58 protein-coding genes, 2 tRNA genes, 1 pseudogene and 1 riboswitch (1 of these 62 running past the window's edge) are annotated in these 57,671 nt (G+C 47.2%); of the genes and pseudogenes, 25 read left to right on the plus strand and 36 right to left on the minus strand.

From position 1 onward, the window contains the following. The 3 genes and pseudogenes from V7723_RS10460 to recA all read left to right on the plus strand — a co-directional run. Positions 1–1,027 (plus strand): annotated as a pseudogene (locus tag V7723_RS10460) (hypothetical protein); the annotation flags it as partial. Positions 1,028–1,107: 80 nt separating this feature from the next. Next, positions 1,108–1,278 carry a hypothetical protein gene (locus V7723_RS10465; RefSeq protein ID WP_335684412.1) on the plus strand — a complete coding sequence of 57 codons (171 nt, stop codon included), beginning with the start codon at positions 1,108–1,110 and terminating at the stop codon, positions 1,276–1,278. 188 nt (positions 1,279–1,466) lie between these two features. After that, complete coding sequence (gene recA / locus V7723_RS10470; RefSeq protein WP_335684413.1) at positions 1,467–2,543, plus strand: recombinase RecA; 1,077 nt, start codon at positions 1,467–1,469, stop codon at positions 2,541–2,543. 145 nt (positions 2,544–2,688) lie between these two features. Here the strand turns inward: recA and V7723_RS10475 are convergent, their stop codons facing one another. Then, a complete protein-coding gene (locus V7723_RS10475) occupies positions 2,689–3,903 on the minus strand; it encodes an NADP-dependent isocitrate dehydrogenase (RefSeq protein WP_335684414.1) in 1,215 nt (404 codons plus the stop codon). Positions 3,904–4,004: 101 nt separating this feature from the next. Further along, positions 4,005–4,589, minus strand: coding sequence for a TIGR00730 family Rossman fold protein (locus V7723_RS10480; RefSeq protein WP_335684415.1), 585 nt, complete (start codon positions 4,587–4,589; stop codon positions 4,005–4,007). A gap of 29 nt (positions 4,590–4,618) precedes the next feature. Between V7723_RS10480 and V7723_RS10485 the strand changes: the two genes are divergently transcribed. From V7723_RS10485 to V7723_RS10515, 7 genes are all read left to right on the plus strand, one after another. Beyond that, entirely contained in the window at positions 4,619–4,984 is a 366-nt protein-coding gene (locus tag V7723_RS10485; protein WP_335684416.1) for a hypothetical protein, read from the plus strand. Positions 4,985–5,069: 85 nt separating this feature from the next. Then, complete coding sequence (locus tag V7723_RS10490) at positions 5,070–5,543, plus strand: c-type cytochrome (protein WP_335684417.1); 474 nt, start codon at positions 5,070–5,072, stop codon at positions 5,541–5,543. A gap of 28 nt (positions 5,544–5,571) precedes the next feature. Next, complete coding sequence (locus tag V7723_RS10495) at positions 5,572–6,489, plus strand: c-type cytochrome (protein WP_335684418.1); 918 nt, start codon at positions 5,572–5,574, stop codon at positions 6,487–6,489. 75 nt (positions 6,490–6,564) lie between these two features. Next, on the plus strand, positions 6,565–7,710 hold the full coding sequence (locus V7723_RS10500; protein ID WP_335684419.1) for an Ig-like domain-containing protein: 1,146 nt from the start codon (positions 6,565–6,567) through the stop codon (positions 7,708–7,710). Between the two features lie 147 nt (positions 7,711–7,857). Then, positions 7,858–9,690 (plus strand): ABCB family ABC transporter ATP-binding protein/permease, encoded by a 1,833-nt coding sequence (locus V7723_RS10505; protein ID WP_335684420.1) that lies wholly within the window; start codon positions 7,858–7,860, stop codon positions 9,688–9,690. A gap of 78 nt (positions 9,691–9,768) precedes the next feature. Further along, entirely contained in the window at positions 9,769–10,488 is a 720-nt protein-coding gene (locus V7723_RS10510) for a phosphatidylserine decarboxylase (protein WP_335684421.1), read from the plus strand. Beyond that, positions 10,489–11,331 (plus strand): CDP-alcohol phosphatidyltransferase family protein, encoded by an 843-nt coding sequence (locus tag V7723_RS10515; protein ID WP_335684422.1) that lies wholly within the window; start codon positions 10,489–10,491, stop codon positions 11,329–11,331. A 39-nt stretch (positions 11,332–11,370) separates the two neighbouring features. Here the strand turns inward: V7723_RS10515 and V7723_RS10520 are convergent, their stop codons facing one another. The 17 genes from V7723_RS10520 to V7723_RS10595 form a co-directional block, all read right to left on the minus strand. Further along, positions 11,371–14,544: an efflux RND transporter permease subunit gene (locus V7723_RS10520; protein WP_335684423.1), complete on the minus strand. Its 3,174-nt coding sequence runs from the start codon at positions 14,542–14,544 to the stop codon at positions 11,371–11,373. Next, positions 14,541–15,671 (minus strand): efflux RND transporter periplasmic adaptor subunit, encoded by a 1,131-nt coding sequence (locus V7723_RS10525; RefSeq protein ID WP_335684424.1) that lies wholly within the window; start codon positions 15,669–15,671, stop codon positions 14,541–14,543. The genes V7723_RS10520 and V7723_RS10525 overlap by 4 nt, the downstream gene beginning before the upstream one ends. A 40-nt stretch (positions 15,672–15,711) precedes the next feature. Next, complete coding sequence (locus V7723_RS10530) at positions 15,712–16,248, minus strand: PadR family transcriptional regulator (protein ID WP_335684425.1); 537 nt, start codon at positions 16,246–16,248, stop codon at positions 15,712–15,714. A 323-nt stretch (positions 16,249–16,571) separates the two neighbouring features. Continuing rightward, a complete protein-coding gene (locus V7723_RS10535) occupies positions 16,572–17,063 on the minus strand; it encodes a cell wall hydrolase (protein WP_335684426.1) in 492 nt (163 codons plus the stop codon). Positions 17,064–17,153: 90 nt separating this feature from the next. Next, positions 17,154–17,360, minus strand: coding sequence for a DUF1289 domain-containing protein (locus V7723_RS19810; RefSeq protein WP_443024214.1), 207 nt, complete (start codon positions 17,358–17,360; stop codon positions 17,154–17,156). Beyond that, positions 17,353–17,787, minus strand: coding sequence for an iron-sulfur cluster assembly scaffold protein (locus tag V7723_RS10540; RefSeq protein ID WP_335684427.1), 435 nt, complete (start codon positions 17,785–17,787; stop codon positions 17,353–17,355). The genes V7723_RS19810 and V7723_RS10540 overlap by 8 nt, the downstream gene beginning before the upstream one ends. After that, a complete protein-coding gene (locus V7723_RS10545) occupies positions 17,784–19,418 on the minus strand; it encodes a molybdopterin-binding/glycosyltransferase family 2 protein (RefSeq protein WP_335684428.1) in 1,635 nt (544 codons plus the stop codon). Before V7723_RS10545 ends, V7723_RS10540 begins: the two co-directional genes overlap by 4 nt. Beyond that, complete coding sequence (locus tag V7723_RS10550) at positions 19,418–20,104, minus strand: XdhC family protein (RefSeq protein WP_335684429.1); 687 nt, start codon at positions 20,102–20,104, stop codon at positions 19,418–19,420. Before V7723_RS10550 ends, V7723_RS10545 begins: the two co-directional genes overlap by 1 nt. An 11-nt stretch (positions 20,105–20,115) precedes the next feature. After that, positions 20,116–20,454, minus strand: a complete 339-nt coding sequence (locus V7723_RS10555) for an XdhC family protein (RefSeq protein ID WP_335684430.1) — start codon at positions 20,452–20,454, stop codon at positions 20,116–20,118. After that, the gene (locus V7723_RS10560; protein WP_335684431.1) at positions 20,451–21,671 is read right to left on the minus strand and encodes a vWA domain-containing protein; all 1,221 of its coding nucleotides are present in this window, start codon (positions 21,669–21,671) and stop codon (positions 20,451–20,453) included. The genes V7723_RS10555 and V7723_RS10560 overlap by 4 nt, the downstream gene beginning before the upstream one ends. Next, a complete protein-coding gene (locus V7723_RS10565) occupies positions 21,671–22,384 on the minus strand; it encodes an HAD family hydrolase (protein WP_335684432.1) in 714 nt (237 codons plus the stop codon). The genes V7723_RS10560 and V7723_RS10565 overlap by 1 nt, the downstream gene beginning before the upstream one ends. A 1-nt stretch (position 22,385) precedes the next feature. Continuing rightward, complete coding sequence (locus V7723_RS10570) at positions 22,386–23,312, minus strand: AAA family ATPase (RefSeq protein ID WP_443024215.1); 927 nt, start codon at positions 23,310–23,312, stop codon at positions 22,386–22,388. Positions 23,313–23,464: 152 nt separating this feature from the next. Beyond that, positions 23,465–24,250, minus strand: coding sequence for an FAD binding domain-containing protein (locus V7723_RS10575; RefSeq protein WP_335684434.1), 786 nt, complete (start codon positions 24,248–24,250; stop codon positions 23,465–23,467). A gap of 15 nt (positions 24,251–24,265) precedes the next feature. Then, on the minus strand, positions 24,266–26,614 hold the full coding sequence (locus tag V7723_RS10580; protein WP_335684435.1) for a xanthine dehydrogenase family protein molybdopterin-binding subunit: 2,349 nt from the start codon (positions 26,612–26,614) through the stop codon (positions 24,266–24,268). 3 nt (positions 26,615–26,617) lie between these two features. Next, positions 26,618–27,085, minus strand: a complete 468-nt coding sequence (locus tag V7723_RS10585; RefSeq protein ID WP_335684436.1) for a (2Fe-2S)-binding protein — start codon at positions 27,083–27,085, stop codon at positions 26,618–26,620. 163 nt (positions 27,086–27,248) lie between these two features. Next, positions 27,249–27,887 carry a CoxG family protein gene (locus tag V7723_RS10590; RefSeq protein ID WP_335684437.1) on the minus strand — a complete coding sequence of 213 codons (639 nt, stop codon included), beginning with the start codon at positions 27,885–27,887 and terminating at the stop codon, positions 27,249–27,251. 81 nt (positions 27,888–27,968) lie between these two features. After that, entirely contained in the window at positions 27,969–28,463 is a 495-nt protein-coding gene (locus V7723_RS10595) for a PAS domain-containing protein (RefSeq protein ID WP_335684438.1), read from the minus strand. A 213-nt stretch (positions 28,464–28,676) separates the two neighbouring features. Between V7723_RS10595 and V7723_RS10600 the strand changes: the two genes are divergently transcribed. Then, positions 28,677–29,276: a hypothetical protein gene (locus tag V7723_RS10600; RefSeq protein WP_335684439.1), complete on the plus strand. Its 600-nt coding sequence runs from the start codon at positions 28,677–28,679 to the stop codon at positions 29,274–29,276. A 27-nt stretch (positions 29,277–29,303) separates the two neighbouring features. On the opposite strand, the gene V7723_RS10605 is transcribed toward V7723_RS10600, so the two are convergent. From V7723_RS10605 to V7723_RS10645, 9 genes are read right to left on the minus strand one after another with little or no spacing between them, the layout of a single operon-like run. Beyond that, on the minus strand, positions 29,304–30,995 hold the full coding sequence (locus V7723_RS10605) for a Na(+)/H(+) antiporter subunit D (protein ID WP_335684440.1): 1,692 nt from the start codon (positions 30,993–30,995) through the stop codon (positions 29,304–29,306). After that, the gene (locus tag V7723_RS10610) at positions 30,988–31,260 is read right to left on the minus strand and encodes a hypothetical protein (RefSeq protein ID WP_335684441.1); all 273 of its coding nucleotides are present in this window, start codon (positions 31,258–31,260) and stop codon (positions 30,988–30,990) included. Before V7723_RS10610 ends, V7723_RS10605 begins: the two co-directional genes overlap by 8 nt. 11 nt (positions 31,261–31,271) lie before the next feature. Further along, positions 31,272–32,780 carry a monovalent cation/H+ antiporter subunit D family protein gene (locus tag V7723_RS10615; protein ID WP_335684442.1) on the minus strand — a complete coding sequence of 503 codons (1,509 nt, stop codon included), beginning with the start codon at positions 32,778–32,780 and terminating at the stop codon, positions 31,272–31,274. Position 32,781: 1 nt separating this feature from the next. Further along, entirely contained in the window at positions 32,782–34,278 is a 1,497-nt protein-coding gene (locus V7723_RS10620; protein ID WP_335684443.1) for a monovalent cation/H+ antiporter subunit D family protein, read from the minus strand. Between the two features lies 1 nt (position 34,279). Continuing rightward, positions 34,280–34,651 carry a cation:proton antiporter subunit C gene (locus tag V7723_RS10625; RefSeq protein WP_335684444.1) on the minus strand — a complete coding sequence of 124 codons (372 nt, stop codon included), beginning with the start codon at positions 34,649–34,651 and terminating at the stop codon, positions 34,280–34,282. Positions 34,652–34,660: 9 nt separating this feature from the next. Beyond that, a complete protein-coding gene (locus V7723_RS10630) occupies positions 34,661–35,698 on the minus strand; it encodes a Na(+)/H(+) antiporter subunit B (protein WP_335684445.1) in 1,038 nt (345 codons plus the stop codon). Positions 35,699–35,707: 9 nt separating this feature from the next. Beyond that, positions 35,708–36,064 carry a monovalent cation/H(+) antiporter subunit G gene (mnhG, locus tag V7723_RS10635; protein WP_335684446.1) on the minus strand — a complete coding sequence of 119 codons (357 nt, stop codon included), beginning with the start codon at positions 36,062–36,064 and terminating at the stop codon, positions 35,708–35,710. Then, positions 36,064–36,351 (minus strand): monovalent cation/H+ antiporter complex subunit F, encoded by a 288-nt coding sequence (locus V7723_RS10640; RefSeq protein ID WP_335684447.1) that lies wholly within the window; start codon positions 36,349–36,351, stop codon positions 36,064–36,066. Before V7723_RS10640 ends, mnhG begins: the two co-directional genes overlap by 1 nt. Beyond that, complete coding sequence (locus V7723_RS10645; protein ID WP_335684448.1) at positions 36,348–36,824, minus strand: Na+/H+ antiporter subunit E; 477 nt, start codon at positions 36,822–36,824, stop codon at positions 36,348–36,350. Before V7723_RS10645 ends, V7723_RS10640 begins: the two co-directional genes overlap by 4 nt. Positions 36,825–37,225: 401 nt before the next feature. On the opposite strand from V7723_RS10645, the gene V7723_RS10650 reads away from it, so the two are divergent. Further along, positions 37,226–37,795, plus strand: a complete 570-nt coding sequence (locus tag V7723_RS10650; protein ID WP_335684449.1) for a cold-shock protein — start codon at positions 37,226–37,228, stop codon at positions 37,793–37,795. Between the two features lie 31 nt (positions 37,796–37,826). On the opposite strand, the gene V7723_RS10655 is transcribed toward V7723_RS10650, so the two are convergent. The 3 genes from V7723_RS10655 to V7723_RS10665 form a co-directional block, all read right to left on the minus strand. Then, positions 37,827–38,765: an ABC transporter substrate-binding protein gene (locus V7723_RS10655; RefSeq protein ID WP_335684450.1), complete on the minus strand. Its 939-nt coding sequence runs from the start codon at positions 38,763–38,765 to the stop codon at positions 37,827–37,829. Positions 38,766–38,787: 22 nt separating this feature from the next. Then, positions 38,788–39,561 (minus strand): ABC transporter permease, encoded by a 774-nt coding sequence (locus V7723_RS10660; protein ID WP_335684451.1) that lies wholly within the window; start codon positions 39,559–39,561, stop codon positions 38,788–38,790. Continuing rightward, complete coding sequence (locus tag V7723_RS10665) at positions 39,558–40,367, minus strand: ABC transporter ATP-binding protein (RefSeq protein ID WP_335684452.1); 810 nt, start codon at positions 40,365–40,367, stop codon at positions 39,558–39,560. The genes V7723_RS10660 and V7723_RS10665 overlap by 4 nt, the downstream gene beginning before the upstream one ends. Further along, a riboswitch (TPP riboswitch) is annotated at positions 40,361–40,464 on the minus strand. (Overlaps the previous gene by 7 nt.) 45 nt (positions 40,465–40,509) lie before the next feature. Between V7723_RS10665 and V7723_RS19815 the strand changes: the two genes are divergently transcribed. From V7723_RS19815 to V7723_RS10690, 6 genes are all read left to right on the plus strand, one after another. Continuing rightward, a complete protein-coding gene (locus V7723_RS19815) occupies positions 40,510–40,986 on the plus strand; it encodes a DUF192 domain-containing protein (protein ID WP_443024216.1) in 477 nt (158 codons plus the stop codon). A gap of 30 nt (positions 40,987–41,016) precedes the next feature. Beyond that, the gene (locus V7723_RS10670; protein ID WP_335684453.1) at positions 41,017–41,448 is read left to right on the plus strand and encodes a PaaI family thioesterase; all 432 of its coding nucleotides are present in this window, start codon (positions 41,017–41,019) and stop codon (positions 41,446–41,448) included. A 110-nt stretch (positions 41,449–41,558) separates the two neighbouring features. Beyond that, a tRNA-Pro gene (locus V7723_RS10675) sits at positions 41,559–41,635 on the plus strand. A gap of 169 nt (positions 41,636–41,804) precedes the next feature. Next, entirely contained in the window at positions 41,805–42,422 is a 618-nt protein-coding gene (locus V7723_RS10680) for a PA14 domain-containing protein (RefSeq protein ID WP_335684454.1), read from the plus strand. A 6-nt stretch (positions 42,423–42,428) separates the two neighbouring features. Then, positions 42,429–42,731 (plus strand): ETC complex I subunit, encoded by a 303-nt coding sequence (locus V7723_RS10685; protein ID WP_335684455.1) that lies wholly within the window; start codon positions 42,429–42,431, stop codon positions 42,729–42,731. A 24-nt stretch (positions 42,732–42,755) separates the two neighbouring features. Next, positions 42,756–42,832, plus strand: a tRNA-Arg gene (locus tag V7723_RS10690). A 335-nt stretch (positions 42,833–43,167) separates the two neighbouring features. Here the strand turns inward: V7723_RS10690 and V7723_RS10695 are convergent. Both V7723_RS10695 and V7723_RS10700 read right to left on the minus strand, forming a co-directional pair. Beyond that, positions 43,168–43,812: a class I SAM-dependent methyltransferase gene (locus tag V7723_RS10695; protein WP_335684456.1), complete on the minus strand. Its 645-nt coding sequence runs from the start codon at positions 43,810–43,812 to the stop codon at positions 43,168–43,170. Between the two features lie 350 nt (positions 43,813–44,162). Then, the gene (locus V7723_RS10700; protein WP_335684457.1) at positions 44,163–45,092 is read right to left on the minus strand and encodes an NAD-dependent epimerase/dehydratase family protein; all 930 of its coding nucleotides are present in this window, start codon (positions 45,090–45,092) and stop codon (positions 44,163–44,165) included. A gap of 332 nt (positions 45,093–45,424) precedes the next feature. On the opposite strand from V7723_RS10700, the gene V7723_RS10705 reads away from it, so the two are divergent. The 7 genes from V7723_RS10705 (at position 45,425) to V7723_RS10735 (ending at position 53,003) form a co-directional block, all read left to right on the plus strand. Continuing rightward, complete coding sequence (locus V7723_RS10705) at positions 45,425–46,618, plus strand: MFS transporter (RefSeq protein ID WP_335684458.1); 1,194 nt, start codon at positions 45,425–45,427, stop codon at positions 46,616–46,618. Between the two features lie 535 nt (positions 46,619–47,153). Beyond that, positions 47,154–47,942 (plus strand): hypothetical protein, encoded by a 789-nt coding sequence (locus V7723_RS10710; RefSeq protein ID WP_335684459.1) that lies wholly within the window; start codon positions 47,154–47,156, stop codon positions 47,940–47,942. 629 nt (positions 47,943–48,571) lie between these two features. Beyond that, positions 48,572–49,267, plus strand: a complete 696-nt coding sequence (locus V7723_RS10715) for a hypothetical protein (RefSeq protein ID WP_335684460.1) — start codon at positions 48,572–48,574, stop codon at positions 49,265–49,267. 94 nt (positions 49,268–49,361) lie between these two features. Beyond that, a complete protein-coding gene (locus V7723_RS10720; protein ID WP_335684461.1) occupies positions 49,362–49,610 on the plus strand; it encodes a helix-turn-helix transcriptional regulator in 249 nt (82 codons plus the stop codon). Between the two features lie 203 nt (positions 49,611–49,813). Continuing rightward, entirely contained in the window at positions 49,814–51,076 is a 1,263-nt protein-coding gene (locus tag V7723_RS10725) for a hypothetical protein (RefSeq protein ID WP_335684462.1), read from the plus strand. A gap of 241 nt (positions 51,077–51,317) precedes the next feature. Next, complete coding sequence (locus V7723_RS10730; RefSeq protein ID WP_335684463.1) at positions 51,318–51,932, plus strand: hypothetical protein; 615 nt, start codon at positions 51,318–51,320, stop codon at positions 51,930–51,932. A gap of 87 nt (positions 51,933–52,019) precedes the next feature. Further along, entirely contained in the window at positions 52,020–53,003 is a 984-nt protein-coding gene (locus V7723_RS10735; RefSeq protein ID WP_335684464.1) for a hypothetical protein, read from the plus strand. 146 nt (positions 53,004–53,149) lie between these two features. On the opposite strand, the gene V7723_RS10740 is transcribed toward V7723_RS10735, so the two are convergent. The 3 genes from V7723_RS10740 to V7723_RS10750 all read right to left on the minus strand — a co-directional run. Beyond that, entirely contained in the window at positions 53,150–54,295 is a 1,146-nt protein-coding gene (locus V7723_RS10740) for a tyrosine-type recombinase/integrase (protein ID WP_335684465.1), read from the minus strand. Positions 54,296–54,861: 566 nt separating this feature from the next. Beyond that, positions 54,862–56,742 carry an SEL1-like repeat protein gene (locus tag V7723_RS10745; RefSeq protein ID WP_335684466.1) on the minus strand — a complete coding sequence of 627 codons (1,881 nt, stop codon included), beginning with the start codon at positions 56,740–56,742 and terminating at the stop codon, positions 54,862–54,864. Between the two features lie 85 nt (positions 56,743–56,827). Then, a protein-coding gene (locus tag V7723_RS10750; RefSeq protein ID WP_335684467.1) for a tetratricopeptide repeat protein crosses the window boundary here: on the minus strand, positions 56,828–57,671 show its 3' portion. 113 nt of this gene lie beyond the right edge of the window; the window shows 844 of its 957 coding nt (coding positions 114–957); its start codon lies off the right edge, out of view — the gene reads right to left on this strand; it ends in the stop codon at positions 56,828–56,830.

Genomic DNA, 57,671 nt, shown 5'->3' on the forward strand with positions numbered 1-57,671 from the left:
CCGCGGTGACGCACAAGACGACGTGCTCATGGGGGATGCCGGAAACAATTATCTATCTGGACAAGATGGCAACGACATTCTGGATGGGGGAGACGGAAACGACGCCTTCGAAGGCGGGGACGGGTCGGATCTATTCGTCCTGAACGGTGGCAACAATACGATTGTCGATTTCGAAGCCGATTCAGACAGCATTGAAATTGACTATGAAGCCTACGGCATCTCGGACCGAACAGAATTGTCGTATAAAATCGAAGAAGGGGGCATTGGTTACCTTCGCGTCGCGAGTACGGGAGTTGTTATCGCGACCGTCCTGGGCCCCGATGCAAGTTCTTTCGATATGGATACGCATATTGTAAACAACGTCTTTGCCGATCCGGACGGATGGCAGGATTTTTCCGGTTCGCAATGGTCCGATAGCCTGAACACGATGTCTGCGAGCGGGCTTAATATTACGACCGGCACCGGGCAGGATGAAGTCTACTTCAACGGAGGCACGGATCACTTCGTTCTCGATCTGAATATTGGTGACGGTGATTATATCAACATTGAAGCGGACGCTTACGGCATTACCAGCTTAAATGATCTCAGCATCGAGCAATTTGGATCAAACAGGTTTGGCATACGACTTCCCGAAGGCGAGTTTTTAGCGATTGTTTTGATTGAGGGCGACACAGTCGACCTGAACGGTTTCATCGCCAGCCTTGCTTTGGATGGTGAGCGTTTCAATGTTCAGAACAATATTGCGCAAATGAACTTGGAAGAGGAGAATTTTGTTCCGGAACAAGCGGCTGAAGACCCATCGAGCTCAAAGGAAGACGACGATCCAAGTGAGGGTGAAATTGACCAAATGTTCGAACGGATTTTTAACTCCGGATTTCGGGAGAATGCCCCTTCAACGGATTACGACGAAGATTATGATCTTTACAAGGAACAGGATCGCCAGAATCGTCAGGAAGCAGAAGACTATGGGGTTGCGTATCAGGAAACTGAGAACAATCTCGATCTGGCATTCGCAGATCCTTTTTGAGGTGAATTGAGAGGAAGCCGTCTCGATGTACTCTGACACCGCCCTCTTTTCAGTAAGCTGAAAAGAGGGCGACACATCTCATGAAGAAAAGGCTGGGTGCCTTTGTTGAGGGTGAGGGCCCATTCCGCCGCATCCATCAGCTGACCAGCGATGTCATCCGCATCAAGGATAATAATATATCCAAGCTAATACCGGAAATTTCTAAGCATCCGCAGAAAAAGATACAATATCGGTACCATGCCGTCCTTTAATCCGACGTGATTCCTTTGAATCAAATTAACTGTAAATTTGATTTTAACTCCGTTAATGAGAACAAATGAAAAACAAACAAAAATTCTCTTTATTTTACAACAAGATAAAAAACTGTTGCCAATGAGAACAAAACATGTACATTGAGCGAGTTGCATCCGACAATGACCTATGAAATAAGGGGGTAGTAATGGTACAATCAGCTCTGAAACTCGTTGAAGCAGGTGGCATGGACAAGAAAAAAGCATTAGAAGCGGCGATGAGCCAGATTGATCGGGCCTTCGGTAAGGGATCGGTCATGAAACTGGGGCAGCAGGAAGCTCTGGACATTGAATCTGTTCCGACAGGATCCCTCGGATTGGATATTGGCCTTGGCATTGGCGGGTTACCAAAAGGCCGGGTTGTTGAAATTTACGGACCGGAAAGCTCCGGCAAAACCACGTTGGCTCTGCACGTGGTTGCCGAAGCGCAGAAAAATGGTGGAACCTGCGCCTTTATTGACGCCGAGCATGCGTTGGATCCAGTTTATGCCAAGAAGCTTGGTGTGGATGTGGATGAGCTGCTGATTTCCCAACCGGATACGGGTGAGCAATCTTTGGAAATTACCGATACTCTGGTGCGCTCCGGTGCCATTGATGTACTGGTGATCGACAGTGTAGCGGCGTTGGTACCGCAAGCGGAACTGGAAGGCGAAATGGGCGATACCCATGTGGGTCTTCAGGCCCGCCTTATGAGCCAGGCTTTGCGCAAATTGACCGGATCGATTTCCCGTTCCAACTGCATGGTGATTTTTATCAATCAGATCCGGATGAAAATCGGGGTAATGTTTGGCAGTCCGGAAACCACGTCTGGCGGAAATGCCCTCAAGTTTTACGCCTCTGTGCGGCTTGATATCCGGCGTATTGGTGCGATTAAGTTGAAAGACGATATCGTCGGCAATCAGACACGGGTCAAAGTCGTCAAAAACAAAGTGGCGCCGCCGTTCAAGGTAATCGAATTTGATATCATGTATGGTGAAGGTATTTCTAAAACCGGGGAAATTCTGGATCTCGGCGTGAAAGCGGAAATTGTGGAAAAATCCGGCTCCTGGTATTCCTATGACAGTATCCGCATTGGTCAGGGACGGGAACAGGCGAAAATCTTCCTCAAAGAGCATCCAGACATGGCTCAGGAAATCGAGACGAAAATTCTCGCCAATGCCGGTGTGATCTCCGATGCGATCCAGGGGACTCCGGAAGTGGATGACGCGGAAGAGCCTGCTGAATAACATGTGCTGACAGGAAATAGCGCGAAAATAAGCCAGTAGTTTTTCTACTGGCTTATTTTTTTGCGTAATGACCCAATATATATTTTGGGTTCAAAAAAAAGGCCGGTATAAAACCGGCCTTTCGTCTTTGAGATGAGCAGACGGATCAGGCCATCTGTTTTTGTAGATTTGAATCCAACGCATCCAGGAACTGGTTGGTGGTCAGCCAAGGCTGATCCGGTCCGACCAGCAACGCCAGATCCTTGGTCATGTCACCATTTTCGACGGTGGCCACACAAACGGTTTCCAGCTTGGTCGCGAAATCGAGAAGCGCATCATTGTTATCCAATTTTGCCCGGTGCATCAGGCCCCGCGTCCAGGCAAAGATGGAAGCAATTGGATTGGTCGAGGTTTCTTCACCGCGTTGATGCATACGATAATGCCGGGTTACGGTACCATGTGCCGCTTCCGCTTCGACAGTGTCCCCATCTGGTGTCATCAGAACAGATGTCATCAAGCCGAGGGAGCCAAAGCCCTGAGCGACCGTATCGGATTGCACATCGCCGTCATAGTTTTTGCAAGCCCAGACATACTTACCGGACCATTTCATGGCACAGGCAACCATATCATCAATCAGACGGTGTTCGTAAGTCAGGCCGCGTTTGTCGAATTCTGCTTTGAACTCGCTTTGGAAGACTTCTTCGAAAAGATCCTTGAAGCGACCGTCATAGGCTTTCAGAATGGTATTTTTCGTCGATAGGTAAACCGGCCAGTTTCTGTTCAAGCCGTAATTCATGCAGGCCCGGGCAAATCCGCGAATGGATTCATCTAGATTATACATGCCCATGGCAATACCGCTGCTTTTGAAATCGAAAATCTCGTATTCCTGAGACGCGCCGCCATCAGCGGGTTCGTATTTCATTGTCAATTTACCAGGGCCGGGGATAAGCATATCTGTTGCCCGGTATTGATCCCCAAAGGCGTGACGGCCGATGACGATGGGATCCGTCCATCCCGGGACGAGCCGCGGGACATTGGCACAAATAATGGGTTCGCGGAAAACCGTACCGCCCAGAATGTTCCGAATGGTGCCATTGGGCGACCGATACATTTTCTTCAGGTCGAATTCTTCAACCCGCTGCTCATCCGGTGTGATGGTCGCGCATTTGACGCCAACACCATATTTCAGAATGGCTTCTGCTGCATCGATTGTAATCTGATCATCGGTTTGATCTCGGAATTCCATTCCCAGATCGTAATATTTCAAATCGATATCCAAGTAAGGGAGGATAAGTTTGTTCTTAATGAAATCCCAGATAATCCGGGTCATTTCGTCGCCATCCAGTTCGACAACTGGATTTTGGACTTGAATCTTTGGCATATCGATTTCCTTCTTTGCCTATATGTTTTTCATTCTCGGCAGCAAAATAGCACCGCGGGCAACAGGTGCAAGCGGTACCGACAAAAAACTGTGGATTTATCCTAGAATTTTGACACATCCGCGTCGATTTGTGCCTCCGGAACGGCATTTAGGGCCGGAAGGATGTCCTCGAGCTTCTCAACCACCTGGAAATAGGTCCAAACTTCGGGCTGAACGAATCCTGCATCGATCATATGTTCGATTAATTTGAGGAAGGGATCCCAGTAGTTTTTGTAATTGACGAGGATTATGGGCTTGTCATGGAGCTTAAGCTGGCGCCAGGTGATCATCTCGAACGTTTCGTCCAGGGTTCCCAGCCCGCCAGGTAAAACCGCGAAGGCATCGGATAACTGAAACATCATTTCTTTACGAACATGCATGCTGTCAACGACATGCAGTTCTGTCAATTTCTCGTGACTAACCTCGATATCATGTAGATGCGCGGGAATAATCCCGATAACCTGACCCCCAGCGTCTAAAGTGGCATCGGCTGTAATTCCCATCAAACCGACATGGCCGCCGCCATAGACCAGTTTTATGTTGCTTTGGCCAAGCTGTTGGCCAAGCAAGCGTGCAGCTTCTTTATGGTCAGGATCCGTAGGCATCCTGGAACCACAATAAACACAGAGTGATGTAACCTTGATCATATTGGGGCCTGTAATAAGAAAGAGAATTAATGATTAGAAAAATGATTTTTATTATTTGCGGTTTAATGGCGTTGACGTCAAGTCCGGTTTTCGCCGGAGAGGCCGCAGTATTGGATGTCAATGTGTCCAAGGTGGAAGCGGACGTCTACCGTTTCAGCGTTACCGTTATGCATGACGATGAGGGATGGGAACATTATGCTGATAAATGGGACGTGTTGGATCTGCAGGGAAATATCCTGGGAACGCGGGTTTTAATGCATCCTCATGTGGGTGAACAACCCTTTACACGGTCGATGACTCTTTCAATTCCCATGCATGTGAAGGAAGTGAGAGTTAGGGCACATGACAAAATAGATGGGTATGGCGGCGAAGAAATAGTTGTCAAACTACCCTAGGTGATATTACGATATATTTAGAATAACTGGGCGCACGAAAATTTAAATGAAAATGACGAACAATCAGTTGAGGAGGGTTTTACAAATGAGCAATAGACTTACAAAGACTGTTTTTGGTGTAATTTTGGGAAGTGGCATTGTCCTGGGCATGGCCAGTGCACATTCCGAAACAACGGGAAATGCAGAAGCTGATTACCGAATTGGCGAAATGAAAAAGCTTGGCATGAATATGGGCGCTATAGGAAAAGTTGCAAAAGGTGAAGTGGCTTATTCCGATGCTTTAAACCAAAATGCCAAAGCTATTGCCCAGCTTTCGGCAAATATGAGTAAGTGGTTTCCTGCCGGATCCGGCGTTGAAAAATCCCGCTCAAAACCGGATATCTGGGATGAGTCCAACAAGGATAAGTTCGCCAAGGCGATCGAAGATTTGCAGGCCGCAAGCTTGCAGTTGATTGTTGCTGTTCAGTCAGGAGATCAAGCAAAAATTGGCGGCGCGCTCAAGGCGACAGGAGCAACTTGTGGTGGTTGCCATAAACCGTTCCGTAAGCCAAAAGAATAGAGCAAACGCATAAACGGAAATAAGAGTGATGGGCGCCGAAAATTCGAAACAGACTGTTGTCAGGGTCTTCGGCGCAGCTATAAGTGTGGCATTCTTCGGAATGCTGCATATTCCCTCGGCCACCGCAGATGATATGGTGGCGCGCGGGGAATATCTCACGGCAGCGGGGGGATGTTATGGTTGCCACACTATTCCCGGCGACGGCAACAAGCCCTATGCCGGCGGGCGGGCGTTAAAAACACCTTTTGGTGTTTTTTACAGCCCGAATATTACGCCAGATGGCGAAACGGGTATTGGTGGTTGGACAGACACCCAGTTTCTAACGGCCCTGAAGACAGGCATTAGCCCGTCTGGCCATCCTTATTTTCCCGTATTTCCGTACACCAGTTACACAAAAATTACAGACGAAGATGGTTTAGCAATAAAGGCTTACCTAGATAGTCTTCCTAAAGTTGTTCAAGAAGATAAAGGCCATGAAGTTTCCGCTCCTTTCTCCTGGCGGTGGTTACAATGGGGATGGCGGTTGCTGTTCTTCAACGAGGGCCCGTATGTTGCCCCGGAAGGAGCGTCGACCGAGGTGGCGCGCGGCGGATATCTTGTTGATGCCTTGACCCATTGCGGTGAATGTCATACGCCCCGAAACATGTTTGGTGGTGTCGACGCGTCGCTTTATTTGGCGGGAACGCCGAATGGCGGCGAAGGGGAATTTGTTCCAAATATCACCCCCGATAATGCAACCGGGATCGGCGAATGGTCGAAAGGTGATATTGTCAGTTTTATGAAAACCGGATTAAAGCCCGATTATGACGATGTTCAGGGGAGTATGGAGGAAGTTATCGAGCATAGCCTCTCGAAACTGACAGAAGAGGACCTTACAGCAATTGCCGATTATCTGAAGTCTATCAAACCTATAAAGAATGTAGTGAAACGCGCCTCGGCCTCCTAATTTTCCCTAGGCGTTGCGTGATGCGTCCGGGCAGGTCATAATGGCGGCACATTTAGTTTTGATAGCGAGGCTCTGGTGCGCGTATTTGGTATCCTGGCAATTTTACTGCTCATCGTGGCAGGTTTTTTTCTCTATTTACGGGGAGATGGTTTCTTTTCTTCTGATGAGGAAGGTGGTGTCGCCGAACAGACCACTGATTCTTCTGAAACATCGAAAACTGACGATGCCTCGCCCGATAGTTCCGGCAAATCAAGCACAGATAAAGACGTGACGGAAAGCAGCACAGCGGCTGCCGATGCGACGTCAACACCGAAGGTCGTCGATAAGAAACTGGATACGGCTGAAGATGAAGCGTCACAGAAGATGGCAGCTGCGCGTCCGAGTTTTGACGTCGTCAGGGTCGATCAAAACTGTGAAATACTGATCGCCGGTAGGGGCGTTCCGAATTCCATGGTGACAATTATTGTCGGCGGAAATGATACCGGCGAAGTCAAGACATCGGCACGCGGTGAATGGGTGTTTACGTCAACGAAAGCCCTGCCATCTGGCTCGCAAACCGTTAATCTCAAAGCGAAAAATCCGGACGGCGTAGAACTGGAATCTGGTAAATTGGTGGTGATGAACGTGCCCGATTGTACGGTTCCGATGACGGAACGAGCCCCGGCAATTGCAATGCTGGCTCCGAAAGACGGAGACGCAAAAGGTAATGGGCAGGTCAAATTGCTCCAGGTTCCGGCACCTGTCGGAGATCTCTCCAAGGCCAAGGGATTATCCCTGGGGTCTGTCAATTATGGAGATGCTGGAAATCTTGAACTTTCTGGTAAAGGTCTTCCCGGTAACACGATACAAGTATACGTCAATAACCGTGCGGTCGGTTCTGCAGTTGTTGATGCGGATGGCAATTGGTCAATGCGTCCCGATCAACCTGTCCCCGCGGGCACCTATAAGCTGAGGGTTGATCAGGTTGATCCGACGGGAACCGTTGTATCCCGCGTTGAGCTGCCGTTTCAAAGAGCGCCAGCAAGCGATGTTATCTTGGCGCAGGAAAACGGAAAACTGAGCGCCATTGTCCAACCGGGAAACAGTCTGTGGCGCATTGCCCGTCGTGTGTATGGGGAAGGGACCGAATATACGGTCATCTATCAGGCCAATCAGGAGCAGATTCGCGATCCGCATCTCATTTTTCCGGGTCAAATATTTAGCCTTCCACAAAAAGACTAACGCTTCTTGATCTTGAATCCAGGCGTCGGGTTCTTGTCGTTTGATATGTGGTCAAGGTCACACTTTATGCACCGGCCAAAGATATCGTTAAGAGATTAGGCGAAATTATCGTATTTTCTTTGGTCGGTAATTTTCTATGGAACCTGTATGAGCGATACCAAATTTGACAGCCACGCACATGATGCAAAACGCAGCCACTTCGGAACAATCCGCACCCTCGGAAATTATTTGTGGATTTCTGACCGGACAGATTTGAAAGTCAGGGTGGTTATTGCGGTTATTCTGCTTGTGATGGCGGAGGTTGCCTCAGTTTATTCGCCGTATCTTCTTAAATTTATTGTCGATGATATGACCGGGGATGTGAACCCGATCATTGTCATGCCGCTCGGCCTCATCGTGGCGTATGGCGTCGCTCGGGTCCTGACCCAGGCATTTGCAGAATTACGGGACGCTGTATTTGCTAAAGTTGGCCAGAATGCCATTCGGCAAGTTGGTCTTTCGACCTTCCGTCATCTGCATCGATTGTCTCTCAGATTCCACATGGATCGGCAGACCGGCGGGTTGAGCCGGGCTATCGAACGGGGAACGAAGGGCATTGATTTTCTGCTGCGCTTCATGCTGTTCAACATCATTCCGACATTGTTGAAAATAGTGTTTATCTGCGGGATCTTGCTCGTTGAATATGGCTGGCTCATCTCGCTTATCACCTTTTCGACTTTGGTTGGCTATATCTACTTCACTCTGGCCGTGACCGAATGGCGTCTGAAATTCCGGCGCACCATGAATGAGAAAGACAGTGAGGCGAATACCAAGGCCATTGATAGTCTGCTCAACTTTGAGACGGTTAAATATTTCGGCAATGAAGAGCATGAGGCCTCCCGGTTTGACAAGGCCCTTGCTGGCTATGAGACCGCGGCCGTCAAAAGCAATACGACCTTGGCTTATCTGAATATCGGACAGGGACTTATTATCAGTGCCGGTATGGTCGCCGTTTTGATCCTGTCGGCGCGCGGCGTTGTCGATGGACGCTATACGGTTGGTGACTTTGTCGCCATACAGGCCTTTCTGATGCTGCTTATTCAGCCGCTGAATTTTCTGGGCTTTGTGTATCGGGAAATCAAGCAGAGCCTTGTCGATATGGAGAAAATGTTTGAACTGCTGATGGTGTCGCGGGAAATTGACGATAAACCCAATGCCCGACCGCTCGTCGATGGGGCCGGGGAAGTTGAGTTTCATAATGTGAATTTTGGCTATGACGCCAATCGGCAAATTCTCCATGACGTGTCTTTCAAGGTCGAGCCGGGAAAGAAAATTGCCATCGTTGGTCCGTCAGGGGCGGGAAAATCGACTATTTCCCGAATATTGTTCCGGTTTTATGACGTGGATGGCGGCTATGTCACCATCGATGGCAACCGGATAGACGAAACCACGCAGGAATCACTGCGCGCTGCTATCGGGATTGTCCCGCAAGATACGGTGCTGTTTAACGATACCATCCGCTATAATATTGAATATGGTCGCCCCGGTGCCAGCCGCGAAGAAGTGGAAGAGGCGGCCCGGCTTGCCAGTATCGATCATTTCCTTGAAAAATTACCGGATGGCTATGACACCATGGTTGGCGAACGGGGCCTGAAACTTTCCGGCGGCGAAAAACAACGGGTGGCCATTGCCCGGACCATTTTGAAGCGTCCCCGCATTTTGTTATTTGACGAAGCCACATCGGCCCTTGATTCCCACACTGAAAAGGAAATTCAGGCAAGTCTGGCGGAAGTCTCGAAAGATCATACAACGTTGGTTATTGCGCATCGCCTTTCAACGGTCGTGGATGCGGATGAGATTATTGTCCTTGATGGCGGCCGTATCGTCGAAAGAGGGCGCCATCACGAGCTCCTGGAACTTGACGGTCAGTATGCCGGCATGTGGGCCCGACAACAGGAAGCAGCAAGCTATCAAGAGAAGCTTGAGCAGGTCATGGATTAAAGGTTACACTCTTTACGACATCTTTTTGTTCTATTTCTTGGGAACCTGCGCTATAGGGCTAGGGACATATAGAACTTAGTGAGCCGGAAAGAAAAGAATATGGATACGTTGAAGTCTGTTGTGGTCCCGATTAATCCGGAGGGCCACCGGTTTATTGCCATTTTCGCGGCAGTCACCTTGGCGCTTTTTCTCTTCACTTGGCCCTTTCTGGGCTGGATTGGAGTGGTCCTGACGCTCTGGTGTGTCTACTTCTTTCGCGATCCGAACCGCAACGTGCCGACCCGTGAAGGGTTGATCGTCAGCCCAGCCGATGGCGTCGTCCAGTTGATTGAACGGGCCGTGCCACCAGAGGAACTGGGCATGGGCTCCGACGCGATGTTACGGGTCAGTGTGTTTCTAAACGTCTTCAACGTCCATGTTAATCGCGTCCCGCTGGGCGGATCTATTGTCCGGCAGGTTTATCGGCCCGGAAAATTTCTGAATGCCGCCTTGGATAAGGCATCGGAAGAAAACGAGCGCCATGCTGTTCATTTGCGCACCGATGACGGCAAGGATGTTGTTTTCGTGCAGATCGCTGGACTGGTTGCCCGCCGGATTGTTTGCTACCTGACGGATGGACAACAGGTACGAACTGGTGAACGATTTGGACTGATCCGTTTTGGAAGTCGGACTGATATTTATCTTCCCGAAGGCGTTGAGCCGTTAGTCGGGTTAGGTCAAAACATGGTTGGCGGCGAAACCATTATCGCTGACCTTAAGGGCGAAAATGATGGACCCATGCCGGTGGAGGTTCGATAAATGCCATTCAATCGGCGGAACAGGTTTCGTGCGCTACCTTTAAACTCACTCATCCCGAATATGCTGACGACACTGGCGCTTTGTGCTGGTTTGACATCGGTAAGATTTGCGTTGAATGAAAAATGGGAATTGGCCGTCATCGCTATTTTGGTGGCGGGCGTTCTCGACGGCCTTGATGGCCGCATGGCCCGATTACTTAAAGGCACCTCACGATTTGGCGCCGAACTGGATTCCCTGTCTGATTTCGTAAGCTTTGGCGTTGCTCCGGCCCTTGTCCTGTTTTTATGGACCCTGGACGCCGGGCTTGGTGGGATTGGGTGGATTATTGCTCTTATCTATACGGTTTCTTGCGGGCTGCGTCTGGCGCGGTTTAACTCCATGCTGGATGAAGACCAACCCGTCTGGGCCGCCGGCTATTTTACCGGGATTGCCGCGCCTGCCGGCGCATCAATTGCAATGCTGTTTATGGTCATGAATTTTTTCACGGACAGTGATTTTTTCCGGTCTGATATTCTAAATGCGGCCTGGCTTCTATTTATGGCATTTTTGATGGCCAGCCGGATCCCGACTTATTCGATTAAGCGCCTTAGAATTTCCCGGCGTTTCATCATGCCGATGCTGATCCTTGTGGGTGGCATGGCGGCGATGATGGCCAGCTATCCTTGGCAGCTTTTGTCGCTTATCGCTCTTGCCTATCTCGCGACTATTCCTTTCGCGGTGATCAGCCACCATCGATTGGAACAGCAAGATGCGCAAAAGGCTGATGTTAAGAAAGCCGCAGCCGCAACTGAAGCTGACGTCGTTAAAGAAGAAGCAGAAAAATCAGAAGATACAGAAAAGTAAGTTGAGCGCGGAAACTAATCCCGCGCTCAATTTCGTTTGTTATTCTGCCGGTGCCGGATGGCTCTTCATCAACTTGCGTTCAGCTTTGCTGACTTTTCGACGTTCGAAAAAGCTACTGACATTGGCACCGACCATTAACAAGGAAGGTGTCATAACCAACGTCAGGACTGTCGCAAACGTCAGGCCAAAGGCCACGGCCGTGGACAATTGAACCCACCATTGCGAGGAGGGGGCCCCGGTTACAATCTCACGCGTTACAAAATCAATATTGATTTGCAACGTCATGGGTAACAAGCCGAAAATCGTCGTGACAGTTGTCAAAAGGACTGGACGCAAACGCTGAGCGCCGGTACGCAAAATCGCTTCCATGGCCTCCATGCCCTGTTTTCGTAGATGGGCGTAGGTATCAATAAGAACGATATTGTTATTCACAACAATTCCCGCTAGGGAAATTACCCCGACGCCCGTCATGACGATGCCGAAAGGTTGTCCGGTAATTATAAGTCCGACAAAAACGCCAATGGTCGACATAATGACGGCTGTCAGGATCAGGAACGCATGATAGAAGCTGTTGAACTGCGTTACTAGAATGATTGCCATAACGAACAAGGCAACTGCGAAGGCTTTCACCAGGAAGGCCATGGCCTTCTGCTGTTCTTCATCTTCACCCTTAAAGACATAACTGACTTCCGGGTGAATATTCGCCTCGTTTATAATCCAATTCTGAATTTCCTGAACTTTCGTATCGACCAGAACATCTCCGCCAACGTTCGCCTTGACGGTCATGACGCGCCGGGCATCTACCCGATTTATCGTCCCAACCTTTTGTTTGGCTTCGCGGGTCACGAAGTTCGATAAGGGGACCATACCATTTGCCGTGGAAACTCGAAGATTATCCAATTGATCAATACTGCGTTTGTCATCTGGATAGCGAACACGAATGTCCAGTTCTTCATCGGCATCATCAGGGCGATATTCACCAACCTTTATGCCATTTGTAACAAGTTGAATGGTTTTACCGACTGTCAGAATATCGGCGCCAAACCGACCCGCTTGCGCGCGATCAACTTTCACTTCCCATTCAATTCCGGGAATTGCCCGGCTATCTTCCAGATCCAGAAGATCTTTAACATTGTTTTCGAGGTGATTACGAATTTTCGCGATTTCCGCGGGCAATAAATCCGGGTTGCGAGAAGACAACTGAATCTGAACGTCTTTTCCTGTAGGCGGGCCCGTATCCGGTTCCCGAGTTTCCACAGTTATACCTGTCAAATGCGCGGTTCTTTCGCGAATATCCTCGAAAACGACTTTTGCCGGCCGGCGATCCTGCCAATCCTTGAATTCCATCTGAATGGTGCCAATAACATCTTCGGCAACATCCTGACCTTCGCCTGCACTGCCGGTTCGGGTGTAAAGAGACGAGAAATCACCAAGTTTTAGAACTTCTCTTTCGACTTCGGCAACCAGCACATCTTTTTCATCAGTCGACAGATTACCGCGAGCATGAACGTATAACAGTGCTAATTCGGGCTCCACTTCCGGAAAAAACTCAACGCCGTTACCGTGGTTTGAATAGTAGTACTGAACGCCAACCAATGTCACGACGCCAACAACCATGATTTTCGCAGGATGCCTAAGGCAAACAGATAGTAATCGGACATAGCGTCCGGTAAATCCGCCAACTGTCGTGATATCACCAGACTCGGCCGCGGCAAGCGCCGCAAGTGTTTTTGAGTTTGTCGAGCCTGCACGACCGAAAACAGACCCCAGTGTCGGGACAAAAATCAATGCCATCAGCAATGATCCGGTTAGCGTCGTAATCAAAGTGATCGGCAAGAATTTCATAAACTCGCCGACAACGCCGGGCCAGAATAATAACGGCATGAAAACGGCCAATGTTGTCGCGGTGGAAGCAATGATTGGCCAGGCCATCCGTTTCGCCGCAAGAGCATAAGCATCTCGCTTGTGAATACCCTCTGCCATCTTTCGATCGGCAAATTCTGTCACCACGATAGCGCCATCAACCAACATTCCAACTGCCAGGATTAACCCAAACAGGACAACAATGTTAATGGTCAAACCAAACAGGTACATATACAGAATGCCAATCAGGAAGGACCCAGGTATGGAAAGGCCGACAAGGCCCGCCGTACGGACACCCAATGCACTGATCACGACGATCATAACCAGTATGATGGCACTGATAATATTATTCTGCAGGTCATTCAGCATGGATCGGATATCTTCCGACTTATCCTGACTAAATGTTACCTCAACACCTGCGGGCCAATGAGCCTGCTCCGCCAAGACAAGAGCCTGAACTTCTTCGATCGTTCCGATAATATTCTCACCGAGCCGTTTTTTCACTTCTAGTGCGACGGCTTGTTGACCGTTTAGACGCGCATAGCTGTCTGCATCTTTAAACGTTCGGCGAATTTCTGTGACATCGCGTAGTGTAACAACGCCTTCCTTAAATACCTTAATCGGTATATCAAGAACGTCAGATGCATTTTTGAAGAGGCCCGGGACCTTGATGGAAAAACGGCCTTTGCCCGTGTCCATGGAGCCCGCAGCGACGAGCTTGTTGTTAAGCTCGACCGCGTTGGCCAGATCCGTATTGGAAATCTGATAGCTTTCCAGTTTGACCGGGTCGACAATCACTTCCAAGACTTCTTCTCGGTCACCGCCGATATTGGCTTCCAAGACACCTGGTAGACCTTCAATCTCATCTTGAAGGTCTTGCGCGAGACGAATTAGGGATCGCAATGGAACATCGCCGGAAAGCGTCACGATAAGGACGGGAAACAGTCCGACATTGACTTCATTGACAACCGGATCATCGGTTTCTTGCGGGAGTTCAATTTTTGCCACATCGACTTTTTCGCGGACATCTTCCAATGCTTTTTCTGAATCAAAACCAGCATCGAATTCCAGTGTTACTGAAGCATGCCCTTCGCCGGCATTCGAGCGCATCTCCTTGACACCTTCAATGGTCCGCAACTCCTGTTCCATAGGCCGGATTAGGAGGCGTTCGCCATCTTCAGGCGAGATACCTTCATGTGTCATGGACACATAAATAATCGGAATATTAATATCGGGATCGGCTTCTTTGGCAATATCTACATAGGCGTAGACACCGGCCACCAAAATAAGAACAAGTGCAGAAATTACCGTTCTTGATCTCTCGATTGCCGCATCAATTAGTGCGTTCATTGTGACGCCTCAGCCGTATAAAAATCTGGTTTCACCTGGACACCTTCGCGGACAAAATCCTGTCCGACGACGATCAAATTGACTGTTTCTGGTAGCCCGGATACCCAGACACCCTCGGACGTGTCCGCAAGTATTTTTACCGGATAGAAAACGACAATATCGTCATCTCCAACCGCCCGTAGTCCCAAAATACCAGCATCATCCAATGTCAGTAGGGCCGGCGAAATGAAATGAGCATCCACCGATTTAATTTTTATATTGATTTCAGCAGTCACACCGTTACGCAGCTTGTATTCGTTGTTCGGAACTTCAAGTTCAATCTTGAACGTCCGCGTTGCCGCTTCAGCCATATTGCTAATGAACGTAATTTTGCCCGAGACTTCTTCTCCCGTCACCAATTTCGCTGTGCCTTCGCCGCCGACTTCGATGTTGTTGACTTGAAGTTCGGATATCTGGCCCGTTACCAAAAGCGGATTGCTATCGACGATGGTCGTAATTTCGCCGCCGTCTTTAAAAAAGTCTCCGACTTCCGCCGTACGGTGCTCGATATAGCCATCGAACGGGGCGGTTACCAAAAGATCATCAAGTCGAATGCGCATGCCTGTTGCTTGAGCATTGGCGCTGTCAAGCAAAGCTTTTGTGCTTGCCAATGTTGTGTTGGAACTAAACCCCTTTTTATTGAGGGCTTTAGCTGCCTTATATTCGATTTCACGTTGACGCACGAGAGCCTGCGCTTCCTGCAGCTTGGCTTGGTTGTCCTTCACGTCAAAGCTGACAATCGGATCTCCGGCCTTGACGCGGTCCCCGTCGTTAACATGAACTTTTTTGACACGGCCCGAGATTTCGGCTTTCAATTCCACAACGCGAAACGCTTCAGTTCTTCCGTGGACGATGACCTCCTGTTGCCGCGGTTGCGACGTAAATGTCTGAATGCGCACCCCGGTTAGTTTCCGCTTTTCCTTAGGCTCCTCCGCATTCGAAGAGGCAAGCGCGCTGACACCGTCTTTTTCGGTGGCCGCAGCAGCTTCATTGCCGGTCGTTCCATTGAAATTATCCATCTGTCCCGACGCAATCCATCCAACGACGGCTATGGCGATAATGATGGCAATAATTATTGAGCGGTTCACAACTGTACCTCTTTGTTCTGTAGGGTGTTCAACATGGTATTTATTCTGCAGCCCGGCGGCTCATCAGGGCATCCGCTTCCAGCAAATGTCTGTATTCATTCAAGTAGTCTATTTCGGCTTTGTAAACTGCCTGGCCATACCCGCACATAAACTGTTCCGCACTGTCTGGTGCGCCGGGGCATTGTGATGCCATATCCTTGATTTTTTCGGTTCTCTCGACAATGCGTTGGTCGATCAATTCAGCGATTGTTCCCGCGGGGAGGAGATGGGAAAACATGATGGTCGCCAGATATTCAGAGCGAAACCGATCCGGCGCCGGCTTTTTCATGATTTCTTCAAGGAAGCTGTATCTACCTTTCGCTGTAATTGAGTAGATTTTTTTATCGGGCCGCTTTTCTTGAACAAACTCCTCGCAGGACACAAGGCCTTCGTCGGTCAATCTAGTGAGCGCAGGATAAATAGATCCGTAACTTGCATGAAAGATCAGATCTAGGCGATCTTCGAAAATCTTCTTGATTTCATACCCCGTGGCGTCACCCATCGTCAGGACACCAAGGCATAGTGTTCTAATATCCATTAAATCAGCTCAATTCTTATTCGAAATAGTACACACGAAAAAATACATAACATTTAACCACATATATTACAAAACGTAATATATCGAACTGTTATACTTTTCTGACTTAAATAGTGGGGGAACGGCAGTCACCTGTATGTGATACCGGTCACGCTATAGTGACAACGATTAAAAATTATAATTAAAAAGTCGTTAAAATAATATGTAAACACATGAAACATATCGGACTTTTACACATCAAGCCTAATACAGGTGTGGCGTACTCAGAACGATCGTTACAAAATAAACTGCCTTATTTTGGTCATTTATTTTGATAGATAGCATTACCGGTAAAATATATGATTCCCGATGGTGGTCGTTTTAAAGAGTTTTTTAGACCATTTTGGCGATACATAATTCGCGTGATAATGCGTGGCCATGCCAGAAATATCTCTAAGATTTCCACTCCGCACAATACTGGCAACTGAAACGGATTGGTTCCACGCCAAAACTTCCGTTGCGACATCGGATTTTCCATCACAGGCGAAGGAAAACTGACAGGCATTTCGTCGGTGGCTGCCTTCAAAAACTACGTCACAGTATGATTTGTCGCGCGTCGCAACACGGTTATGCACGACCTGGGCGACAGCGAGCTGCCCGCTGAACGGCTCGCCGCGTGCTTCGAAATATACGGCCTGTGCCAAGCATTTAATTTGGGGGTCATGAATAGCTGCGTTCGCTGTCAAATTTGTTGCGGCCGGCATGAATTGCGCCATGACCACAAACAAGAGTGACAGGAAAGTAACTGTTACAACGCTCAAAGTTTTTAAATACATCCGCCTAGCTTTCTGAAGGTACCTTGTCCAGCATATCAGGAGAGTGCGGTATTAAGCGTTTTGAAATAGGCAAAAATAAGGCAAAATTACTTAAGCTTTGGTTTCAGCTCTCCGCGACCTGAGCTGCTTAACAATCCCAAGCTTCTCTTCATTGCTTAAAGTTGCCCATCCACCAATCTCAAGACGCGTTCTAAAACAGCCTTTGCAAAATCTATTATCCATGTCCATCGTACAGACACCAGTACAGGGTGAGGGCAGGTTCGGGATGTTTTTTATTTGTGGATTTTGTCTACGCATTTTTTACTTGTACTTCGTTTAACACATTAATCAAGGCATCGAAGGGGAGGAGGACGCAGGCATGTCGGCTTTTATGGTCGGCGACTGGGGCAAAATTTTCAATGGCATTCCATCCCTGAATTGCGCTGAAAGAATTGCTTTTTAACATTGATTCAATAGAATCGCGCACCGAGGCGATGTCCTCTCGTGAGTGCCCTACGGCATTTTCCCCGACAACAGAAGCGGCGGCCTGACATAACATGCAGGACCGGTTCTCGTGATTTAGCGCCGTAATCTTTCCGTCAGAAATTTTGACCTGAATTTTTATTCGATCGCCGCAGGTTGGATTATCGAGAACAATTTCTGCATCCGGATTCTCCATAACGCCTTCGCCTGTTGCGTCCGCGGCAAGTCGCATTAGCTGTTTTTGATAGAGTTCTTGTATCACGTTGCTACATCTTTTCTTTGTTGAAGATTTTTGAGCGCCTCTGGGGTGTCGATATCTGTAAATATACTGTTTGCTTCTATATCCAAGTTAAAAACCACATGTTCATTTTCTGCGATGAGCGATTTCGCACCAATATCGCCGGTTACCGTGGCGACTTCCGGTGCGAATAAGCTGGCGATAAGAACCGGGTTGCCACGCTTACCTTGATATGTCGGGACAACGATTGAGCGACCTTCTTCCACATCAAAAGTACTGATCAGTTGATTGAATAATTCTGCTTTGATGAACGGCATATCGCCAAGACAGACTAGGATGCCGTCATATTGTTTCGATAAAGCGCGAAATCCGGTTTTCAGACTGCTGCTGAGCCCATCTGCGAAATCCGGATTATGAAAGGTTTTAATATCCAGATCCTCTATAACCTTCTCAATATCGTCGCGCTCATGCCCTGTTACGGCAAAAACACCGGATGCGCTCGACTTCAGGGCCTGCTCCGCGACATGCCGGAACATCGGTTTTCCGTCGATCTGTGCAAGTAGTTTGTTGTCCTGACCCATACGCCTGGATTGGCCTGCTGCGAGGATAAGGATAGCAACAGATTTGGTATCAGCCGGTGATGGGGCAATATTTCTCGGTTGTGGCCGGCTGCTGATTTCCTTGAGCAATCCACCAGGTCCCATATCCATGATGTCCGACGCCGTGACGTCAATACGCGCTAACCTCCGTTGTAATACCCAGTCAAACCCGTTTAGTTTCGGTGAACGCGTGCACCCAGGCAAACCAATAATATCAACGGCGCCGTTATGGCCAAGTAATAAAAGGTTTCCGGGATCGACGGGCATTCCAAAATGATCTATTTGACCGCCAGTATCAAGTATCGCCGTCGGAACAATATCCTTGCGATCGGTTATCGCGGACGCTCCGAAAATCAGGACCATGTCACAGCCACTCTCCATAAGACGGGTTATTCCCTTCGCGAGCTCCATCTCGTGATGATCTAGCGTAATTCTTTCTTGTATCCTGTTCCCACAGAGAATTAAGCGATCCTCGAGGATTTTTTCCGATTTCGAGACGACGCTCGCACGTGTCTGCGGCAGAACAGTTGAAATCACCCCGATACTTCGTTGTTGAAAGGGGGCAATATTGATCAAAGGCTCAGCAGAATGCTCGATAATATCCAGAATTTCATCAACTTTACTTTTCTTGGCGGCAAAGGGTATGATTTTGATGGTCGCGAGCATTTGATCGGGCAAAACGACATCATGGTTTGCAATGGTTGCTATGGTAAGAGATTCGTCTATGTGATTGATTTCACGCAATAAAATATCATTCACTATAGCGACACCATGATCTGTAGAAAACAAATTCGCCCGACCTGTAAACGGTGCCTTGCCGTTTATATATTTCCTCAGTAACGCATCGGCGATTGCCTTGGCCGCGTCATTTTCTGCCATATCTCCGGCCTCGAGCCGCGCGGCCAGAACATTTGTAACATTTGAGTTCTTGAGCCTCTCGATATCCGCCGCCGAGATAATATGCCCTTTACGCAATAGCTTGCCGTTACCCTGATCAACTGCATGGGCCAAAATGGTCCCTTCAGCTTCATCAATGGGTAGGCGGCCAAATATCATTAAACAGCTTTCTGGCGCAGGATAGCCGTCATTTGAGCCATGATGGAAATGGCAATTTCAGCGGGTGATTTTGCGCCAATATCAAGGCCGATAGGACCGTGAATACGGTCAATATCTTCGGTCTTGAAACCCTTTTTTTCCAATCGTAGCTGGCGTTTTCCGTTGGTTCTATTACTGCCGAGCGCACCGATATAGAAAGCGTCTGATTGCAACGCATAGACCAATGCCGGATCGTCCAGCTTTGAATCATGTGTCAGTGTTACAATGGCGGAGCGGCGGTCGGCTTGCAATTCAACGAATGCATCATCCGGCCAACGGTTATCCAGCGTGACATCCGGAAAACGAAAGTCCGAGCCAAAACTGCGGCGAGGATCGATCACGGTCACCTCATAGCCGGCACCGGCGGCCATGGGAACGAGATGCTGGGCTATATGGACAGCGCCAACAACGAACAAGCGGAGCCTTGGGTTAAAGATATTCAGGAAGACGGGGCCTTCATCTGTTTCAAGATTTCCAGCCTTGTCGCTGATCAACGCATTGCGCGCGCCAAGAAGAAGCTTGGAACTGTCTTCCGTGTCAAAAGGATAGAGTAGTTTTTCAACACCGGTCGTCAAATTTGTCGCCAGAACAACCTGCCGTTTGTCTTTGCGCGCCTGCTGTAGGTCTTTTAATAAACCGAGATCCATGAAAATAAATCCTAGTTGAGTTTTTCTACAAACACGTTGATTTTACCGCCGCAAGCCAGTCCAACTTCCCAAGCTTCGTCATCGCTGACTCCGAATTCCAATGTTTTTGAAATGCCGCTTTGCATGATGTCGATAGCTTCTTGAATAACGGCACTTTCGACACAGCCACCACTGACGGACCCAATCATATTGCCGGTCTCATCGATGGCCAATTGACTGCCAACGGGGCGAGGGGCTGAGCCCCAGGTGTTGATGACAGTTGCAATAGCAACTTCCCGACCATCGAGTTTCCAGACGAGCGCTTGTTCTAGGACGTCATCAATGGGAAGAACAGAGGTAGGATCGGTCATGCGGCAAAACTCCTGCTTTCATTTAGATGCGGTTGTGGTTTTGATAGAATATCGGCCAATTCGATCAGGCTATCAAGGTTATGTACGGTTCGAAACAAGTCAACATGCGGCAAAATAGCCTTCACGCCGCGGGAGCGTGGCTCGAAACCTTGATATCGGAGTAAGGGATTGAGCCAGATGAGCTGACGGCAGGATTTATGGAGACGTTCCATTTCGACCCCCAGTCCTTCACCAGCATCCCGATCCAATCCATCAGATATAAGCATCGTCACGGCCCCTTGTCCAAGGACACGACGGGACCAATCCTTATTAAATTCCTTGATTGTCGCACCAATACGGGTGCCACCGGACCAATCCTCTACTTTTTCACTGACAGTATCCAATGCGGCATCGACATCCTTATACCGCATATACCGGGTTATATTAGTCAGGCGGGTACCAAAAACAAACGTATGAACACGATCGCGGTCATTGGTCAGTGCATGCATAAAATGCAGAAACATGCGGCTATATTGGGTCATGGAGCCGGAGATGTCGCATAAAATCACCAAAGGTGGGTGACGGGTAACGGGGGATTTGAAGCGAAGCGGTATGGTCGCACCGCCAGAACGTAAACTGGCGCGCAATGTCCGGCGCATATCAACGCTTCCCTTATGCAGGTCGGCACGGCGCCGGCGTGTTTTGATTTTCATGATCGGCAGGCGAAGGGCGGAAATGGCTTTCTTGGCCGTTTCCATTTCTTCCGTACTCATGCTTTCGAAGTCTTTCGTCTGCAGAAGCTCTTTATCGGACGCTGTCAAAGTCGCATTGATCTCGACCTCTTCCTGCTCTTGCTCGTTATCCTCATTGTTCTTCGATCGAGGAGGCGCAAGGGCTTCGGAGACACGGCGACTTAGCTCTTCTTCATCGTCACTTTTGACACTGTCGAGGAAGCTGGTCGGCAGCATCATATCCATCATTTTTTTCAGCAGTTCCGGATTGCGCCAGAACACGTGAAAAGCTTGATCAAACACATCCCATTGATCGCGACGATTAACGAAAACCGAATGCAATGTCCAATAGAAGTCGTCCCGGCGCCGGATACCGGCAGTTTCGACAGCCCGCACAGCCTCGATAACCCGGCCCGGGCCAACGGGCAATCCTGCGCGCCGCAAGGTGCGGGCGAAATGCATGATGTTTTCGACAAAGGTGCCGCTATGATTTTCTTGCCTCGGCATCAGTTCGGAACTCGTGAATTTAGCAATAACTGCTCAAAAGCTGCATAATCTTCATAGTGGTCGATGACGTCTTGGGCGCCAGCTTCCATTAAAGTTTCCCGCGATACCCACGAAGAGATGCCGATAAACGGCAAGTTTAGATCGCGGGCCGCGGCAACATCCCAGATTCCGTCACCAACAGAAACAATATGATCAAAGGCATCCCGGTCATGGGTTATTTTCGCTGCATCGATCGCGCTTTGCACAAGCGTCAGCCGATCGGCATGGGCGTCGCCAAAAGCGGTCGGATAGGCGTTGGCATTGATGCCCATTGTTTCTAGTTTATAGGTTGCGGATACTTCCCAACCACCAGAGGCAAAACCAACAGCCCAATCTGTATGGCCAGACAGGTTTTCAATGGCATGAAGAGCACCAAGAACTGGTGAAAAGATCTCCGGCCGGGCCATATGGGCATCTCTCACCAGTGCAATGAAGGTTGATTGGATCGCGTTTAGTTCATGATCGGTCGGCGCGCGGCCATGGACCCGATCAAAAAATTCGTTATTGATTGCAAAATCAGTCATCTGGCTAAAATTACCCCAATGCGCTGTCATACTTTCCTTGGGTATGTGCTGCGCATGGGCTTCGCGAAACAGGCTCACATCGTGCCCGGCGGAATGCATAATTGTCCCGTCGATATCAAAAATAGCCAAATTTCGTTTTGTACCGGTCATCCTAGCTATCGATTTCCCGGTTAATCTGATTGATGATTTCCGCAGCTTCGCTGCCTTGGATTTTGGTTATATCATCCTGGTATTTCAAGAGAACACCCAATGTGTCATTGATGACATCCGGATCAAGGGAGATGACATTCAATTCCGTTAAGGCACTGGTCCAGTCCAGACTTTCCGCAATACCGGGCAATTTGAACAGATTTGGATCTTTTCGAAGTGCTTGAATAAAGTCGACGATTTGCTCAGATAAACGAACATCTGCACCGGGAACCTTAAGAGCAATAATTTCTTTTTCACGCACTGCATTGGGGTAGTCAACCCAATGATAAAGGCAGCGGCGTTTCAAGGCGTCATGAATTTCACGGGTTCTGTTGGATGTGATTATGACGATTGGCGTCTCATCGGCTTTAATGGTGCCCATTTCCGGAATTGTAACCTGAAAGTCCGACAAGATCTCAAGAAGATAGGCTTCAAACGGCTCATCCGTTCTGTCCAGTTCATCGATCAACAGAACTGGCGCTTTTCCACCAGTGCTTTCAAGGGCATTTAGGAGCGGGCGTTTGATGAGGAATTTTTCAGAAAATATCTCGCTGACAAGATCATCCTTATTGGCATCGTTGGCTGCTTCGGCCAAACGAATTTCAATCATCTGCCGGGCGTAATTCCATTCATAAACCGCGGAGCTGACATCCAGTCCTTCATAACATTGAAGCCGAATGAGTGGACGGTCTAATTGTTCCGCCAGAACCTTGGCAATTTCGGTTTTTCCAACGCCGGCTTCACCTTCCAAAAAGAGCGGGCGCCCCATTTTTAGGGACAGGAAAAGGATCGTTGCGAGGCTTCGGTCGGCAACGTAATTGGCGTCCCGGAGCATGCTCTCTACATCATCTATGCTTTGCGGAAGGGTATTTGACATATTAGTGGACATCCAATCGTTTATTTCGAAGTGACAATATCTCTCTGAGCGTATTTCGGCAATTCTAGGAACAAAGAAACTACAGGAATGGTACGAAGGTCACAAATAGCTAAGGGGAAGCCGAAGCTTCCCCTTGATCACTGTATCTGAAAACTCAACGCCAATCAGGCGGCGGCAACAGCCCGTGATGCCATAACAGAAATCAGGTTTGAGCGATATTCTGCTGAGGCGTGAATATCCGTGTTCAATCCTGAGGCATCGGTGGCAATGCCAGAAACGGCACCGGCAGAAAAATCTGCATCCAATGCGGCTTCCATATCTGATTGCCGGAATACGCACGGACCGGCACCCGTGACGGCGACTTTTACACCGCCAGCGGATTTAGCAACGAAAACACCAACCAATGCATATCTCGATGCTGGGTTCGGGAATTTTGCATAAGCAGCTTGTTCCGGGATCGGGAATGAAATTTTAGTAACGATTTCATCCTCTTCCAAAGCGGTTTCAAACAAATCTACGAAGAAATCTTCGGCAGATATGCTGCGCTTGCTGGTATGGACAGTCGCCCCAAGCGCTACCAAAGCGGATGGATAATCAGCTGCCGGGTCATTGTTGGAAACTGACCCGCCAATTGTTCCCCGGTTTCTTACCTGTGCGTCGCCAATATGAGCGGCAAGAGAGGAGAGAGCCGGAATACTGGATTTAACTTCGGCAGAATCGGCCACGGCAACGTGCGTTGTCATGGCTCCAATGCTGAGTTCACTTCCATTAGAGGAAATTCCCTTCAGTTCATCTATACCGGCGAGATCTACCAGCTTACCAACTTGGGCAAGGCGTAGTTTCAGCGTCGGTATAAGTGTCTGACCTCCGGCAAGGAGCTTATCATCCTCGCCCAAGGTGGAAGCCGCGTCATTTACCCCAGAAGGGCGTTCATAATCGAAAGAGTACATTGAAGTTTTCCCTTCTTAATTGCTTTGAGCTGCGCGCCAGACTTTTTCAGGCGTCGCAGGCATATCGATATCTTTACCAAGAGCATTGGTAATGGCGTTCATGAGAGCGGCGGGAGCGGCAATCGCTCCTGCTTCACCACATCCTTTAACTCCCAGAGGATTGCTGGGGCAGGGGGTATTGGTCGTTTCTACCTTAAAGTTTGGTAGATCATCCGCCCTAGGCATGCAGTAGTCCATATACGAGCCCGTAATCAGCTGTCCAGTGTCGTCATAGACAACCCCTTCTAGCAGAGCTTGACCGATACCTTGAGCAATACCGCCATGAACCTGACCTTCGACAATCATCGGGTTGATGATATTTCCGAAATCATCTGATGCAGCCCAATCAACGACATCTACGACACCTGTATTAGGATCAATTTCCACTTCGGCAATATGAGTGCCGGCGGGGAATGTGAAGTTAAGAGGGTCGTAGAACGCATTTTCAGCCATGCCGGGTTCAAGGTCAGCCGGATAATTATGGGGGACATATGCTGCAAAGGCAATTTCTCCCATGGTTATCGATTTATCCGTACCGGCAACCGAGAATACACCATGTTCATGTTCAATATCCTCAACCGCTGCCTCCATCAGATGAGCAGCAACTTTCTTGGATTTTTCAACAATTTTGTCGATGGCTTTAACAATGGCCGATCCGCCAACAGCTAACGACCGAGACCCGTAAGTTCCCATTCCAAAGGGAACTTTGTCGGTATCGCCATGAACCACTTCGACACTTTCGATTGGAACACCCAATTTGTCAGAGATAATTTGCGCGAAAGTTGTCTCATGTCCTTGACCATGACTATGGCTACCAGTGAAGACCGTTACACTTCCTGTGGGATTAAACCGAACTTCGGCAGACTCCCAGAGGCCAACGCCAGCACCCAATGATCCAACCGCCGCTGAAGGTGCGATACCGCAGGCTTCAATATATGCAGCACACCCGATACCTCTAATCTTGCCATTGGCTTCTGATTGAGCTTTTCGGGCCGGGAAGCCGTCGTAATCAATCATTGCCTTGGCGGCATTCATGTTGGCTGGGTAATCGCCACTGTCATAGGTCATGATGACCGGTGTTTCATACGGATAGGCATCAGGCTGAATAAAGTTTTTCATCCTGAATTCCGTTGGGTCCATATTAAGATCGCGCGCAGCGGTTTCAATAATACGCTCAACAATATAGGTGGCTTCCGGACGACCGGCACCACGATAGGCATCAACCGGTGTGGTATTGGTAAATCCGGCTTGAACCTCAACATAGATGCAGGGCATTTTATACTGCCCGTTCAGCAACGTACCATAAAGATATGTTGGCACCGCAGACGCAAAAGTCGAAAGATACGCTCCCATATTGGCTTTCGTTGATACTTTAAAGCCAAGGATATGACCGTCCGCATCCAGAGCCAATTCACCGTGTGACGCATGATCTCTACCATGGGCATCGGTTAAGAAAGCTTCGGAGCGATCTGCTGTCCATTTGATCGGCCGATTTATCTTTCGGGCCGCCCAAACAGTCACTGTTTCTTCTGCATAAACGAAAATCTTACTGCCAAAGCCACCGCCAACATCCGGTGCAACGACGCGGAGTTTGTTTTCCGGTGCAATCGCCAGGAACGCGGACATAATCAGCCGCGCAACATGCGGATTTTGGCTTGTCGTATAAAGCGTCAGCTCATCTGTTCCCATGTCAAACTCAGCGAGAGCCGCGCGCGGTTCCATTGGATTTGGCGCAACCCGGTTATTGATGAGATCAATTTTCGAAATTGAATGGGCATTGGCAAATGCTGCGTCAACAGCCGCTTTATCGCCTAGTTCCCAATCATAACATTGATTGCCAGGTGCTTCTTCATGAATTTGAGGAGCTCCTGCTGCCAACGCCTTCGAGATATTTGTGACGGCCGGCAATTCGGAATAGTCAACATCAATGAGCTCTGATGCATCTTTTGCTTGCTGTAACGTGTCCGCAATAACAAAGGCAACCTGATCACCTACGTGACGCACGGCATCAATCGCCATACTGTTATGGGGCGGGGCATTGTGAGGTGTTCCGTCTTTACTGGTAATACTCCAGCCACAGATCAAGCCGCCAATGCCATCAGCAGCCATGTCGGCACCGAGGAATATATCAACAACGCCGGGCGCTGCTTTTGCGGCATCCAGATTAATGCTGACAATTTTAGCATGGGCATGCGGTGAGCGAAGGAAATATCCATGCGCTTGACCTACCCGGTTCATATCATCGAGATAATTTCCGTTACCGGTAATAAATCTCTGGTCTTCTTTACGCCTTACTGAGGCGCCAATTCCATTTTCAACAGACATCGTTCACCCTCCCATATTCTCCGCTGCAGCTTTGACTGATTTGACAATATTGTGATATCCGGTGCATCGGCAGATGTTACCTTCAAGTTCGGATCTGATTGTCTCTTCAGAGGGATTTGGGTTGCGTTTCACGAGGTCAACAGCACTCATGATCATACCCGGTGTACAGAAACCACATTGCAGGCCGTGATTTTCTTTGAAAGAAGCTTGCATCGGGTGGAGTTCCCCGCCGGTAGAAAGACCTTCAATGGTTGTAACCTCTGCACCTTCGGCTTGAACAGCCAACATTGTACAGGATTTCATGCTGTCGCCATTTACGTGAACCGTACAGGCACCACATTGGCTGGTATCACAGCCAACATGCGTTCCGGTCAGTCGTAGATTGTCTCTGATAAACTGAACAAGAAGTGTATTCGGCGCGATATCGCCGGTTACATTTTTCCCATTCACCGTCATGGAAACGGTTGTCATATTGTCTTCCTCCCTAAGTTTAAATCTTGACCGATCCAAATATTGACCGGCCGATCTTCCCGTAATTCTTTTTATAAGAACGATCGTTCTTTATGGAAATGAGTTTCCACTTGATCTAACGCGACGTCAAGGCTTGATGAGCCTAGTCGCGAAATGATTTTCTTCATCCCGCCAGATAGTAAAGGATAAGAGCCGCGACAATGCCTAACGGAATCAAGATAGATGGTTTCATCCATCCCTGGCTTGGCGCATCTTCTTGCTTAGCCGCTTCTTCGTTTGTCTCGTCTTCTGCAATAATTGGCGCCTCGGATTGGTCTTCCGATGGGGCCGCTGTCACAGGAGCCTCGCCATCAGCGGCGGCGGCGTTGCTGACAAGCTCGTTAAATTTGGTAAAAAACTCACCCGCAAGTTTTTTCGCCGTGCCGTCTATCAGTCGCGAGCCAATCTGTGCCATTTTCCCACCGACTGAGGCATTGACGTCATAGGCGAGAAGGGTGCCATTATCGGCGTCCTTCAACGTAATGTCGGCGCCACCCTTACCAAAACCCGCAGCACCACCTTTACCTTCACCGGTAATCGTGTAGCCGTTGGGTGCATCAATATTGCTTAAGGTAACGTTGCCTTTAAATGTCGCTTTTACGGGGCCAATTTTTACTTTTACTGTGGCAGCAAAGGAATCGTCGCCGGTTTTCTCAACAGACTCGCAGCCGGGAATGGCTTGCCGTAATATTTCAGGATCGTTAAGTGCTTCCCAGACACGCTCTCTGGACGCACTGATTAATTCTTCACCGCTCATCTGCATGATATTCTCCCGACAACAATTTTTTTTATGTTGGGATAAACCTACTCTATTCAAGTCTTCAAGGGCAAGCGGATGATGAACTTAAGTTTTATAGATCGGGCGGTCGAGCAGTCCCTGTTTGATATCCGCAAACTTGATGCCGACAATAAGTTTATCGACACTACTTCCATCGCTTGAGGCTGGTAGGATCAAGCGTTCATACTTCAATCGAATATTGGCCCGCACATCAGCTGACCCGTGCATATAGGTGGGCACACGAAATTGGACTGTGTGCTCATATTGCGGCAAGATTTCATCCAGATCCTTTTGTGAAAGGATTTGCTCCAGATATCGTCCGGTAATTGGTTCCAGATATGCCGGATTTACTGCGGATCCGGCCAAGCGTATAAAATATTTCGGCGTTTGTTCCTTTACATCCAGTAAAACAATATACTTTAAGCATTGCGGCACAGCCGCCGGATTGAATTGTTCACGCAGGGGTAAATTCTGATCCTCTTTAATTTCTTTCCAGTAATTCAAAAGATCTTCGAGTTCCATACTTTTGATATCGAAATTAACGTTCGGATATTTCGGCATCAATGACTAACTCACGAGATTGGAACAGGCATGTATTATACTATATAAATATATTATTTGCAAGAGATTAAATCTTGCTTAGGTAGTGCAAGGTCAAGCTGATGACCCTTTTTACCTCGCAATATTTGGATGTGCAACCTGTTAGGTCGTTAACCGACACTTAACCATTAATTTGTAGGTTGATCCTTAATTCAAAATGAAGTGAGGCTCACGATGCGTCCGGCAACAAGATCAACCTTTGATATTCTATACTGGTTTAACCTCAAGGCGGTGGAAATCAATCGCTCTTTGGAAACACCCTTTATCATCAAACTTCTTTATCTTTGTCAGGCTCTCCACGCTGCGTCTCATCAGCAGCAGAAATTGATGCCTGCAACTTTTCTGTCAACAGAAGCGGGCCCGATTGAACCGGATGCTTTTCTGGCGTTGGAACATGGGTTTGAATTAAGCTCTGCCGTAGCGCCCTCCGCAGATGTAGAAAAAACCCTGAGCACGGTTTGGCAAATTTGCCAAAACAAGAGCCTGACCGAGATAGATTTTATCTTGTCTTTTGATACTGCTCTGAAAGCAGCGTCTTCGCGGGGGCGAAACGCGGAAATTACAATTGGTGAAATGGCAGCCGCATATAAAAATGGTGGGCCGCTGTCGCGGAATGAAATTGCTTTCAACAAATTTCCAGATGGATCCGCGGTCGCGGCCAAAAGCTCTAATTTGGAAGCCGCGCCAAATGCTCAACAGGAAGTTCGTTTCACAGCTGATGGCCGATCCGTGACAAAATGGGCGCCGACCAAGCGGGTATCCGCTAAATCCTAATGGCGGCCAAGGCCTGTTAAACTGTTTTTAGCGATACAGGAAGACAACGATAAAACCCAATAAGGCGACAATGAGCGTAACAGCAGTGCCGGAGGACGATGTCTTCGCCATAAATTTCCCATAACCATGCGTATCCGCCGTCATCGTAATGATTTTGCGAGCATAATCAGTCCCGGTATCCGTCACCCACGTCCAAATGATCGCAATGAGCCGGCCAATGGCCAAAGCTAAAGCTTTTAACGGTTTGCGATAGAACCAATCGAAATCGAGGTTGGTTGACCTCAGCTCCGGTGGGTAAATTTTGTAGCGCATCAATAACGCAAAGGCGAGAACGGCAAACATCAGAAGTTGCAGCGACGTCACCACATGGCTCGTTGTATAAGGATGATATGTTGGTTCGTATGGCAGCAGCATATAAAGCGCATCCGGGAAGACACCAATGGCGATACAGAAAAAGGCTGCAATCCCCATGGCCAGCAACATATTAAACGGCGCTTCTTTCACACGAATGCCACTGTCATGGGCGAAGAATGTGAAATAGGGAACTTTGATGCCTGAATGGTCCATCACGCCGGCACTGGCAAATAACATAACCAGCCAGATGACAAGCATACCGGCATCACCCGCAGCGGATTGGATCATGGCCTTTGAAACAAAACCACCTGTGAGCGGGAAGGCGGCAATGGACATGGCACCAATAATACAAAACACCATAGTTACCGGCATTGATTTATATAACCCGCCAAGTTCAGATGCCTTGATAGTACCAGTCCGGAAAAGCACCGCACCCATGCTCATGAACAGTAAGCTTTTATACATGATATGGGCAAAGGCATGAGCGGCGGTTCCATTGAGGGAAAGCTCTGTGCCAATGCCAATACCTACCACCATAAATCCGAGCTGGTTATTCAGTGAATAGGCTAAAACCCGGCGCAGGTCATTTTCCAGAACCGCGTAGAAAATCGGGAATACGGTCATGACACCGCCAATGGGGATCAGAATATCCGTGCCGGGATAAGCGCGAGCTAAGGCATAGATGGCCAGCTTCGTCGTAAAGGCGGATAAAATGACAGTCCCAGTAACCGTTGCTTCCGGGTAGGCATCCTGCATCCAGTTATGCAAGAACGGAAAGCAGGCCTTGATACCGAAAGCAACGAGGATTAGACCAGTTGCAATGCTGCTCAGGCCAAGATATTCAAAGGCAATGGATCCGGTATCCTGGTAATATAGAATGAGGCCACCCAGCAAGATAACCCCGGAAGTAACCTGAATGATTAAATACCGCATGCCGGCCTTGTACGCGCGCTCAGTTCGGCTCGCCCAAATCAGAAAGACCGAGGATATGGCCGTCAACTCCCAGAAAACAAACAATGTGACAAGGTCGCCGGCAAATACTGCTCCAAGTGCCGAACCCATATAAATGAGCGAGACGAAATGCTGGATAGTATCTTTGACATGCAATGAATAAATCATGCCGATGAGGGATGCGATACAGAAGATGGTGCCAAAGATCCTCGACAGACGATCAATCCGCGTCATCTCAATCGACAGCCCTAGAAACTCATAATGTCCCCAGGTGCCAAGTCCAAGATAATACAGCTGTATGAAAGCCAGTATTGGCAGAGCCAGGATAACGAAGGAGCGGACAACACCTGAGGTGATCGGCACCAATAAGGCGCCGAAAATAAGAATAAATCCAGGGTTTAAGCCTTCAATCATAATAGTCCTCATCGCGCATGAGAAGGACACGTAACTTTTTGGCGATCAGGACCAATCCTACATAACAGACCAGACCATAAAGGGAATAGAACTCAAATATATTCTCAAACTCAAATTCCACATGTTTGTGGTAAACAATATTGAGCAGCGACAGGACGTCGGGAATAGCCACCAGCAAACTTATCACCAAGACACCATAGAAAATCTTGTCGTGATTTTTTGGGTCGTCCAGCCAGTATTTCTTTTCGTCATTAGGGTTCGACATCTGTTCTGCCCCTATGGTGTCAAAATGGGTTCGATCAATCTCATGATCGGATCCGCGAGGAAAAATAAAACAAAGCACATAAGTGCCGTAATAACAGGCGGTAGCACACAGAATAACGGTGCTTCCTTGATTTCCGACCAGGAAAAGCTCGATTTCTCGTATCCAACAGCAACTGGAGGGTCCGTTTGTCCCAAGGGTGGATAAAAGAAACCACGCGCGACAATTGGTAACAAATAGGCGATGTTGAGAAGCGAACTAATCAACAACACGACCATGATGTATAAATCACCGGTCTCGGCAGCTCCGACCATCAGATAAAATTTACTCCAACTTCCTCCGAGCGGTGGAAGGCCGATAATGCTTAAGGAACCAATCAGGAAAGCCATGAATGTTATGGGCATTTGCCGGCCAAGCCCCCGCATATCGCTGATTTCTGTCTTATGTACAGCCGTATAAATGGCGCCAGCGCAGAAGAACAACGTTATTTTACCAAACGCATGCATAACAATTTGCAGGGCACCGCCCGCGACAGCCACGGAAGATGCCATGGACGCAGCCAGAACGACATAAGCCAGCTGACTGATGGTCGAATAAGCGAGCCGCGCTTTCAAGTTATCCTTGGTCAGCGCGACGACAGAGGCTGCGACCAAAGTATAGGCAGCGACCCAGGTGAGCCATTCCGCAGAGCCGGTGCTCGCCAGAAAATCGATACCAAAGATGTAAATGACGACTTTCAAGACCGAGAACACCCCGGCTTTCACGACGGCAACGGCATGGAGTAGAGCACTTACGGGCGTCGGCGCCACCATGGCGGCTGGCAGCCAGCGATGGATAGGCATCAAAGCCGCTTTGCCAATACCGTACATGAAGAGGAACAACAGAACACCGGTGACGCCGGCACTAGCATGCCCTTGTAAAATACCGCCTTTAACGAAGTCCAGCGTGCCCGTCAGGCTGTAAACCCAGATGATAGCGGGCAGAAACAAACCAATAGAGGTGCTGATCAAAATACCCAGATAAATCCGACCACCCCGTAATGCATCGGCATTGCCCTTATGGGTGACAAGGGGGTAGGTGGATAGTGTCAAGACTTCATAAAACACAAATAATGTAATCAAGTTGCCGGAAAAAGCGACGCCCATGGTCGCCGCGATGGCGACGGCAAAGCAAACATAGAAACGTGTTTGTTTGGCTTCGTTGTTGCCGCGCATATATCCAATTGAATAGATGGAGTTTATGATCCACAAAGTGGAGGCAACGGCGGCAAAGGTCATGCCAAGCGGTTCGACTTTAAGAACCAAAGCAATTCCGGGTAACATTTCAGACATATGCACGACAGGTTCAATGCCATTCATTATGGATGGCAGAATACTGAATACGTTCGCACAAAGCACGGCCGCAGTTACCAGCGTGACAGTTTCCCGGATATTTGGAGCTGAATGGGCAAGTGTAATTCCCAACGCGCCAATGAGCGGAATAATCAAGGTCAGTGCGACATGCGTTTCCAAGGAGAATATCATTTTACGATCCTCCTAGAAGAAAGGTGGCTGCCGCTTCGGCAAAGCCCACGTTAATGGTCGTGTCGATACCGAAATAAAAGCTGCCTAGAATAAAAATCCAGCAGGGGATCAACATGGACATCGGCGCTTCTGCTTTTTCGGAGCCTTCTGGTGGCGATCGGAAATAGGCGACTTCAACAACGCGCCAAATATAGATAACCGCTAGCAAACTTGAAATTAAAACAGCGACGACCAGCGCATATCCGAGATATGAGCCTTTTTCCAAGGCGGCCAGAATAAGAAACCATTTGCTGATAAATCCGGGTGTCAACGGCACGCCAATCAAGCCGAGCCCTCCCAGCACGAACCCAAATGTCGTGATTGGCATGCGTTGCCCAATGCCTTCGAGGTCTTTCAGGTAAACGGAACCAACCGCATAGAACATACAACCAACAGAAAGAAAGAGGCCGGTTTTAACAATAGCATGGTTAAACACATGGACGAGCGATGCCGTCAATCCGCTTTCGCTGGCAAGTGAGATACCAAGAACCATATAGCCGAGTTGGGCGACGCTGGAGTAGGCGAGTAACCGTTTGAGGTTTTTCTGAAATATTGCCACAGCGGACATGGACAGAAAGCCGATGACAGCGAGCGGCAACAGGATGTCAGCAAGATCGATGATACCGAAACTGTAATCGCCGCCGAAAACCGTATAGATGAACCGGATCAACAGATAGACAGATACTTTGGTCGCTGTGCCCGCAAAAAAGGCGGTAACGACGCTTGGCGCATAGGTGTACCCGTTAGGCAACCAGATATGGAACGGGAAAAGAGCCAGTTTAATGACAATCCCCACAACCAGGAAACCAACAGCGGCACGTATGGGCCGAGTATCTTCAATATCTGAAAATCGCGACGCAATATCCGCAATATTCAACGTGCCGGTCATGACGTAGAGCAAGCCGACGCCGATAAGAAAAAAAGTCGCGCCGACGGTTCCAATAATTAGGTATTGGTACGCGGCCGTAAGCGCGCGCCGGTCATTCTGCGCACCGGCAGCAATCAACACATAGGACGATAGCGACATGATTTCGAGGAATACAAATATATTGAAAGCGTCGCCGGTAATACAAATGCCCATCATTCCTGTCAGAGCAAGCAAATACGCGGCATAAAACAAACCCTGTTGTTTTTCAGGAATTTCACTGGTGATGCTTTCTCGTGCATATAGCAAGACGCCAGTGCTGATGCCGCTGATGATCAGCAACAAAAAGGCGTTTAAAGGATCGACAAGATATTCGATCCCCCAGGGCGGCGCCCAACTACCCAGTTCATAAGAGATTGGCCCCGTCGCATTGACTGCCAGGATCAATTGAATGCTAATTAGGAACGATATCGCACTGATGATCGTGGTTAGCGCCCAAGGTAGGCTCTTGCCCTTGAGAAGTGCACAAACGGCGGCGGAAAGCAAAGGAATGACCACGACGAGGATCGGATAATGGGCGGACCAGAAAGCCATTCTACTTATCTTCCTCTATCTCAAGTTCGAGGATCTCGTCTTCATCAATCGTCCCAAAAGTTTCCTTGATCCGGACAACAAGCGATAATCCAAGCGCCGTCGTCGCGACGCCAACCACAATGGCTGTGAGGATAAGTACATGGGGCAGGGGGTTTGAATATACAGGCTCAGGTGCACCTTCCAGAGCTTCAACGACAATTGGAGCCGTGCCGCCGGTGATTTTTCCCATGCTGATATAAAACAGGAAAACTGAAATCTGGAATAGGGAGAGCCCAATGAGTTTTTTAACGAGATTGCTCCGGCTCATAACAGTGTACAAGCCGATCATAAGTAGAATGATGCAAATCCAGTAATTGAAATAACTAAAATACATTTCTGGTCCCTAATCCGGCATCTTTGAGACAGGATCTGCACGTCCGACAAACGCGTAGTAGATTGCCAGCATGGCGGCGGCAACAGTGATGCCAACGCCGAGTTCGATTAACAATATCCCGAGATGTTGACCACTGACCGGGTCGCTCGATAGAACATTGTAGTCGAGGAAATTACCGCCCAACAAAATGCCAACGATGCCAACGCCTCCATACAGAAGGACACCAAAAGCAATCAAATACAAAACAGCGTTCTGACTCAAAACCCGTTGGGTAAATTGCAATCCGAATATGAGCGCATACAGAATAAATCCGGCCGCAAAAATTACACCAGCCTGGAATCCGCCTCCGGGCCCATAATCTCCATGAAACTGAACATAAAGTGCGAACAATAGAATAAACGGAATCAGGAGCTTAGCGATAACGTGCGGGATAAGGTCATGGTCACTGCCAATCCCTAATAAATTGCGGCTTTGGCCGTTTCTTGATGTTGTGTTTTCTTTTTCTTCGTCGGTTTTCTTGCGTCTGCGCTGGCCGAGAATGAGCAGCACACCGATACCGGCCGTAAAGACAACAGTGGTTTCCCCAAAGGTATCAAATCCACGGTAACTGGATAGTACCGACGTTACCATGTTCGGGACACCAATTTCAATTGGACTGATCTCGATGTATCGAGGCGCAACATGGGTATGAACCGGGTTATCCGGACTACCATAAGTGGGCAATTGATATGTCGCGTATACGAGAACAGCTCCGACAGCTAAACAAATTGCCATAGGTGCCGGGGCTATTTTTATGCCTGCTTTTTCTTGAGATCCGACAAGCGCGAGTGTGCCGATATACAGAACAGTACTTATTCCAGCGCCAACGGCCGCTTCTGTGAAGGCTACGTCAACGGCATCGAGGCTGACAAAAACAAGCGCCATGATAAAGCTGACAATACCGAGCAGCATAGTTGCCACGAACAAGTTGCGCACTGTCAATACTGTCAGCGCCCCGGCAACCAGCAGAAACATTAAAAAAATGTCAATAAACTGAGCTATGATCATTCCTCCCAATCACGCGTCATTACTTTGTCCGTCCGCGGGCTCGTCATCGCCTGCTTTAAATCCATCCAGTTTGGGTTTCAAACCTGCCACGAAACTGGCATGGGCAAGGGCATAGGATGCTGTGGGGCTGGTAAAGAATACAAAGACAATGACCATGAGTAATTTTACTGTAACCAACGAGAACCCGCTTTGAAAAGACAGTCCGACAAAAATTAGAAAGGTGGCCAGTGTATCGGCCATGCCGCCGGCATGGACCCGAGTGTAAAGATCCGGAAGGCGGAGCAAACCGAGACCTGTGACTAAAAGGAGGAGGCTTCCGGCAATCAGCAGGACCCAGGTTGCTATATCCAGGACAATATCAATCATCATGAATCCTCAGACTTGGAAAGCCGGCCGCGCAAGGTACCAAATTTGAAATATTTTAAGACGGCGAGTGTGCCAATAAAATTCACAAGGGAGTAGACGAGCGCTAAATCCAGAAAATCAGGTCTGCCGGTAAGGAAACCACCTACACCAATAAGCAAAACGGTTTTTGTTCCGATTGCATTGACTGACAGGATGCGATCGTAAGAAGTGGGCCCGAGGATCGCGCGACTGAGTGCGAAAGCGATACTCACAAGAATTGCGATCGCCGTTATTGCATAAATGATCATCCTTCCCCCATAACTTTCGTGACCCTGCGATCCATCTCGCCATTTTTTACACCGTCGGCGGACGATTGCGTCAAAGAATGAACAGTTACCTCATCACCGTCCAAGTCGACAGTAACTGTGCCTGGTGTCAGCGTAATTGAATTGGCATAGATAACTTTGCCGAGATCAGAAGTCTGTGTCACTTTTGTCGTGAACAGGGAGGGGTTAAGATATTTTCCAGGGAAAAGAACACATTTGGCAACATCTAAATTTGCTTTAAAAATTTCGACAAGCAACCAGCCCCAATACATTACAATTTTTGGGCCTAAATGTAGCGGATGTCCTTCATGGTCAATAACGTCCATGCGCCGGGCGATGAGAGCCGTCAATAGACATGAGGCGACACCGAACCCAGTAATCAAAGGTGTATAATGACCAGATAAAAGCAGCCAAACCGCCATTAGAACAAGAAAAAGACTGATGGTTTTTAGCAAGTTGCAATCTTCCCCTGTTTGACGACGATCAGTTTAAACCAATTATTTATTGAACTTCTTTCTTTTGTATATGCCACGGGAATTACCTGCCTGCAAGAGCGAACAGGGCAGGAAGTGTTGCAAAGTGTTTTATTGATCAAGTCAGAAGCAAACTGGGTAGAAATAGATGTTTTACTACCATTTCAAATGGAGAAATTTCTAATCAAACTCGATAAAATAGGATTGGAAATGGCTTGTATAATCTAGAAAGGTTTCTGTGTGGCGGCATGATGCCACTGGGCTGGTTTGGAATGTTTTGAAGATGAGATAACGCGAATATTGAATTTATGATTAATAATATGCTAACCTATCTCTCTGGCAGGAAAGAGAAAAAGTGCGTCTGGTAGTTGTGGGAGTATTTTATGACGGCAAAAATCGAGCAGTTACATAGCAAAGATGAAGTCCGAGCGTCAGTTGAACCTCAGGAAGTGTCCTTTGAATTAACCGGCCGGGTTAAGTGGTTCAATACGGCGAAGGGGTTTGGCTTTTTGACGCCTGTTAGCGAACCAGGCGACATCTTTCTTCATTTGTCCTGCCTGCGTGAAGCCGGCCATGAGTATGTCGCTGAAGGGGTCAGTATCAGCTGCGAAGTTGTGCGCCGGGCTAAGGGCCTGCAAGCAATTAAAGTACTTGATATTGATACATCCACGGCGGTGCCGTTTGAACCTTTGCCTGTCGCAAAAGATAACGTAACCACACATCCCGCAGTACAAGGCGAAGGAGATTTTGTCGACGTGGAAGTGAAATGGTTCGATCCTGTAAAAGGATACGGTTTCTTGTCTCGCGGAGAAGGAACCCAGGATGTATTCGTCCATATGGAAACTTTGCGGCGCGAGGGCGCATTACCAATACAGGCAGGTCAACGGTTTCGGGTACGTATAGGGGATAGCGATAAAGGTCCGCAGGTCGCCGAAATCGAACGCCCTGAGTAAACATACTCACGGCGTTCGGATCCATTTAAAATTAATCTAAGGCAATGGCATAGCTCTTGATCGGCGGTATTTCCTTTATGAGGCCGCGGCCCTTCATGAATTTGGCAAAACGGTTATATCTACCAACATCAAGTGCTCCGGGACGCAATGCAAAGCGGGGCAAGGTCGCTGCCCAAGCCTCTTTGTTGAGTTTATTATCTAACTCTTTGTGCTTTTTAATAAAGAGAGACCAGCTTTCATCGGGATGATTGATAAGATATTGAACGGCTTCTTCCAACGCCCTTACAAATGGTTTGAGCCGTTCGTCTGAAAGCTTCTGGCTATTGGCGATAACAATCAACTCATCATAGCTTGGTATGCCTTCTTCTTCTGGATAAAAAGCATGGCCTGGTCGCCCCTCGATTTCCATTTGAAACAATTCAAAATTTCGATACGCCCCAATAACGGCATCAACCTGACCTGACAATAAACTTGGTGAAAGCGAAAAATTTACATTTATCAAGGTAATGTCTTTCGTTGTCAGCCCCACCCCCTCAAGCATCACGCCTAGAAGTGCTTCGTCAAAACCACTGACAGAATATCCTACTTTCTTGCCCTTTAGATCTGCGATCGTTTTAACCGGGCCGTCTTTAAGGACTAGCAAGGTATTCAATGGCGTCGCAACTAGTGTAGCTATACGGGTGACCGGTAAGTCCGCGGAAATTTGATAATATAACTGAGGCTGATACGTAATGGCCAGATCGGCCTTGCCCGCGGCGACTAGTTTTGGCGGGTCACTGGCATCTGCGGGAGCAATGAGCTCAACATCGAGTCCGTATTTTTTAAACAAGCCTTTTTCCTGCGCGACAACAAGAGTGGCGTGATCAGGATTAACAAACCAATCCAATATCACTGTAAGTTTTTCAGCGGCATTGGCAGCGCTTACTTGCATAAGCATAAATGCAAGGATAACGAGGAACCTTAATTTCATTAATTTTCTCCGGAGTGAATTTCTAACGGTTTATTTGGTCAGGCTGCCACGGCATGATACGGCGTAAAATGTGGTCAACCAGATAATATAGAGATATCGCCATAAGCGTGAGAACAAATAGGCTGGCAAAAAGTAGATCTGTCTGGACGCGGGCATTTGCATGAAGCATGAGAAAGCCCAGTCCCGCAGAAGAACCGACCCATTCTCCGACAATGGCACCAATAGGAGCAACGGCAGCGGCAACGCGTATGCCAGAAGATAGTGACGGTAAAGCAAAGGGTATTTTTATATATCGATAATTCAAAATGAGCTTCGATAATTTTGATTTTGTACTTCGTTGTTGCAAAAGACTGGAGAGACTTGTCCAGGCAGGATCTGTTCGGTTTAGTCCGTCGAGAAAACCAACAGCTACGGGAAAGTATATGATCAAAGCACCGACGATTATTTTAGGGCCAATACCGTACCCAAGCCAAAGCACGAGAATAGGGGCAATGGCAAAAACCGGAACAGCTTGGCTGGCAATCAAGACAGGAAATACCCATTGACGCACCGGTCGGTATGCCGAAATCATTAGCGCTGAAAACATCCCAAAGGTAAGACCCACTAGCAGCCCAAGCAAGATTTCAATCGCTGTAATGACAGCGTGCTCGGCAATTAAGCCTATTTTACTGACCAGCGTATTGAGGACGAGCATTGGCGACGGCAAGATATATTTCGGTAAGCCTGTTATCTCGGTAATGGCACCCCAAACAACAAGTAAACCCATAATTATTATAATCGGCCGCAGGTAATTCATACAGCGTCACCGTCGGTTAGCGCAAGCTGGCGCATAATTTCTGAATATTGGTGTTTCAAATAATCATCTGTTGGGTCGCGTGGAATAACGCCTTCGGGTATGATTTCCGGAGATAATGTGACGGGAGACCCGGAAAGGACGTGAACGACATGTCCCAACCGTAAAGCCTCCATCGGGTCATGAGTGATAAGCAATACCGTCTTTTCTTGTAATAGATCTGCCGCCAATCCCTGCAGCCGGAATTTGGTGATAGCGTCAAGGGCCGAAAAAGGTTCGTCCATGAGAACGATAGGGCAATTATCCATTAATGTTCGAGCAAGAGCTACGCGTTGCCGCATGCCGCCGGACAGTGTATCTGGACGAGCGGTTTCACGGTCTGCCAAACCAACATACTTCAGAAGCTCCCGGGCACGATCAAAATCAGGGGTGTCTCCTCTGAGCCTTGCGCCAATAACAACGTTGTCAATCGCGGAGGCCCAGGGAAGCAAAAGGTCCTTTTGGTCCATAAATGAGATTCGATTGCCTAATGGGGCATTATCGCTGCAACTAAGGGAACTACCGGAAGGTAAAGGGATGAAGCCAGCGATGATTTTCAAAATACTGCTTTTACCGACACCACTAGGCCCGAGTAAGCAGGTAATTTTACCAGGTTTTAAAGAAAGCCGCAGATCGTTGAGAACAAGAATGTCGCCAAATGTCAATTCGGTTAGTCGTAAATCAAGTCCAATTCGTGCATCTGCTTGATTAGCGGCGATGGGCGCGCTACCCTTTGCTCGAAATCGATTATTTGAGATGTCAGAGGCCATTAATAACTCGTTCCTACGCAGGTATTAGCCTGATCAGGTACCGGGGTCGTTCCTGTATTGGAACCTCTCAGCCGACATGGCTCCCCCCGAGGAGGGGCCACTATAGGGAATATATTTTTCTCAGCAAAGGAAATTTGGGAGAATGTGTCTGAACATTGGGAAATTTTACTGCAGTTGTACTCTGGTGGCTCTATTTTGCCTTCTTTTCTCGACGACTTCAACGGACGCGAGCGAGTTTGAGACGCGCTCGATATCTGTGAAAACAGTTTCACAGGAGATCAGACTACTTGTGGAGGTCGCGGATAACCAATCACTTCGGAATAGGGGATTAATGTATCGAGAAATGCTCGAGCCAATGTCAGGTATGCTGTTCGATTTTAATAAACCGACGCCCGTTTTTATGTGGATGAAGAATACGCCGCTATCGTTGGACATGTTGTTCATAGATGAACAGGGGAAAATTCTATATATAAAAGAGAACACAATACCGGGTTCACTTGACACGATCTCAGCCTCTCAGCCTGTTCGCGCAGTCTTAGAAGTTGCAGCGGGTTTTGCGCTAAGGCACGAAATCAGAATAGGCGATACCGTCAAGGATATTATTTTTAGTAATTATTAGAGTAATGCGTAAGAAAGTGCCGACATAAAAATGAAAAAGAATATCGGAGAAGCCAATATCCCCGAAGGGTTCGAGGAAGTCATCGGGGCAGCTCCTTTTGCCAATCGAAATGGTCCGTATTATGAAAAGAAAATTGATGATGAAGTTTCCATACGAGCTTTTCGGGCGGCAGAAAAACATTTGAATGGTGTAAAATTAGTTCATGGTGGCATGTTGATGTCTTTTGCTGATTCAGCGCTTGCCCGCGGCGTTATTCGTGCAACCGGTCGTCGCTGCGTCACCATCAAGATGAATTCGGAATTTTTATCACCAGCACGTGCCGGTGATTGGATAGAAGCCCATGTAGAGGTTATAAAAAGTACCAAAACTGTGGTTTTTGTTCGAGGAGAGCTCAAAGTAGGACGCCGAACGATCTTTAAAGCCGATGCGATATTTCATTACGTTCATGTTGGGCGTGACTAAAATTCTTCCATCAAAAACATGGTGAGTGGCTCTCGTGAAAAAAAGATGAAGTTTTTTCGATCATTCACTTGCGGGGCGCTCCGCAATAGTATAGATCATCACCTCACGTTCGGGGCGTAGCACAGCCTGGTAGTGCGCTCGCTTTGGGAGCGAGAGGTCGCAAGTTCGAATCTTGCCGCCCCGACCAATATAAAAACGCTGTAAAACAAGATTTTACAGCGTTTTTTTTATACCTAAAATTAATATCTTATGTTCTGGCGTTTTCCCTTATATTGAATGTTGTGTCGTTTCGATTGCCGTAATTGAAAATTTCTCTAAAATAGAGGTCAAATAGGTTTCTAAGGGATTACAGTGTCATGTTTAAATTTATTATGAAGTCAGAAATTTCAAAAATGGTTTCCGCCGGACTTTTGGCGATAGGAATAACTTTTACCGCATTTACGGTTTCAGCCGAACCCTTCACGGGATTGAAAGCTGCTTCACCACAACCCAATGCAGCTGAATTGACGCCAGGCCTTGCCGTCCAATATTATGGGGCGAAATTCAATAGCCTCGAGGACTTGGAAGGTTGGATGAAGTATGACGACGGGACTCCCGGTATCCCAATACCCATGTTGAATTACCAGGTTGGTGAAGGCGATGTATTGACGACTAAAAGTAACGATTTTGTCGGCGCTATCATCACAGGTTTTATCAAGATGGATAAGCCGGGGCGTTACACATTTATGGTTCATTCGAATGATGGGGTTTATCTGGCAATCGGTGATAAGCTGATTTATGAATTCCCAACGGTTCATGCAGATGCGTTTTCAGATGAATTAGTACTTGAGATTTCCGAGCCGGGCTGGTATCCGATCCACATTAAGTATTTTGAAAAGAAGAACACATCTACTCTCGAACTTTATTGGGAAGCCCCAAATGGGGGAGATATGGATTATGTTCCAGCAGAAGCGTTCGCACATATAGGAAAGTAAGGCAGCATGAGCCTCAAAGCGAGAATTTTTCAGCCGGCTAAAAACGCCATGCAATCGGGCCGTAAGGGTACCAAGCATTGGCGTTTGGAATATGCACCTGCTGCGCATAAATATGTAGAACCGTTAATGGGCTGGACAGGTTCGTCAGATACGACGCAGCAAATCGTCGTGGATTTTGATGATAAAGAAAGCGCGATCGATTTTTGTCAGTCAAATGACATTGACTTTACGGTATTTGAGCCTAAAAAACGCAAGCTGCATCTGAAAACCTATGCTGACAACTTTTCTTTTAGCCGTGTGAGAGGCTGACCCTGCGTCGATGCAAGAGATAATGGCCCCGTAGCTCAGCTGGATAGAGCAATTGACTTCTAATCAATAGGTCGCACGTTCGAGTCGTGCCGGGGTCACCATATAAGCCGTTGAAAATGTTATATTTTCAGCGGTTTTTTATTTTCTGAATAATTTGTTGATTTCAATAGGTAAGCACCGGGTAAGCATTTAGTTCTGTAATTTATGATAGATTGGCGTATATAATGATCTATGATTGAGGATGCCTCCACGCCGTAAGTTAGGTCATGGACCATTAAATATGGCATTCCAATTTCGTTGTCCGCTTATCGCTAATAACCAGACTATAATAAAGGAGCGTAAATTAGTCCGAGTCTGACCCAAAGGAGACTTCCTTATTTGATTTCGCGAAAGACAGCAATGCGGACAAAGCAGCCTTTCAGCCTGCTAGTAAAACTCAATTTGCGTTCTTCTTGGCTGCAATAAAGTAGCTAGATGCCCCCGAAAATATTTTCTGTGTTTCCGCAGCTTGAAAGTCACCGCCACTTACCAACTCATCCAAGTCAGAGCTTTGAAGCCGTCGTATCGGGACAGGAATGATCCCAAGCCTACACAATAGACGAACAAGCTGAATTTGGGCGCTAACAATAAGAGACATCTTATCCCGCAAGCACGGCGTTACAGAAATAAAACTCCCCTCAGGCTTTAGAAGTTCATGTGCCCTCCGCACGACGCGTTGCGGATCGGGCACTGTATGGAGCATGTTGAAGGCTAAAATGACATCAAACGAGCCTTTGCTGAATCCTTCGTCAAAAATATCGGCCTGCGCAAAGCTGACGTTACCAATGCCATTTGCGGCTGCTTTTTCCTTTGAAAGTTCAATCATTCTGCCAGCAATATCAATGCCTTGAATTTCTCCCACATGGCTGGCTAGTTCACAGGCTGTCGTGCCTGTTCCGCACCCATAGTCCAAAACAACATCGCTTTCCTTGAGGTGCCTCTTTGCGCATTCCCTTGATGTTTGATGGATATGTTCAAATCGCTCTTCGGTCCGGTCGTAGTTGTCGGCAGATTTATCCCAGAACTCTTTCGGTTTACTCATCGTGCGGCTTCCATAAAATTCAGAACTGTGTGGCGCTCCCGATGAGTGCCAGAGGACTTACTTCAACGCGTTCTTCTGATCGGTGATCCTACTTGACCCCTGCCAACCACCTTACGTCATTCGACGTGTTGTCTACAATCCGGACCTGACTGTGGTTGTCAGTTTGGGCTCGGAGTTGTCGTTTGCTTCAAATTCAGCTAATGACCCCTATTGGCACAAAAGAGACCTTTAGCGACACCATACTGAACGTCCGCTTTTGACCCAAAGCAGACATTCGTATCAGCAGAAAACAACGTTGCAGAATAAACATGGAGGATTAAACTTGCCGCCTGATCAGTTGCATCATCATCTTAATAAGTCTGCTTATAGGGAATTTTTAAGCGGTCATAAGCATAATGTTTGATACATTCTGCAAGCCCGTCATCAGGTGAATATTTGTCGATAAAGCCGATTTCGTCTCTGATCTTATGGGTTGAGACATAAAAATCCTGCTTGAAATCAAATTCTTCTGTTGGGCTATCAGAGACAATTATTTGGCCTTTCCAGCCGCAAAGTACTGCTATTTTTTTACACCATTCAAGGTCAGAATAGGGCCTTTCTTCCGCAACATTATAATAGTGATGGCCTTTCTGATTAGCCTCGATAACTTTAAAGATCGCGTAGGCTGCATTTTTGTGCAAACAGCGGGAAAATTTCCAATCAGCCTTTTGCCTTGGAATCTCTATTTCATTGTGGCCATCCAGCATTGCATCAAGGTAATTGCTGGTCCTTCTTTTATCCGGCCAGCCATAGATTGCCGGAAGTCTTAAAATTGTGACGTTTGAAAGTACATTCAGATAAGTCCTTTCTACATTCAGTTTGTCATATTTTTGACCCTCAATTCCTAATGCTGTACGCAGCGCCATATCCTCGGCAATGGGGCATTGCTGATACTCAACATCTTCTGTCCTGTGAATTTTTGCGTAAGCGGAATAGACATCAATGCTGGATATAACGATCACGGGCATACTTGGATTTATTCGTTGAACTAGCGATGATGTGTTACTTGCATCCTGTGTAGTAAACGGGATCATATCAATAAGGTAGTCCGGCGACACTTCCTCTATTATGCGTTCCAATTCAGCGCTGTCGTTTCTATCCGCTTTGAAAGCACGTTCAGTAAAGTAGCTTCGACCGTTTCTGGTTACAGTATTTATTTCAGAATCCGGAAGATCTGAATAAATTTCCTGTATCGCATGGGGACCAATAAGCCCTGTTCCGCCAATAAATAAGATCTTCATATTCTTATCACTTATGGGTCATTATATCCGTTTGTAAGTGAACTATACTTCTTTATCTGTAACGGTAAAGTCATCGTACTTTCCAAACGACCCAAGACTTCTGCTTCTGGCACTTAACTGACCTGGTCAGTGGTGTCTTTCAAGATCTGCTTCTGAAGGGGTAGCAGACATGCCGGATGTGCACAAAAGTTGCCTGCTATTGACCCAAAGCAGACGTTGTTAAAAAGCTTTCGCAGACCCAAATCCGATTAACACCGGAGATTGCTTGTTGGCGTAGAATAAGTATTATTACCATCAAAGAAACTTACGAGGCATATTGGGGGAGGCCGGGAATGGGGAGTTCTATACCTAGAAGATGGATTGTGCTTCTGGGTTTGGTTGTCGCCAGATTGGCCTTTGGATTTCAACTTCAGACCGTTAGCGTCTTAGCGCCCGGTCTCATGCAAGGGCTGGCCCTCGATCTTATAGAAATGGGAACACTTGTCGGTTTGTTTATGTTGCCGGGTCTTCTGCTTGCCTTACCTGGCGGCATGATCAGTCAAAAAATTGGAGAACGCCGCTTTCTAATTGGTTGCCTCCTGGCGATGGCATTTGGAGGGTTTCTGTGTGGCATGGCTGAAGACTATTCAACACTTTGGATTGGCCGGTTGATTTCCGGTTTTGGCGCGATTGGCATCAATGTCGCAATGAGCAAGATCGTCATCGATTGGTTCGCTGGAAAAGAAATCAACACAGCTATGGCTATATTCCTCTCAGGCTTTCCGGTTGGCATTGCCCTGGCGTTGGTTTCATTGGGCCATTTGGCAACACCCGATGGTTGGCCATTGGGTCTTCATTCAGCAGCAATGTTCAGCTTTGTGGCTCTCCTCGTTTTTCTTGTTTCTTACAGACGAGCACCCGTTTCTAGTAGTCAGGGCGGGCCCGCGCCAAGGCTAAATTTCGCCGAAGTGGCCTTGGTTAGCGTCGCCGGTCTGATTTGGGCCCTTTACAACGCAGCCTTCATGATCACCGTCAGCTTTGTCCCCCTTTATCTAATAAGTGAAGGACACAGTGCCGTTGGCGCCGCATCGTTGATGGGGATCGGCGTATGGGCGTCAATCTTTGGCGTCCCATTTGGGGGAATTGTTGCTGACAAAATCAGGCGGGTGAATTTATTCATTATCTCCTCACTCCTATTCTGGGCGGTTAGCATACTGTTGGTGATACCGTTTTCTCATTCCACATTCTCGTTGGCGATCCTATTAGCTGCAATGACGTTCGTCAGCAGTTTGTCGGCGGGGCCCATTGTCGCTCTAACCTCTGAAGTGCTTCGAGCCGAAGTGCGAAGTACTGGCATGGGGGTATTCTATATGTGGCTCTATGGCGGTTTGGCGCTAGGACCGATGATGGGTGGTTACGTCAGCGATGCGGTCCGCGATCCCGTCGCGCCAATATATCTAATTACGACATTGTTAGTCGTCGCTGCCATGACGCTTGGACTTTTCCGTTTGCTCCAGTCCCGTTACCCGCATAATGAACTGAGCTAGATACCAGCCCACTGAACGTCGCCTATTGGCACTTTTCAGACCTTTTCAGGTTTGCGAGTTTATGTCCGTAACTGCGCGGAAAGCAGAAGTTATTTCTGAGAAATCTGAAAATCCGTTTTCAAAGTCCGCTATGAGGGGCAAAACGGACTCAAATTATTGGCCGTCAATACTTCTCAGTTTGACCCAAAGGAGACCTCCGCAATTGATTTCACGAACGACAGCAATGCGGACAAAGTGACCAAACTCAAATATCGGCCAATTGCTGAACTGGGCGGAAAGCGGGCATCGGTCTCTTAAAGCTCGCCCTCAGTAAAACAAGTCAAAGCAGACATTCAGAATGATAAGACTGGGAATATCACTAACTACTGCTTCGGGTCCATAGTGCAAGTGGTCCCAAAATCAGAAAATGTCTACTTTAGTAAAATTGGGTTACGATTCCGCACCCAGCCTATTCGGCACTTGAACACGGCATCAGAGCATTGCAACCTGCGCCAAAATAGGAGATGCTATATCTTTCCCAGAACTGGAGAATTCATTGGGTGAAGGTGAAATTAAAAGAAATAGGGTACGGCTTGCACCATTGGTTCGGTTGTCCTTGTCCTTTGACAGGGAATTAAACCTCGATGATAATCAGGCTTTCAACAAGGAGTTTTATCACAAGTACATAGAACGACACTTAGAAGCTGAAGCGAAACTAAACAAAACCTTACGCGCCTTGTTGATGGTTAATACCATTATGTTTCTCGTTTTGAATGGACAAGATTGGACAATACCGTTTGCTAAAGTTCAAGTTTCCAAAATCCCTGCAATACAAGAAATATTGCTCTTTTATTCATCAATGACATTCTTTTTCGTGTGTTCGACTTTTGTAACAAAACAGTGTTACTCAGTGATAATAGACCAATGCGGAAATCGGATTGTGAATAACGATCGGGTTGATCCAGATTTCTACAATGCGGCTTCAAAATACTTCGAGTTTTTTTTAAAATTGTACCGTCCCAAGCTAAATATTTGGGGGATTGATTTTTTCAAGCATGGATGGGGCTTTACGGTATTTTCACTGGTGATCACTCTCATCTTGTTAACTGTTGTGATGGTTATACCTATCGTGCATATTGTCCTGATCGTGGTTGCTTCAATGCAAGCTTATCAAACTGACTGGAATGAATATGCAAAGCTACTTCTTATCGGTTCTGTTGTCCTGATGAATTTTGGTGGTCTAGCTATGGTTTTTGGAATGAATAAAAACTTCGATTTCTTTGAAATCGAACATCCAGCCGAACAAAAAACTGAATCCGAGTTGAAGAAAACTCCGCCTGATTAGGTAGTCTAAATGGTCATGTGTGGATGCCACATAGGCACCGATTCCGACATTTGCAATCTATTCAGCAAACGGTCGCTAAGTCCGCATAGCTGCTTATCAACTTATCAAATTAAGCGTCTTTACGCGAATGTCAGCTTTGGAGAAATGCAAAGCGTAAAACATATCGGGCTCGAAAGTCGGCTGTTGGCCGGAAGTACCATTGCGCAAAGCTATGTCGTAGGTCTTAAAAGGGCTCAAATTAGCCTTTCGCTGCAAGGTGCATGGATGTCCGCTTCTGGCACTTCACGGAAGTTTAGGCCTGAGTCATCTAACGACTGCGACACGCTCTTAAGCCGACCTTATGAGTAAGGTACCGTTGAGCATTGTATATAATTCCGCAGCCGTATCGTATCGAAACATATTACGCAACGAAAAGGCACTCCCTACGTAACGTATCGTTACGTAGGAGAGGGAATGACAACTCAGATATTTCTTTCCGCTCATAGGCTCAAACCCCTTACGCTTCTTTCTACATCTATCCCTAAGAGAATATCTACGCCTGTTCCCGCCATGAGTTTATTTTTCTACTCGTTTCCGCTACGGTGCGTTTTCTCTGTAATGCTCAAATTTCTAGTAAGGACTTGGTTGGAATGGATAATTGGGAAATCTGGAAAACGGGCGTTTATCTGGCCGAGGCCGATACTCACTTCGGTGATAAGGAGACGGTAGAAAAGTATAATCAGAATTATACGGCCCCTTCATTTGTAGGTGTTCTGGAAAGAATGAAAGAGAATGCAGAGATCGGTCTGGAAGGCTGGGATATTTTAAAGGATGTTGCGCCACCGGTAAACCCGACCCGCAAGATTGCCGATGACCTGAGAAAGAAGTTGAAAGCGGCTGTCCTACGTAACGTTAGGAAGGGTGTATTGATTGGCTATGGCTTTTCAGTTCCAAGGCGTGCCGACGACGAACCGCAAAAAGTGCCCGACGATCTCTGGGGTGTCTATTCTTCCTTTTCATCCGACAATGTTTTGAAATCCGATAGTCTGAAAATGGAAAAGGTGCGTGTCGTGTATGTGGGCTGGTTGAACAAAGTAAATTCAGAAGCTCCAAAACTAGCGGGTAGACCAACGCGACAGGACCATATCGTTGAAGCATTCGAAACACTGGCTGATCAGGACCTGATCGATTTTTCCAAGCCCGCTACTGCTTGCCATGATCTCGTCCGTCAATGGGTTTTAAAGAATTATCCCAATGAGGAGAACAGCGACAAGGGGTTGGGCACAAAAGCGATAGCGAAGCATATCAATTCATTGTTCAGGCAGTATAAAGCGGCCTGTCTATAAACTATAAATCCCCTACCTATTTATAGCATTATTAATAGCCAATAGTTTCCGTCAAGTTACCTCCATTGACACACTCAACGTTTATGGAGGTCTTATGACACATACAGTTATCAAAGAACAATCAGCCGAATATTATGACGGTTTAATCAACGAGAAGCAGGCGGCGGAATTTCTCGGCTATTCGGTCCGGGCATTGCAGAACTGGCGGGTGCGGGGAGGCGGACCTCGCTTTGTCCGCATCTCCGCCCGCTCCATTCGTTACCGTCGCCGCGATCTGCTGACATGGATAGAGGAGCGGACAGTGGTGAGTACCTCGCAGCCGTCTCCGTATCTTGCGGGCTAAGGCTTTTCGGGATGGTGTGGTGCTTGAGGGCTGCAGCGGTTGCTGCGTCCCTCACTGTCCGGTTCCCTCTTCAAAACCGTTAAAAGCTTCTCCGGCGCGGAGCGCACCAACTATCAACTCATTCAAATCAACATCCGAAAACCCAAAAGGGGGGTCCTCGTAACACCCCCCTCTAGAAATTCCTGGCGTACTGGAGCGTAACGATGAATATCCGAAATTTATATGCAGGCTTTGATACCCTTGAAGTATCGTTTCAAGGCGCATTACCGAGAGAAATACTGGACGAGATGGAAGAGGAGAAAAAGATCGCCACAGATAAAACCGAAAACCAATTGATCACAATCGGACCGGGACAAGTAGAAGGCCATATCGGTCAAAGCGGTATGAAGGGCGGATACGCCTATACTTTCAGCACAGGGCCACTGGGCGAGCTCTGGAGCTTCAAGAATAACGCCAATGCCAGCGAGTGGAATATTGGCGTCAAGGTTTATGCGGAAAGCTTGGCCTCCTATCCCTATTGGGAAATCAAGGAACGGCTTTACCAACGATTAAAGGATATGGGCTGTATCTATGGCAAGGAAAGCCTGCGCCGTGTCGATTTCGCCATGGACTTCCTGATGCCGGAAACCTTCACAGTGTCCATTGATCAATTCGTGACACATCACCGCTCCAAAATATCGCCGTACCTGAAACTGGAAGACGTAGAAAAGGATACGGGAAACAATGACGGCACCTATGTATTCAGGGGGGGGCGGATTGAATCCGTCACCATTGGCAAGATGCCAGGGCGGCAGGTGATTGTCTATGACAAGCGAAAAGCGGCTCTGGACCTTGGAAAGCTCTTCTGGTTCAAGATTTGGGACATTGATCCGAAAGACAGAACGCAGAATGTGTGGCGTGTCGAGTTGCGAGCGGGAAAGGCGGAACTGAAGGAAAAGTGGAACATACGCACTTTCACAGACCTTGAAAATTCCATAGGCGATGTTTTTGCGCATGCAGCGTCAAAAATCCGTTATCACAATGAATTCCAGACAGATGCCAATGTCTCAAGGCAGCAACAACATCCCTTATGGGATGCCGTACATCTATGCCTGAATAAAAAACTGACGGAATATCGGTCGGGCCTGCTTCCCAGTCAGATCAAAGAGGTTATCGCAAGCCAGCAGAAGGAAATCTACATAGGCCAAATGATGGGCCTGATCGCAGGACTGGCAGTGATCGAAGGGATGGAAAGGGAAGAAATCCTGAATGGCTTGCCGGATCAGATTGCGCAGACTATCTCCAACCGGTTACACGATCCTGAAACGACCTTTTTTGAGAGTATGGAAAGGTCTCAGAAACGTTTGGTCTTTATCGCGGAGCCACAAATGGAAAGGTGTGTCAATCAGGCTGTACTTCCTCGCGAAAGTCATCCAAAAATATTGGAAGAACGGTTTCAAAGCCTAGCTAATCTTCTCTTCCACTAAGTTTGTTCTCATGTCAGATAGGCCTTAACGAAAGCCTGTTATACTATTTTGTAAAATGTCTATTTCTTGATATGATTGCATGGATTAGTGAAATTAAAAATACGAGGCTTTCTTTGGAAGAAACATGGAAAGGCTTAGGTGATCAGATTGATCAAACAGTTCATAAGAAAATCAACGAGCCTGACGGTAATAACGTGCAAATTTAAGACTACCAATTTTAAACCAATTTTTTGGAGTAACGGTGACACACGAATCTTTGGATAGACAGCAAATTGAAATACTGGTGCAACAAGATCCGAGCTTTGCTGGATTAGATATTTCCAGATTTAGCACGGTTTTTATGGTCCAGTTTCTACAAATGTTGGCTGGACGCACAATAAATGTCCACCAAATGATGGGCGAGATTAGGTTTATGGAGGAAAAAGGACAACCAACTCAGACAAAAAATGCCTTAATGTTCAGACATCCTCCCTTAAAAGGATTAATGAAGAAACATTTCACAGATGCTTCTTTCATTGTTAAAAATATTGGTATTCACTTTGGTTTGCAAAACAATGGAAACAGAAAACTGGATCAGTTAATAGAAAAAGCATTCCGTGAAAACACTTCTGGGTATGTGGACGACCAATTCATTGGTTGTCTAGCGGATGGCATGACAATGAAAGCACTTGAAGCTAGGGCGAGTAGAAAAAATTTGACAGGAGAATGGATAGTTTTTCAAAAGGACAAGGGCAAATATTATTATCTTACACTTGCGTCACATACTGAAGACGATGAAACCATTTATGGTCGAGTTTGTGATAGCTATGAAGTGGATTTTCCATTTTTAAGAAAAACTAGTGATAAGCAATATTAAAGGATATTTTTCTATTTCTATTTATAGTTGTTTCATACTATCATAATCTGCAAATAACTACTGTTGTAAACACGTTAGGAGATTGGGATGGGCTGGAAAGGGACTATTCGTTCGTTGGAAGCCGCGGCAAATAGAGCCGATAGAAATGCGGAGCGTAAAAGGAAGCAAAATCAGAAATTGCAAGCCCTTGCTAACGATGCAGCAAGCGTAAAGGCGTTTGAGGAGTATTTAAATCAGATAACAGGTCTTCATAGGCATGTTTCTTCTCAAAATACATACAATTGGAGAACCAAAGATCCTCGTGTGCCGGAGAAACCAACTAATCTGAAAAAGAATGAAAAGCGAGCACAGCAAGAACACGATGGCTTTATACCTAGTTTATTTCACCGACTATTTGGATTAACAGAGCGGAAAAAGAATAAACTGCAAGGAAAAGTTGCAGAAGCCAGAGAACATGACGAAAAAATTTTTGATGAGCTCAAATCGAAATATGAGGAAGATTATAGTAATTGGGAAATTCGTAATCTAATTGAGAATGGAAACCCAGATGATCTAAACAAGGCATATTTTAAGATTCTAAAAGAGAAAAATACCTTTACTAAAATTGGAGACATAGGTTCGTCTATCTCGATATTCTTAGAGGATAATGGTAATTTCTTCGCAACCGTTAATGTTCATGGTGACGATGTTATTCCAAACGAGAAATATACACTCCGTCAAAGCGGTACATTGTCGACAAAGAATATGCCGAAAGGCGAGTTCAATGAGCTTTATCAAGATTATGTTTGCAGCTGTGTTCTGCGAATTGCATTAGAAATATTTGCACTAGTACCTATTGAGAAAGTACTGATCAATGCGAATGATAATCTATTAAATCCTAAAACAGGCCATTTAGAAGAGCAGACGCTACTTTCAGTTTTAGTCGTAAAAAGAACAATAGAGCAGTTGAATATCGAAAACATAGATCCTTCTGACGCTATGGAGAATTTCTTGTGTAATATGAAATATACAAAGGCGAGGGGATTTTCTCCGGTCGATCCATTGTCAGAAATACAAGATGTGAATACCTAGTTGATACGGTTTAATAATAGATAAGATAAAAAAAGTTGCGCATTTTATGGTCTGTGAGGGCATGGTTTTTTGACCCTGTCCTGCATTTCGTGTAAGTGCCTCCTTACCTCTTCATTTAGGAATTACAATATCTATAGTTCTAGGGGCTATTCAAGTTTGATTTTCATAATGTTTGCGGCTTCCCTCAGCGGATCATCCGCCAGATGCGCATAGCGTTGCGTTGTCTGCGGCTGCGTATGTCCTAACAAACGTCCCACAATAGGTAAACTTACACCGCTCGATACAAGGTGGGAGGCAAACGTATGGCGGAGGTCGTGGATTCGGACGTCGGCGAGGTCTGCGGCTTCTCTGACGCCTTCCCAGAAGTGTTTGATATCGGTAATTGGTTGGTCGGACGTGTCGCCGGGGAAGATGTAGCTCATTTTGGACGGAGCATCATTAAGCCAATCTTTCAGTATTATTAAAGCATCCTCTGAAAGAGGAACATGTTCAGTTCGTTTCTGCTTGGTGGTATGGGCCGGTTTTGACCAGACGCCGCGTTGTAGGTCAAAATCTTCCCATTTTGCCTTCATAAGCTCTCCGCGTCTTGCTCCTGTCAAAATGAGGAGCCGTACGATTGTTACAGCGCGTTTGTTAGGATGATGTTCCAGCACTAAAGCAAGGCGTTTCAATTCGTCTTCTGACAGCCAGCGGTCACGCTTGTGTTCGGGAAATTTTTGAACACCCCGGACCGGGTTTTTATCGCACCATCCCCAGCTCTCCGCCAATGAGAACAGCTTCGATAACAAAGCGCGAACGCGGTTTGCGCGATAGGGTGTTTTCTGAAGTCTGAGAATAACCTGTTCAATGTCTCGCTGTCTGATTTCTCGCACCTTTCTGTTGGCGAGTTTTGGCAGAAGAATTTTGTCGATTGTCGCTTGATCCGTTTTTATTGACGCTGGGCGCTTATTGGGTTTGGCGTGACGCTCCATGTAGTCCTCTGCCAATTGGGCAAAGGTGGGGGCTTTTCGTTTTTGTAATTTCTCTTCTGCCGGATCGTTGCCTTTGGCAACGTCGCCAAGGTGTTCTTTAGCTAGCTGTCTGGCTTCCTCAGCGGTAATGGTTCCGTGTTTACCAAGCGTGAGGCGTCGGGAGCGACCGTCGTTTCGGTATTGGACCAGATAGCTTTTTACACCAGTCGGCTTGATGCGAATGCCAAATCCCTTAATCTCTTCATCCCAGAGCATTATATCCTTTTCTCCGGGCTGCGGCAGGGGAGCTGAATCGACAAATCTCTTTATTAGTTTTGGCACTGTAATTTCCTTGTCAGCCTAATTGCTAACCTCAAGACGATGAGCTCCGTTTCAGAGTCAGGAAATCTTCGGGTAAGCATTAGGTAAGCACTTGAACGGATAATATAGCGTATGTTGTACGGCTCGTTTCGTAAAGGCAATTTCTTTAACCATATGAAAAGTAATGTAAAATGTGGTTCGTGAGTAGACTGTCGAAAACCATGATGTTCATTATGAAAGAGACTTCTAATCAATAGGTCGCACGTTCGAGTCGTGCCGGGGTCACCATTCACAACAATGGCTTACTGTTAAATTGGTGAGCTATTTTTTCTGTCGATAATCCAATCATTTTACATCCTTTACTCTTCTAATGAAACCGAGGGAGTACGGTTCAGTTCATGAGATAAAGATATAATTCTATGGTGCGGAAGTCTGTGCTGGCGGCTCCGTGGTATATATGTGCAAAGGATTGGAGAATAATTTAAGATTCGTGAGAAAGCCAAATATTGGCCTCGCGAATAGCTCAAACAAGTACTTTCGTAGTGGATATCGAGATTATGTCTGGGCGTTGCTGGTGAGTTTTTTCTCTAACAATTTTTGAAATTGCTTTGTACGCAATTCCTAGTTCTTTGTCTTGCGTCTGTAAATTGAGCGACAGTCATCTGCGCTTGTAGAACTTTTAAATTTGCGACACCATCTTTGTTCCCAGACGCGGCAGAGAAACTCCACCACATATGCGCAGCTGAAAAATTCTGAGTAACACCCTTACCTTCGTAATATTTTAGTCCGAGATTATATTGAGCGGGCTCGTAATTTTGCGCTGCAGCTATCTTGTACCATTTGATAGCCGTATTATTTTTCTGAAGTGCGATCTGGCTTCTGTCATATAAAGAAGCAAGATTGTACTGACCTTCGGGGAGACCTTGATCCGCGGCTAAACGATACCATTTTGCGGCGATATTATAATCTTGCACTACGCCAAGACCGCTATCATACATTATTCCCAAATTATATTGAGCGGCGGCATGGCCATGCGCTGCCGCTTGACTGTACCAGTGAATGGCTGTTTCATAATCGACTGAAGTACCTCGACCAGCATGATACATTGAAGCCAGATTAAATTGTGCTCCCGGATGATCATTATTCGCTGCTGATAAATACCATTTTCGAGCCATATCATGATCTAGCACAACATCTTGGCCACGGTCATATTTCAAACCCAGATGAAACTGAGCTTCGGGTACTCCCGCCTCTGCTGCCAAGTGATACCAATGCAGTGCGGATTTTTGGTCCTGTTTTTCTGTTTCGTACATGACAGCAAGATTGTATTGAGCCAGTACATCCCCTTGTCTTGCCGATCGTGTGAACCACCTAATCGAAGCGCCATGGTCTTGTGTTACTCCTTGTCCAACATGATATAAGGAAGCGAGACTAAATTGTGCTTTACTAACGCCGGATATTGCAGCTTTTTCATACCATTTGGCGGCCGTTTCATAACTTTTTTCGACATTTTGTCCAAAATGAAACTTCTGCCCTAATTTATACTGTGCGTTCGCGTGACTCTGCTCTGCAGCAAGGGTTAGCCATTTAATCGCCGCAGCATAATTTTTGTGCTCGGAACGTTCTGTATCAAGCAAAATGCCAAGTTGATATTGAGCGCCCGCATTTCCGTTTTCGGCTGATTGACGGTACCAGTCGATGGCTTTCTGAAGGCTTGACGGAACTCCGTATCCGTTTTCATTTATGTACCCTAAATTGTACTGTGCTTCCGTATTTCCCGCCGTTGCCGCTCGCGTAAACCATGTAAGAGCTGTGGCATAATTTTGAGGGCGGCTTTTTCCGTGCAAATAAAGGCGCCCCATATTGTTCTGTGCAATGCCCAGACCCTGTGAGGCAGAGATTTCATACCACTTAAAAGCTGCCTTAAGATCACGGTTTTCTTCATGTCCATTCTCATATATATGTCCAAGATTGTTTTGCGCTTCTGCGAGTCCCTGCGCTGCTGCGCGGTGATACCAATTAAGGGCCATTTTCTCGTCTTTTCGAACACCTTGTCCGGCCTCATACATTGTGGCGAGGTTATATTGCGCGTCTACTAAGCCTTGTTCAGCCGCAAGACGGTACCATTTTGCGGCAACCCTATAATTACGCGTAACACCGCGGCCTGTGTCAAACTTCAGACCAATGTTATATTGTGCGATTGGATAACCTTGTCGAGCCGCAAATCTGTACCATTTAACCGCTTTTGGATAATCTTGCGGAACGTCTTTTCCTATATCGTAGATTGCCCCAACGTTGTTTTGTGCCGTTGGATCACCGCGTTCGGCTAACGGCATCCAGATGTCCAGTAGGGAACGATGTTGCCTATTTTGTAAATCTCTTCCACTAGTCTTCGAATTCGCCGTTGAAGCAATCAAGGAGACAGATAGTGCGAAGAATATAGCAACAATTACATGTATTCTGATCATCACAATTTATCGTTCCGGTTTTGACAATGTAGGAGGCCAACCTTTCAGGCTTAGGAATTGGCCTGAGAAAGAACTGCGGCCAGGTTTAGCTAGTCTGAGCAGAAGCAAAAATGCCACCTTCCGTGCCCTTTTTGTACTCAGGATATTGCTCGTGAAGTATCCTCAGGTTTTTGTGCGCTGCCTTATGGTAACTTGGGCTCAACTCAATTGCCCGAATGAAATATGCTTCAGCATTTACGAGGTCTTTGCGTTGTAGGGCAATATAACCCACATTATTTAAGGCCTCGGCCCAGTGTTTTTCCTTCATGCCAGATAGAGCATTTAGATATTCACCCTGCCAGGCGAGTGAAAAGCGCAAGTTTGTCTCCGCAATTTTTAGTCCTGGGTTAATTTTCAATGCCCTGACAAACTGTTTTTCAGCTTTCGCATAGAGTTTTTGGGCCATGTAGGACATTCCCAGATTATTATATACGGCACTTGAATTTGGATTGAGTAAAATAGCTTTTTGGTAAGCGACTTCAGCGTCCGCAAATTTGTGACGAGCGTCATGTACTATTCCGAGGCCATTCCAGGCGCGCCATAGTGTCTCGTCTAACTCGATAGCTTTGGCTAACTGAATCCGTGCCTGTGCAAGATCCCTGACGGCGAGATAGGCTAAACCGCTGCCTTGCCATGCCCGGGCTGACAATCCCTCATCCAGAAACAATCCACTATAAACTGAAATCGACTGGCTTGCCCGGTTCGTCGCAAGATATAACTCACCGATGCCATAGCGGGCCTCGACATTGTCCGGTTGTAATTTCAATGCATTGTGAAATAGAGTTTCTGCTTCAGCAAAATATTTTGCTTGGAACGCAATATTTGCACTTTCCAGTGCCTGTTTTGCTTGTTGTTCTACTTGCTCCGGATCTAGGAGTTGTACCGCTGTA

Origin of the sequence: Sneathiella sp. (assembly GCF_036960985.1) — a bacterium.
In the GTDB taxonomy this organism is placed as follows: Bacteria; Pseudomonadota; Alphaproteobacteria; order Sneathiellales; family Sneathiellaceae; genus Sneathiella.

Bases quoted from the DNA above. Each gene is read 5' to 3' on its own strand.
- V7723_RS10465 (WP_335684412.1), top strand. From the start codon at position 1,108: ATGAAGAAAAGGCTGGGTGCCTTTGTTGAGGGTGAGGGCCCATTCCGC.
- recA (WP_335684413.1), top strand. From the start codon at position 1,467: ATGGTACAATCAGCTCTGAAACTCGTTGAAGCAGGTGGCATGGACAAG.
- V7723_RS10475 (WP_335684414.1), bottom strand. From the start codon at position 3,903: ATGCCAAAGATTCAAGTCCAAAATCCAGTTGTCGAACTGGATGGCGAC.
- V7723_RS10480 (WP_335684415.1), bottom strand. From the start codon at position 4,589: ATGATCAAGGTTACATCACTCTGTGTTTATTGTGGTTCCAGGATGCCT.
- V7723_RS10485 (WP_335684416.1), top strand. From the start codon at position 4,619: ATGATTAGAAAAATGATTTTTATTATTTGCGGTTTAATGGCGTTGACG.
- V7723_RS10490 (WP_335684417.1), top strand. From the start codon at position 5,070: ATGAGCAATAGACTTACAAAGACTGTTTTTGGTGTAATTTTGGGAAGT.
- V7723_RS10495 (WP_335684418.1), top strand. From the start codon at position 5,572: ATGGGCGCCGAAAATTCGAAACAGACTGTTGTCAGGGTCTTCGGCGCA.
- V7723_RS10505 (WP_335684420.1), top strand. From the start codon at position 7,858: ATGAGCGATACCAAATTTGACAGCCACGCACATGATGCAAAACGCAGC.
- V7723_RS10515 (WP_335684422.1), top strand. From the start codon at position 10,489: ATGCCATTCAATCGGCGGAACAGGTTTCGTGCGCTACCTTTAAACTCA.
- V7723_RS10520 (WP_335684423.1), bottom strand. From the start codon at position 14,544: ATGAACGCACTAATTGATGCGGCAATCGAGAGATCAAGAACGGTAATT.
- V7723_RS10530 (WP_335684425.1), bottom strand. From the start codon at position 16,248: ATGGATATTAGAACACTATGCCTTGGTGTCCTGACGATGGGTGACGCC.
- V7723_RS10535 (WP_335684426.1), bottom strand. From the start codon at position 17,063: ATGTATTTAAAAACTTTGAGCGTTGTAACAGTTACTTTCCTGTCACTC.
- V7723_RS19810 (WP_443024214.1), bottom strand. From the start codon at position 17,360: ATGCGTAGACAAAATCCACAAATAAAAAACATCCCGAACCTGCCCTCA.
- V7723_RS10545 (WP_335684428.1), bottom strand. From the start codon at position 19,418: ATGATATTTGGCCGCCTACCCATTGATGAAGCTGAAGGGACCATTTTG.
- V7723_RS10550 (WP_335684429.1), bottom strand. From the start codon at position 20,104: ATGGATCTCGGTTTATTAAAAGACCTACAGCAGGCGCGCAAAGACAAA.
- V7723_RS10555 (WP_335684430.1), bottom strand. From the start codon at position 20,454: ATGACCGATCCTACCTCTGTTCTTCCCATTGATGACGTCCTAGAACAA.
- V7723_RS10560 (WP_335684431.1), bottom strand. From the start codon at position 21,671: ATGCCGAGGCAAGAAAATCATAGCGGCACCTTTGTCGAAAACATCATG.
- V7723_RS10565 (WP_335684432.1), bottom strand. From the start codon at position 22,384: ATGACCGGTACAAAACGAAATTTGGCTATTTTTGATATCGACGGGACA.
- V7723_RS10570 (WP_443024215.1), bottom strand. From the start codon at position 23,312: ATGTCCACTAATATGTCAAATACCCTTCCGCAAAGCATAGATGATGTA.
- V7723_RS10575 (WP_335684434.1), bottom strand. From the start codon at position 24,250: ATGTACTCTTTCGATTATGAACGCCCTTCTGGGGTAAATGACGCGGCT.
- V7723_RS10580 (WP_335684435.1), bottom strand. From the start codon at position 26,614: ATGTCTGTTGAAAATGGAATTGGCGCCTCAGTAAGGCGTAAAGAAGAC.
- V7723_RS10585 (WP_335684436.1), bottom strand. From the start codon at position 27,085: ATGACAACCGTTTCCATGACGGTGAATGGGAAAAATGTAACCGGCGAT.
- V7723_RS10590 (WP_335684437.1), bottom strand. From the start codon at position 27,887: ATGCAGATGAGCGGTGAAGAATTAATCAGTGCGTCCAGAGAGCGTGTC.
- V7723_RS10595 (WP_335684438.1), bottom strand. From the start codon at position 28,463: ATGCCGAAATATCCGAACGTTAATTTCGATATCAAAAGTATGGAACTC.
- V7723_RS10600 (WP_335684439.1), top strand. From the start codon at position 28,677: ATGCGTCCGGCAACAAGATCAACCTTTGATATTCTATACTGGTTTAAC.
- V7723_RS10605 (WP_335684440.1), bottom strand. From the start codon at position 30,995: ATGATTGAAGGCTTAAACCCTGGATTTATTCTTATTTTCGGCGCCTTA.
- V7723_RS10610 (WP_335684441.1), bottom strand. From the start codon at position 31,260: ATGTCGAACCCTAATGACGAAAAGAAATACTGGCTGGACGACCCAAAA.
- V7723_RS10615 (WP_335684442.1), bottom strand. From the start codon at position 32,780: ATGATATTCTCCTTGGAAACGCATGTCGCACTGACCTTGATTATTCCG.
- V7723_RS10620 (WP_335684443.1), bottom strand. From the start codon at position 34,278: ATGGCTTTCTGGTCCGCCCATTATCCGATCCTCGTCGTGGTCATTCCT.
- V7723_RS10625 (WP_335684444.1), bottom strand. From the start codon at position 34,651: ATGTATTTTAGTTATTTCAATTACTGGATTTGCATCATTCTACTTATG.
- V7723_RS10630 (WP_335684445.1), bottom strand. From the start codon at position 35,698: ATGATCATAGCTCAGTTTATTGACATTTTTTTAATGTTTCTGCTGGTT.
- mnhG (WP_335684446.1), bottom strand. From the start codon at position 36,064: ATGATTGATATTGTCCTGGATATAGCAACCTGGGTCCTGCTGATTGCC.
- V7723_RS10640 (WP_335684447.1), bottom strand. From the start codon at position 36,351: ATGATCATTTATGCAATAACGGCGATCGCAATTCTTGTGAGTATCGCT.
- V7723_RS10650 (WP_335684449.1), top strand. From the start codon at position 37,226: ATGACGGCAAAAATCGAGCAGTTACATAGCAAAGATGAAGTCCGAGCG.
- V7723_RS10655 (WP_335684450.1), bottom strand. From the start codon at position 38,765: ATGAAATTAAGGTTCCTCGTTATCCTTGCATTTATGCTTATGCAAGTA.
- V7723_RS10660 (WP_335684451.1), bottom strand. From the start codon at position 39,561: ATGAATTACCTGCGGCCGATTATAATAATTATGGGTTTACTTGTTGTT.
- V7723_RS10665 (WP_335684452.1), bottom strand. From the start codon at position 40,367: ATGGCCTCTGACATCTCAAATAATCGATTTCGAGCAAAGGGTAGCGCG.
- V7723_RS19815 (WP_443024216.1), top strand. From the start codon at position 40,510: ATGTGTCTGAACATTGGGAAATTTTACTGCAGTTGTACTCTGGTGGCT.
- V7723_RS10670 (WP_335684453.1), top strand. From the start codon at position 41,017: ATGAAAAAGAATATCGGAGAAGCCAATATCCCCGAAGGGTTCGAGGAA.
- V7723_RS10680 (WP_335684454.1), top strand. From the start codon at position 41,805: ATGTTTAAATTTATTATGAAGTCAGAAATTTCAAAAATGGTTTCCGCC.
- V7723_RS10685 (WP_335684455.1), top strand. From the start codon at position 42,429: ATGAGCCTCAAAGCGAGAATTTTTCAGCCGGCTAAAAACGCCATGCAA.
- V7723_RS10695 (WP_335684456.1), bottom strand. From the start codon at position 43,812: ATGAGTAAACCGAAAGAGTTCTGGGATAAATCTGCCGACAACTACGAC.
- V7723_RS10700 (WP_335684457.1), bottom strand. From the start codon at position 45,092: ATGAAGATCTTATTTATTGGCGGAACAGGGCTTATTGGTCCCCATGCG.
- V7723_RS10705 (WP_335684458.1), top strand. From the start codon at position 45,425: ATGGGGAGTTCTATACCTAGAAGATGGATTGTGCTTCTGGGTTTGGTT.
- V7723_RS10715 (WP_335684460.1), top strand. From the start codon at position 48,572: ATGGATAATTGGGAAATCTGGAAAACGGGCGTTTATCTGGCCGAGGCC.
- V7723_RS10720 (WP_335684461.1), top strand. From the start codon at position 49,362: ATGACACATACAGTTATCAAAGAACAATCAGCCGAATATTATGACGGT.
- V7723_RS10725 (WP_335684462.1), top strand. From the start codon at position 49,814: ATGAATATCCGAAATTTATATGCAGGCTTTGATACCCTTGAAGTATCG.
- V7723_RS10735 (WP_335684464.1), top strand. From the start codon at position 52,020: ATGGGCTGGAAAGGGACTATTCGTTCGTTGGAAGCCGCGGCAAATAGA.
- V7723_RS10745 (WP_335684466.1), bottom strand. From the start codon at position 56,742: ATGATCAGAATACATGTAATTGTTGCTATATTCTTCGCACTATCTGTC.